50 protein-coding genes, 4 tRNA genes and 1 pseudogene (2 of these 55 running past the window's edge) are annotated in these 57,671 nt (G+C 52.1%); 45 read left to right on the top strand and 10 right to left on the bottom strand.

Translation table 11 applies throughout. The features are described 5' to 3' along the window. Nucleotides 1–91, top strand: partial view of a glucose-6-phosphate isomerase gene (gene pgi, locus ACQ0MK_RS08245; protein WP_430475591.1) — the 3' portion only. Its footprint begins 1,556 nt before the window's first position; only the last 91 of its 1,647 coding nucleotides appear in the window; its start codon lies beyond the left edge, outside the window; it ends in the stop codon at nt 89–91. Between the two features lie 90 nt (nt 92–181). Here the strand turns inward: pgi and ACQ0MK_RS08240 are convergent, their stop codons facing one another. Together ACQ0MK_RS08240 and ACQ0MK_RS08235 are read right to left on the bottom strand one after the other, a co-directional pair. Beyond that, nucleotides 182–376 (bottom strand): DUF2256 domain-containing protein, encoded by a 195-nt coding sequence (locus ACQ0MK_RS08240; RefSeq protein ID WP_430475590.1) that lies wholly within the window; start codon nt 374–376, stop codon nt 182–184. A 25-nt stretch (nt 377–401) separates the two neighbouring features. Further along, on the bottom strand, nt 402–1,427 hold the full coding sequence (locus ACQ0MK_RS08235; RefSeq protein ID WP_430475589.1) for an NAD(P)/FAD-dependent oxidoreductase: 1,026 nt from the start codon (nt 1,425–1,427) through the stop codon (nt 402–404). Nucleotides 1,428–1,612: 185 nt separating this feature from the next. Here ACQ0MK_RS08235 and ACQ0MK_RS08230 point away from each other — a divergent pair, with 185 nt between their 5' ends. The 3 genes from ACQ0MK_RS08230 to ACQ0MK_RS08220 all read left to right on the top strand — a co-directional run bounded on the left by ACQ0MK_RS08230 (nt 1,613) and on the right by ACQ0MK_RS08220 (nt 5,629). After that, nucleotides 1,613–3,208 carry a choice-of-anchor I family protein gene (locus tag ACQ0MK_RS08230; RefSeq protein WP_430475588.1) on the top strand — a complete coding sequence of 532 codons (1,596 nt, stop codon included), beginning with the start codon at nt 1,613–1,615 and terminating at the stop codon, nt 3,206–3,208. A gap of 165 nt (nt 3,209–3,373) precedes the next feature. Next, complete coding sequence (locus ACQ0MK_RS08225) at nt 3,374–4,108, top strand: response regulator (RefSeq protein WP_430476017.1); 735 nt, start codon at nt 3,374–3,376, stop codon at nt 4,106–4,108. Between the two features lie 9 nt (nt 4,109–4,117). Beyond that, complete coding sequence (locus ACQ0MK_RS08220; protein ID WP_430475587.1) at nt 4,118–5,629, top strand: sensor histidine kinase; 1,512 nt, start codon at nt 4,118–4,120, stop codon at nt 5,627–5,629. 90 nt (nt 5,630–5,719) lie between these two features. On the opposite strand, the gene ACQ0MK_RS08215 is transcribed toward ACQ0MK_RS08220, so the two are convergent. The 5 genes from ACQ0MK_RS08215 to ACQ0MK_RS08195 form a co-directional block, all read right to left on the bottom strand. Beyond that, the gene (locus tag ACQ0MK_RS08215; protein ID WP_430475586.1) at nt 5,720–8,602 is read right to left on the bottom strand and encodes a methyl-accepting chemotaxis protein; all 2,883 of its coding nucleotides are present in this window, start codon (nt 8,600–8,602) and stop codon (nt 5,720–5,722) included. 193 nt (nt 8,603–8,795) lie between these two features. Further along, nucleotides 8,796–9,908 (bottom strand): ABC transporter ATP-binding protein, encoded by a 1,113-nt coding sequence (locus ACQ0MK_RS08210; RefSeq protein ID WP_430475585.1) that lies wholly within the window; start codon nt 9,906–9,908, stop codon nt 8,796–8,798. A 4-nt stretch (nt 9,909–9,912) separates the two neighbouring features. Next, nucleotides 9,913–10,800 carry a carbohydrate ABC transporter permease gene (locus ACQ0MK_RS08205; RefSeq protein WP_430475584.1) on the bottom strand — a complete coding sequence of 296 codons (888 nt, stop codon included), beginning with the start codon at nt 10,798–10,800 and terminating at the stop codon, nt 9,913–9,915. Next, nucleotides 10,793–11,701 (bottom strand): carbohydrate ABC transporter permease, encoded by a 909-nt coding sequence (locus ACQ0MK_RS08200; protein ID WP_430475583.1) that lies wholly within the window; start codon nt 11,699–11,701, stop codon nt 10,793–10,795. Before ACQ0MK_RS08200 ends, ACQ0MK_RS08205 begins: the two co-directional genes overlap by 8 nt. A 98-nt stretch (nt 11,702–11,799) precedes the next feature. Then, nucleotides 11,800–13,062: an ABC transporter substrate-binding protein gene (locus ACQ0MK_RS08195; RefSeq protein WP_430475582.1), complete on the bottom strand. Its 1,263-nt coding sequence runs from the start codon at nt 13,060–13,062 to the stop codon at nt 11,800–11,802. Between the two features lie 703 nt (nt 13,063–13,765). Between ACQ0MK_RS08195 and ACQ0MK_RS08190 the strand changes: the two genes are divergently transcribed. The 6 genes from ACQ0MK_RS08190 to ACQ0MK_RS08165 all read left to right on the top strand — a co-directional run bounded on the left by ACQ0MK_RS08190 (nt 13,766) and on the right by ACQ0MK_RS08165 (nt 18,978). Beyond that, a complete protein-coding gene (locus ACQ0MK_RS08190; protein ID WP_350042323.1) occupies nt 13,766–13,930 on the top strand; it encodes a DUF1127 domain-containing protein in 165 nt (54 codons plus the stop codon). 480 nt (nt 13,931–14,410) lie between these two features. After that, nucleotides 14,411–14,887: a bacterioferritin gene (bfr, locus tag ACQ0MK_RS08185; RefSeq protein WP_430476016.1), complete on the top strand. Its 477-nt coding sequence runs from the start codon at nt 14,411–14,413 to the stop codon at nt 14,885–14,887. Nucleotides 14,888–14,908: 21 nt separating this feature from the next. After that, nucleotides 14,909–15,400, top strand: coding sequence for a bacterioferritin (gene bfr, locus ACQ0MK_RS08180; protein ID WP_350042326.1), 492 nt, complete (start codon nt 14,909–14,911; stop codon nt 15,398–15,400). A 176-nt stretch (nt 15,401–15,576) separates the two neighbouring features. Beyond that, on the top strand, nt 15,577–18,072 hold the full coding sequence (locus tag ACQ0MK_RS08175) for a heavy metal translocating P-type ATPase (RefSeq protein ID WP_430475581.1): 2,496 nt from the start codon (nt 15,577–15,579) through the stop codon (nt 18,070–18,072). A gap of 4 nt (nt 18,073–18,076) precedes the next feature. Then, nucleotides 18,077–18,460, top strand: a complete 384-nt coding sequence (cueR, locus tag ACQ0MK_RS08170; RefSeq protein ID WP_350045999.1) for a Cu(I)-responsive transcriptional regulator — start codon at nt 18,077–18,079, stop codon at nt 18,458–18,460. Nucleotides 18,461–18,501: 41 nt separating this feature from the next. Continuing rightward, nucleotides 18,502–18,978 carry a c-type cytochrome gene (locus ACQ0MK_RS08165; protein WP_430475580.1) on the top strand — a complete coding sequence of 159 codons (477 nt, stop codon included), beginning with the start codon at nt 18,502–18,504 and terminating at the stop codon, nt 18,976–18,978. A gap of 94 nt (nt 18,979–19,072) precedes the next feature. Here the strand turns inward: ACQ0MK_RS08165 and ACQ0MK_RS08160 are convergent, their stop codons facing one another. Beyond that, nucleotides 19,073–20,182, bottom strand: a complete 1,110-nt coding sequence (locus ACQ0MK_RS08160) for an ATP-binding protein (protein ID WP_430475579.1) — start codon at nt 20,180–20,182, stop codon at nt 19,073–19,075. Nucleotides 20,183–20,204: 22 nt separating this feature from the next. Continuing rightward, on the bottom strand, nt 20,205–21,470 hold the full coding sequence (locus tag ACQ0MK_RS08155) for a D-amino acid dehydrogenase (protein ID WP_430475578.1): 1,266 nt from the start codon (nt 21,468–21,470) through the stop codon (nt 20,205–20,207). A 196-nt stretch (nt 21,471–21,666) separates the two neighbouring features. Between ACQ0MK_RS08155 and ACQ0MK_RS08150 the strand changes: the two genes are divergently transcribed. The 10 genes from ACQ0MK_RS08150 to ACQ0MK_RS08105 all read left to right on the top strand — a co-directional run bounded on the left by ACQ0MK_RS08150 (nt 21,667) and on the right by ACQ0MK_RS08105 (nt 32,160). Further along, nucleotides 21,667–23,130, top strand: coding sequence for an NAD(P)H-hydrate dehydratase (locus tag ACQ0MK_RS08150; RefSeq protein ID WP_430475577.1), 1,464 nt, complete (start codon nt 21,667–21,669; stop codon nt 23,128–23,130). Between the two features lie 448 nt (nt 23,131–23,578). Further along, nucleotides 23,579–23,663, top strand: a tRNA-Leu gene (locus tag ACQ0MK_RS08145). A 113-nt stretch (nt 23,664–23,776) separates the two neighbouring features. Further along, the gene (tig, locus tag ACQ0MK_RS08140; protein ID WP_430475576.1) at nt 23,777–25,219 is read left to right on the top strand and encodes a trigger factor; all 1,443 of its coding nucleotides are present in this window, start codon (nt 23,777–23,779) and stop codon (nt 25,217–25,219) included. A gap of 65 nt (nt 25,220–25,284) precedes the next feature. Then, nucleotides 25,285–25,914 (top strand): ATP-dependent Clp endopeptidase proteolytic subunit ClpP, encoded by a 630-nt coding sequence (gene clpP, locus ACQ0MK_RS08135; RefSeq protein ID WP_350042334.1) that lies wholly within the window; start codon nt 25,285–25,287, stop codon nt 25,912–25,914. Nucleotides 25,915–26,214: 300 nt separating this feature from the next. Then, a complete protein-coding gene (gene clpX, locus ACQ0MK_RS08130; protein ID WP_430475575.1) occupies nt 26,215–27,480 on the top strand; it encodes an ATP-dependent Clp protease ATP-binding subunit ClpX in 1,266 nt (421 codons plus the stop codon). A 129-nt stretch (nt 27,481–27,609) separates the two neighbouring features. After that, nucleotides 27,610–30,021 (top strand): endopeptidase La, encoded by a 2,412-nt coding sequence (gene lon / locus ACQ0MK_RS08125; protein ID WP_430475574.1) that lies wholly within the window; start codon nt 27,610–27,612, stop codon nt 30,019–30,021. Nucleotides 30,022–30,284: 263 nt separating this feature from the next. Beyond that, the gene (locus ACQ0MK_RS08120) at nt 30,285–30,557 is read left to right on the top strand and encodes an HU family DNA-binding protein (RefSeq protein ID WP_008891813.1); all 273 of its coding nucleotides are present in this window, start codon (nt 30,285–30,287) and stop codon (nt 30,555–30,557) included. A gap of 110 nt (nt 30,558–30,667) precedes the next feature. Next, a tRNA-Val gene (locus ACQ0MK_RS08115) sits at nt 30,668–30,744 on the top strand. A 274-nt stretch (nt 30,745–31,018) separates the two neighbouring features. Next, nucleotides 31,019–31,095: transfer RNA gene (locus ACQ0MK_RS08110), tRNA-Val, on the top strand. A gap of 384 nt (nt 31,096–31,479) precedes the next feature. Then, a complete protein-coding gene (locus tag ACQ0MK_RS08105; RefSeq protein ID WP_430475573.1) occupies nt 31,480–32,160 on the top strand; it encodes a hypothetical protein in 681 nt (226 codons plus the stop codon). Nucleotides 32,161–32,369: 209 nt separating this feature from the next. Here ACQ0MK_RS08105 and fliG read toward each other — a convergent pair. Beyond that, nucleotides 32,370–33,389: pseudogene (fliG, locus tag ACQ0MK_RS08100) on the bottom strand (flagellar motor switch protein FliG). A gap of 313 nt (nt 33,390–33,702) precedes the next feature. Between fliG and ACQ0MK_RS08095 the strand changes: the two are divergent. The 25 genes from ACQ0MK_RS08095 to dnaE all read left to right on the top strand — a co-directional run. After that, nucleotides 33,703–33,779, top strand: a tRNA-Asp gene (locus ACQ0MK_RS08095). Nucleotides 33,780–34,063: 284 nt separating this feature from the next. After that, on the top strand, nt 34,064–34,429 hold the full coding sequence (locus ACQ0MK_RS08090) for an NADH-quinone oxidoreductase subunit A (protein WP_350042339.1): 366 nt from the start codon (nt 34,064–34,066) through the stop codon (nt 34,427–34,429). Beyond that, a complete protein-coding gene (locus tag ACQ0MK_RS08085) occupies nt 34,420–34,962 on the top strand; it encodes a NuoB/complex I 20 kDa subunit family protein (protein ID WP_350042340.1) in 543 nt (180 codons plus the stop codon). Before ACQ0MK_RS08090 ends, ACQ0MK_RS08085 begins: the two co-directional genes overlap by 10 nt. 19 nt (nt 34,963–34,981) lie before the next feature. Next, complete coding sequence (locus tag ACQ0MK_RS08080) at nt 34,982–35,611, top strand: NADH-quinone oxidoreductase subunit C (protein WP_350042341.1); 630 nt, start codon at nt 34,982–34,984, stop codon at nt 35,609–35,611. Next, entirely contained in the window at nt 35,611–36,789 is a 1,179-nt protein-coding gene (locus ACQ0MK_RS08075; protein WP_350045991.1) for an NADH-quinone oxidoreductase subunit D, read from the top strand. The genes ACQ0MK_RS08080 and ACQ0MK_RS08075 overlap by 1 nt, the downstream gene beginning before the upstream one ends. Beyond that, nucleotides 36,786–37,448, top strand: a complete 663-nt coding sequence (nuoE, locus tag ACQ0MK_RS08070) for an NADH-quinone oxidoreductase subunit NuoE (protein WP_430475572.1) — start codon at nt 36,786–36,788, stop codon at nt 37,446–37,448. Before ACQ0MK_RS08075 ends, nuoE begins: the two co-directional genes overlap by 4 nt. 1 nt (nt 37,449) lies before the next feature. Next, nucleotides 37,450–38,730 (top strand): NADH-quinone oxidoreductase subunit NuoF, encoded by a 1,281-nt coding sequence (gene nuoF / locus ACQ0MK_RS08065; protein WP_350044194.1) that lies wholly within the window; start codon nt 37,450–37,452, stop codon nt 38,728–38,730. A gap of 27 nt (nt 38,731–38,757) precedes the next feature. Then, on the top strand, nt 38,758–40,818 hold the full coding sequence (gene nuoG, locus ACQ0MK_RS08060; RefSeq protein WP_430475571.1) for an NADH-quinone oxidoreductase subunit NuoG: 2,061 nt from the start codon (nt 38,758–38,760) through the stop codon (nt 40,816–40,818). A gap of 87 nt (nt 40,819–40,905) precedes the next feature. Further along, nucleotides 40,906–41,919: an NADH-quinone oxidoreductase subunit NuoH gene (gene nuoH, locus ACQ0MK_RS08055; RefSeq protein ID WP_350045988.1), complete on the top strand. Its 1,014-nt coding sequence runs from the start codon at nt 40,906–40,908 to the stop codon at nt 41,917–41,919. A gap of 31 nt (nt 41,920–41,950) precedes the next feature. After that, nucleotides 41,951–42,439 carry an NADH-quinone oxidoreductase subunit NuoI gene (gene nuoI / locus ACQ0MK_RS08050; protein ID WP_350044197.1) on the top strand — a complete coding sequence of 163 codons (489 nt, stop codon included), beginning with the start codon at nt 41,951–41,953 and terminating at the stop codon, nt 42,437–42,439. 82 nt (nt 42,440–42,521) lie between these two features. Continuing rightward, nucleotides 42,522–43,130, top strand: a complete 609-nt coding sequence (locus ACQ0MK_RS08045; protein ID WP_350044198.1) for an NADH-quinone oxidoreductase subunit J — start codon at nt 42,522–42,524, stop codon at nt 43,128–43,130. Then, a complete protein-coding gene (gene nuoK / locus ACQ0MK_RS08040) occupies nt 43,130–43,438 on the top strand; it encodes an NADH-quinone oxidoreductase subunit NuoK (RefSeq protein ID WP_350044199.1) in 309 nt (102 codons plus the stop codon). The genes ACQ0MK_RS08045 and nuoK overlap by 1 nt, the downstream gene beginning before the upstream one ends. Before the next feature lie 7 nt (nt 43,439–43,445). Next, on the top strand, nt 43,446–45,449 hold the full coding sequence (gene nuoL / locus ACQ0MK_RS08035; protein WP_430475570.1) for an NADH-quinone oxidoreductase subunit L: 2,004 nt from the start codon (nt 43,446–43,448) through the stop codon (nt 45,447–45,449). Nucleotides 45,450–45,455: 6 nt separating this feature from the next. Then, nucleotides 45,456–46,973, top strand: a complete 1,518-nt coding sequence (locus ACQ0MK_RS08030; RefSeq protein WP_350045987.1) for an NADH-quinone oxidoreductase subunit M — start codon at nt 45,456–45,458, stop codon at nt 46,971–46,973. An 11-nt stretch (nt 46,974–46,984) separates the two neighbouring features. Further along, the gene (nuoN, locus tag ACQ0MK_RS08025) at nt 46,985–48,424 is read left to right on the top strand and encodes an NADH-quinone oxidoreductase subunit NuoN (protein WP_430475569.1); all 1,440 of its coding nucleotides are present in this window, start codon (nt 46,985–46,987) and stop codon (nt 48,422–48,424) included. Nucleotides 48,425–48,426: 2 nt separating this feature from the next. Next, nucleotides 48,427–49,185, top strand: a complete 759-nt coding sequence (locus tag ACQ0MK_RS08020; protein WP_430475568.1) for a biotin--[acetyl-CoA-carboxylase] ligase — start codon at nt 48,427–48,429, stop codon at nt 49,183–49,185. A gap of 57 nt (nt 49,186–49,242) precedes the next feature. Continuing rightward, nucleotides 49,243–50,037, top strand: a complete 795-nt coding sequence (locus ACQ0MK_RS08015; protein ID WP_350044203.1) for a type III pantothenate kinase — start codon at nt 49,243–49,245, stop codon at nt 50,035–50,037. 70 nt (nt 50,038–50,107) lie between these two features. Further along, the gene (locus ACQ0MK_RS08010; protein WP_430475567.1) at nt 50,108–51,784 is read left to right on the top strand and encodes a ribonuclease J; all 1,677 of its coding nucleotides are present in this window, start codon (nt 50,108–50,110) and stop codon (nt 51,782–51,784) included. A 146-nt stretch (nt 51,785–51,930) separates the two neighbouring features. Further along, nucleotides 51,931–52,335, top strand: coding sequence for a methylmalonyl-CoA epimerase (gene mce, locus ACQ0MK_RS08005; protein WP_430475566.1), 405 nt, complete (start codon nt 51,931–51,933; stop codon nt 52,333–52,335). Between the two features lie 77 nt (nt 52,336–52,412). Beyond that, nucleotides 52,413–52,652: a DUF1467 family protein gene (locus tag ACQ0MK_RS08000; RefSeq protein WP_350044206.1), complete on the top strand. Its 240-nt coding sequence runs from the start codon at nt 52,413–52,415 to the stop codon at nt 52,650–52,652. A gap of 417 nt (nt 52,653–53,069) precedes the next feature. Further along, nucleotides 53,070–53,630, top strand: coding sequence for a hypothetical protein (locus tag ACQ0MK_RS07995; RefSeq protein WP_430475565.1), 561 nt, complete (start codon nt 53,070–53,072; stop codon nt 53,628–53,630). A 124-nt stretch (nt 53,631–53,754) separates the two neighbouring features. Further along, a complete protein-coding gene (proS, locus tag ACQ0MK_RS07990; protein ID WP_430475564.1) occupies nt 53,755–55,119 on the top strand; it encodes a proline--tRNA ligase in 1,365 nt (454 codons plus the stop codon). Between the two features lie 116 nt (nt 55,120–55,235). Then, on the top strand, nt 55,236–56,486 hold the full coding sequence (locus ACQ0MK_RS07985) for a lipoprotein-releasing ABC transporter permease subunit (protein ID WP_430475563.1): 1,251 nt from the start codon (nt 55,236–55,238) through the stop codon (nt 56,484–56,486). Further along, nucleotides 56,479–57,213 (top strand): ABC transporter ATP-binding protein, encoded by a 735-nt coding sequence (locus ACQ0MK_RS07980; protein WP_350045981.1) that lies wholly within the window; start codon nt 56,479–56,481, stop codon nt 57,211–57,213. Before ACQ0MK_RS07985 ends, ACQ0MK_RS07980 begins: the two co-directional genes overlap by 8 nt. 99 nt (nt 57,214–57,312) lie before the next feature. Further along, nucleotides 57,313–57,671, top strand: the 5' end (the start) of a protein-coding gene (dnaE, locus tag ACQ0MK_RS07975; protein WP_430475562.1) for a DNA polymerase III subunit alpha. It continues 3,127 nt past the right edge of the window; 359 of the gene's 3,486 nt are visible here — the first part of the coding sequence; it begins with the start codon at nt 57,313–57,315; its stop codon lies beyond the right edge, outside the window.

The following is a 57,671-nucleotide window of genomic DNA, read 5'->3' as shown; positions in this document are numbered from 1 at the left end:
GCTGCCGATGGTCGAGGGCAAAGAAGATGCCAGTGCGCGGGATGCGTCAACGGCAGGCCTGATCAAGCGGATGCAGTCCCTGCGCGGCTAAGGTTGGCTGATCGGGCGACACGCGATCAATTTTTCTAAGAAGGGCGGTGTTGGCTATGGCTGATACCACCCATTTTGTAACGACAGAACATTACGGTGGTGAGTGCTGTGATGTTGCTAGGTTGGTTGCATTACGGTCTTTGCGGCATTTATCCGAACAATACCGAACGTCTTGCCAGCAATCATTCCATTTGCGGCGCCATGAAAAAGAGCGTTTGCAAACAACACAGGTCTTTTCAGGAAGATCCGTCTTGTTGTGGTGATATCCGTTGGCATTGTGTGGCATGGGACGTTTTCTGATGAAATGCAGGTTAGCCGATCAGAGTTTCAATCATGGCATGTGCAGTCGACTGACCACTTCGCCATGCGGCTTCGACCCGTGCGCCAAGGCACCAATCGCCTGCTGCAATGACGCGGCCATTCATGCCATTCAGGTGGCTTCTGCCAAGCGGGATTTCGGTCCGGGCATAGCGCCAGCGATGGGCTTGAACGGTTTGAAGATCAGGCAGTTTGATGCCGCTGGCCGTGCGAAGCGCATTTAGCAGTTTTTCGATCACGCGGTCCTTGTCTTCTTCCAGATGATCCCGTGACCAATTCGGACTGGCATGCAAGACCCAATGATCTGGTGTGCGACGATGGAAAATGTCGTTGTTTTGCATGCTGCGTGCGGCCCAGCTTATTTCCGGAGATGGATACAGCATCGCGTCAAACGCGGTTGGCAGGGGCTTTTTAAACGCTACCATCACGCTCCAGCATGGGGCGATGACAACATCACCAATCGGATCAAACCGCGATGAAATCGGGCGCAAAAGTTCCGCAGTTTGTGGGGCTGGTGCGGTGACAATCACCCCATCGAACGGGCCGAATTCCCCGTCAAGATCATCATGAAGCATGAAAGTTTGTGGCGTCAGCGTTTCGATGGATGTGATGCGGTGTTGTTTTTGGATTTCAAATGATTGAACCAACGGCCCGATCAGCTTGTTCATCTGCGGTATGCCTTGATACCACTGCTTTTCTGCGAGGTTTCCGGCATGGGTGGTGGGCGTTGAAAACACTTTGTCCGGGGGGCTTCCGCGATGGAGATCAGGGTGCCATTTTTGTGCTGCGTTATCTTGCGTGGCTTGTTGCAAAAAGGCATCAAATCCCGGATCACGTGCCGTAACATATTGTGCACCATGGTTGAAATGGCCAAATTCCGTTCGTCGGGATGCCAATCGCCCGCCAAGGCCACGGCTTTTCTCAAAGACCGTAACATCCATACCGACTTTGTAAAGCGTGCTGGCGGCTTTTAAACCCGCCATACCAGCACCGATGACAGCGATTTTGATCGGGGGCATGGACATTTCCTGTTTCGATTGGGACGTGATGCGATGGTGTTCTGTTAATTCCTACGCGCAGAAGTCCCGGTTGGAGCAGTCAGTGCCACAAGATATTTATGAAACTGTCACTCCCGGGTCATCAAACAGTTACAACAAATCAGCAAGTTCTCTGCTTTGATGAAACATTGATCTTGGGGGAAATTATGCGTTCTTCACTTTTGGCAACTGCTGCCGTTTCCGTACTTCTCAGTGCCTGTGCAGGTACGGCTGACAACCACGCGATGATGGCTGACGGTGTTATCAATGCCGGTGCACATCCGTTGACGATTGTTCCGATGGGCGAATATCGCACCGGAATGCTCGATGAAAGTGCTGCTGAAATCCCGGCATTTGATCCTGTTTCAAAACGTGTCTTTGTCGTGAATGGTGCAGACAAAGTCATCGATATTCTTGATATGTCGAATCCGTCTGAGCTGACCAAAATCGGTACGGTGGAACTTTCAACCTGGGGTAAGGGTGCCAACAGCGTCGCGATCCATAACGGTATTGTAGCAGTGGCCGTTGAAAATGCGGACAAGCAGGCCGCCGGGCAGGCTGTGTTTTTTGACACGGACGGTAATTTCATTTCGGCTGTTAGCGTCGGTGCATTGCCCGATATGATCAAGTTTTCCTCGGATGGCAAATATGTTCTGGTCGCCAATGAAGGTGAACCGAATGATGATTTCACCAATGATCCGGAAGGCAGTGTTTCGATCATTTCACTGGCAGGTGGGATTGATGGTCTGACGGATGGTGATGTTCGCACCGTTGATTTTGCCTTTTTGAATGACGGCGAACTTCCATATGGAATGCGGATATCAAATCCGGGTACGTCAAGCGTTGCACAGGATGTGGAGCCGGAATATATCGCCGTCTCCAAAGACAGCAAAACCGCCTATGTGTCTTTGCAGGAAAACAATGCCATTGCGATCATTGATATTGAAACCGCGACCGTAAAACGTATTGCCGGTCTTGGTTTCAAGGATCATTCGGTTCATGCCTTTGATGCCAGCGACAAGGACGGAAAAGTCAATATCCGCACATGGCCGGTTATGGGCATGTATATGCCTGATACGATTGAGGCGATAGAAATCGGTGGCAAGGATTGGATCCTGATCGCCAACGAAGGTGATTCACGTGACTATGACGGTTACAGCGAAGAAACCCGCGTTGGTAAACTGACCCTTGATCCGGTAGCGTTTCCGACAGCAAGCAGACTTCAGAAAGATGAAAATCTTGGTCGTTTGAAAACCACGACGGCACAGGGTGACACCGATGGTGACGGTGATGTTGACGTGATCTACAGCTATGGCGCGCGGTCATTCTCTGTGCTTGATGCCGATGGCAGCATGGTCTTTGATAGTGGTGATGCGTTTGAACAGTTTCTGGCATCGAATTACGGCAATGTCTTTAACGCGTCTGACACGGAAAATTACAGCCGTGACAACCGATCCGATGATAAGGGCCCGGAACCAGAAGGTATTACATCAGGCTATGTCAACGGCACGCCCTACGCCTTTATCGGTCTGGAGCGTCAGGGTGGCTTTATGGTCTATGATCTGACCAACCCGACCAACCCGCAATTTGTCACCTATCACAGCGATCGCCGGTTCTCGGGAAGCCCGGAACATGACACGGCAGGTGAGCTGGCCCCGGAAGGCATGCAGTTTGTAAATGCATCAGACAGCCCGACGGGCAATGCGATGCTGGTGGTTGCTTCCGAAGTGTCGGGAAGTACCAAGGTTTATGACCTGAAATAAGCGTAGAATAACGCGCCATATTTCTATCTGAGAAAGCCGGGTTTTGCCCGGCTTTCTCTTTTGGAAGGGGTAAATGGTAAAATGGTTCAAACCTTTGACGATATCGACTAAACTCCGCCGACGGTCAGGAACATGGACGGTTGATAAATAGGGGAGTTTGGGACACTGACTACGCGACGTGAACCACATATTCTGGTTGTCGATGACGATCAGGAAATCCAGAAGCTTTTGAAGAAATTCCTGCTGCAGCACGGTTATCGCATCACCACCGTTTCCGATGGGAACGAAATGCACCGTGCCTTGCGCGACTGGAAGATCGATCTTGTCATTCTTGATATCATGCTTCCTGGTGAAGATGGCTTTGCGCTGTGCCGTGATGTGCGCCGCACATCCAAGGTGCCGATTGTCATGCTGACCGCTGTTGGCGAGGATACGGACCGTATTCTTGGTCTGGAACTGGGTGCAGATGATTATCTGACCAAACCGTTTAACCCGCGTGAATTGCTGGCTCGTATCCGGGCGGTGTTTCGCCGGTTTGAAACAGGATCGGTTGGCCCGGTTGACAATGAAGTCGCCCCAACACAGAAAATCATCTTTGGTGACTGGACGCTTGATATTGGATCACGTGAATTACGTGATGCCGATAATGTTGCGGTTCATCTTTCGACCGGGGAATTTTCGCTGCTATTAGCACTTGTGAAAAACAACAAGCGGGCGATTTCGCGTGAACAGCTTGTTGATATTGTGCGTGGGCAAAGCTCGCTTCCGTTTGATCGCAGCATTGATATCCAGATCAGCCGTCTGCGCCGCAAGATCGAAAAAGATGCCAAAAACCCCAAGCTGATCAAAACTGTGCGCGGTATCGGTTATCAGTTCTGTGCTGATACCCAGATGCTTTAAGGTCGGTTGATGGGCGATATGTTTGCAGATTTCAGCAACTATCTTCGTCGCTATAAACCGCGGACTTTGGGCGGGCGTATCTTTTTGCTGATGATGCTTGGTGGGGTGATTATCGCCGTTCTCAGTGCCATGGCATCGTATTACGTCATTGAACGTGATGAGCGGATTGGTCGTGCTTATACATTAGGCTTTACCATCCGCGAGTTGGTGCGAATTGCCGAAAACCCCGAATTTGAAACCAATATTGTCGATATTGCCGCACGCGATGGCATGGCATTGCGATTACTGCCGCCAGATGATTTTGGGACCTTGCTGCTTTTTTCGCGCCCGGCACAGCATATTGCCCTGCCGGTCCGGTTGGCCAATACCGGCTGGCCGATATCGGTCAAGGTCCATTTTGTGCGTGGGCGCCTGAGTTCCGAACAGCGTGCGGTCATTGAGGCCGCCGAAAACCCCAGCCTGTTTTTCGCCGAATTGTCGCGCGAAATTGCCCGTTTGGGACTTGAAGCCCAGATCGAAATCACGATGCCGTCGGGTAAGCGGGTTTTGGTGCGCCATGATGAATTATGGGCAAACTATTCATCACCATCGCTTGTGTTTTTGATGTTCTTGTTAGGCGTGGTCGCCGTTCTTGCAGTGTTTGCCGCCCTTGCCGATTTGCTGGCCGGGCCGTTTAAGAGACTGACCAACGCGATCATTGATCATGGCGATGAAGTTGAAGGTCTGCCGGTCGAAGAACGTGGCCCGACCGAAGCCCGTTCAATGGCCGCGGCCTATAACGATTTGCGTGAACGTATTGCACGGATGCTGGGCGATCGGACCCGGATGTTGGCAGCGATTTCGCACGATTTGCGTACACCAAGCACGCGGTTGCGCCTTCGCGCCGAATTCATTGAAAATGACGAACTACGCGAAACTGTTTTGCGTGATCTTGATGAAATGGACAGCCTTTTAAACGATGCGCTCGATTTCCTTGGTGACTGGATTCAGAAGGAAGAAGAACGCACGGTTGATTTCGTTTCGGTTCTTGAGGCGATCTGTGACGATTATGCCGACCTTGGCCGTCCTGTCAGTTTTGCCGGACCTCAGCCATTGCAATTCAGTTCCGTCCACACGGTCTTTGGCGGCGGGGATGAGCCGCATTCCTTTGATGGGAAACGCAGCATTCGGCTGTCTTGTCGACCGGGCACGTTAAAGCGGGCTTTCACCAACCTGATCGAAAACGCGTTGAAATACGGCCATCGGGCCAAGGTCAGTCTGGAGGCAACCGCAGACACGATTTTGATCGTTATTCGGGATGAAGGGCCGGGCATCGCGGTGGAACATCAGGATAAAGTGTTTCTGCCATTTTACCGGGTTGAAGGATCACGTGCGCGCAGTACCGGCGGCAGTGGCCTTGGCCTTTCAATCGTTAAAACAGTGATCGATGCCCATGACGGCGAGATAAAGCTGCGCAACATGCCTGGCAAGGGGCTTGAAGTCATCATATCCATTCCCAGACGCGTCAATAGCAGCACATAAGAACCAAACAAAAGCGACCCGGAAGACCGGGCCGTTTTGCTTGGAAGATATGTTAAGGCAATGGATCGGTGTTTTAGATCCGTGCTGTGATCATCCTTGGCGAATGTCGCTTAGGAAGTTATCGACTTCGCGCTGAATGTTGGTGGCTTGATTGCTCAGATCCTTGGCCGAAACTAACACGTTGTTGGAAATCTCGCCCGTTTCGATCACAACCGATTTTGCTGCCATTACATCATCTGCTGCACGGCGGGTAGTGTCGTTGGCGGCTTGAGCATTCCGGGTGATTTCCTGTGTTGCCGATGCCTGCTGTTCAACTGCACTTGAAAGGGCGGTGGTGATGTTATCCAACGCGCTCACGGATGCGCTGATGGCACCGATTTCATCACTGGCATGTTGGGTTGCATTTTGAACCGCCTTGATCCGACCCCCAATATCGGCTGTCGCCTTTGCCGTTTGATCGGCAAGGTGTTTGACCTCGTTGGCGACAACGGCGAACCCTTTGCCGGCATCACCGGCACGGGCCGCCTCAATCGTGGCATTAAGGGCCAGCATATTGGTCTGTTCGGCAATGTCTGAAATCAAAGTGACCACATCACCAATTTCATCGGCCAGTTTGTTTAAGGCCTGAACGCTTTGCGCGCTTTGGGTTGCCCTTTCGGATGTATCGCGCGAGATGCGCGTTGAATCCTCTGTCTGGCGTCGGATTTCGCTGATTGATGCCGCCAGTTCTTCTGCCGCTGCCGCAACGGTTTCAACGCTATGGGCTGTTGCCTGGGTTGCTGTTGCCGCACTTTCAGAACGATCTGCACTGGTTGTGCTGCGCTCAGACAAGGTCTGTGCTGACTTGTGCATGCCTTCAGATGCCTTTGCGATGTCTTCTGCCAGTGATTTGATCCGGCTTTCAAAGTCATTGGCAAGGGCATTAAGGGCAGCTTGGCGTTCTTGGGTGGCTGCTTCGCGTTGTTGGGTTTCGCGTTTTTGGGATTCGACGATTTCAGCAGCGTTTGAGCGGAAGACTTCAAGCGTCTTGCTCATTTCTGTCAGTTCGTCATTGCCATTGTCGTTGATCGCAACATTGGTGTTTCCAACCGCTATTTCAGCCATTGCAATACGGATGCGTTCAAGACGGGCAATCAATCCGCGCCCGACATAGATCCATGCCAGAAGTCCGGCGAGAACAAGAGATCCGATTCCAAGGGCAATCAGGATGATACGCCCTTGGGTGATGGCCTCAGCCGATTCAACGGTGACAGCCGCCGATTGTTTGCTTGCTGCCCCTGCGACACCTTGTACACCCATCTTTTCAACCGCAACTCGCACATCATTAAGGGCTGTGGTTGCAGATTTCTGGGCGATGACGGCATCACGTTTGGGGGTGACAACCGAAAGACCCGTCAGGGTTTGTGCCGTCTGGGCAATGGTGCTTGCATCGGGAACATTGGCAGCGATGGATTTGCTTGATTTGGCGACATCGGAAAGACGGTTTGCCAATTGATCAAGCGTATCTATGTCAACGGCCGCTGCAGCCTGATTCTGATAACCGATGGCAAGGTTTCCAGCCGCTTCGAGACGTACCATCGTGATCAGGGCTGCCAGTTCCTTTTCCATCAACCCACTGATGGCTGAACGGCTTTGATCCTGAATGGCGGCGGATCGATCTCGAAGGCCGCTATCCGCGGCCTCGACCACCGGGGCAATCGCGTCGCGGAACGCCTGATGGGCAACGAACAGTTGTTCTTTGCGTTCTGTTGCCAAACGCGACCATGTTTCAGTGGCCCGCTGGATGGCTTCTAGTTCCTGTTTTCGCAGATCAAAAAGCGCGCCGCGCATCATACCAAGACGGAAGAAGTCGCTGGCGGGCTTTTTGAAATCGGCACTGATGGCTTCCGGGATTTTGCGATTTTCTTTGTAAAACGCGCTGAACTTTTCCTTGGTGGCCTTGACGGTTTCAATATCGTTGGCAGCAATGCCCGAAACCATCATGGCATAGCTTTGAGAGATGATGGCTTTCATCTGGAAACCGTCCGCCGCGGGCAGGGCTGCAGCATCAATGATGGCAATCAGTTCGCCATATGCTTCGTGCAAACGGCCTTCAAGGCCAATGCGGGCCTTGCGGAAGACCTCGCTTGATTGCGTCGTGGCGGTCAGTTCATTGCGCCGGATCGAAAAGATATTGTTATCACCAATCCCAAAGCCAAGCAGGTTTTCGGTAATTTGCGCAAGGGCTTCTGATCCTGATGCAGCGCCAAGTTCGGACAATGTCGTCCTTGTCGTATCAAACCGTGCTTTAAGGGCATCAATGGTTTCGGCATTATTCGCATTGGCAGATTCAATCAGGATGCTGACAAGTAAGTTACCCTCAGCCTGCAGGGTCAATGCAGATCGCAGTGTTCCGACCTGATCGGTAATCAGGGTATTAAGGTTTTCTGCCGCCGACCCGATAACATCATTGCTGCCGTCAATCAGTTCACGATTGGCTGTGCTGACCTTGCCTTCGATGGTTTTAAGAAACCCGTCATGCTGATTGCGCAAATCCTTGATCGCATCACTGACTTTGGTGTCGAGTTGTTTGCGATTTAAGGCGGCATCGATCAGGGATGCCAAATCTGGTCCAAGCGTTTCAGCCACTTCTGATAGCGGTGAGTTGCGCGTAGCGTCGCTCAGGTCCTGCATACGGTTTTTTGCCATACCGGACAGGGACTGGATATCTGCATTGGGATTGGTTGCCATCTCCGATGCAAGGACAGCAATCGCGCTGCTTTCTTCTGCTGCGCGCAGGGCCTGTGCCACCGATGATGTTTTGGTCACGGTATCAAGTGCGGAGCTGATCCGTTCAATCGAAACGATGCCAACAATGGCTGCAATCGCGGTCATAGCTGCAATCGCGCCAAATGATGCACCGAGTTTGAAACGGATGCCCAGTCCTTTGGATTTTTGGATTGCGTTTGATGTTTCTTTTTTATTGGTCGTCATAGACCATCCTCCCTAACTACGTGAAATTATTGTTGTTTTCACGTGGATTTGCACCGACCGACTTCTTTGTGTCCGGTTCGATCAAATTGGCATCTACACAGTTTAAATAGCGTGGGTGTGGGAATGGGGCGGGGCTGTGAAAGGCCCAAAAAGAAGAATGGCGGGTGGCCCCCAGAACCACCCGCCAATCAGATCAGATCCGCAACTCGGTATCCGGGTCAAACAGACTGATCTGAGACATATCGGCCGAGAACGTCATGCTCTCGCCCGGCGTCGGTGCCCGGTCAGGACGGACACGTGCGACGATTTCTTTGCCGGCAATTTCAATAACCGTCATCGTGTCAGCACCGGTTGGTTCGATCACTTCGACTTTGCTATCGAAATTGACATATTGGCTGCCAGAGGCTTCTGAACCCGTGCGTTTATGGGTCAGGGCTTCTGGACGAATGCCAAAGACAACTTTCTTGCCAGCGTAGTTTTTGTAGCTGTCCGGCGCTTCAAACAGCGGCAGCGTAATCGGGCTGTCGTCGCGGGCGATGGAAACCGCAAGCTGACCGGTTTCTTCAACCAATGTCGCGTTCACGAAGTTCATCGACGGAGAACCGATGAAGCCTGCAACAAACATGTTGTTAGGGCGTTCATAGATGTTCTGCGGCGTATCGAACTGCTGCAAAATACCGTCTTTCATGACAGCGATTCTTGAAGCCAGGGTCATGGCTTCGATCTGATCGTGGGTCACGTAAACGATGGTCGATCCAAGACGCTGATGCAGCTTTTTGATCTCGGTGCGCATATCAACGCGCAGCTTGGCATCAAGGTTTGAAAGCGGTTCGTCAAACAGGAAGATGTCCGGGTCACGCACAAGCGCACGGCCCATGGCAACACGTTGACGCTGACCACCCGAAAGCTGGGATGGTTTGCGATCCAGAAGCGGCTCGATCTGAAGCAGTTTGGCAACGTCGGCAACAGCCTTGTCGCGTTCCTGATTAGATACGCCACGGATTTCCAGACCAAAGGTGATGTTCTTGCGAACGGTCATGTTCGGGTACAGCGCATAGGACTGGAACACCATTGCGATGTTACGGTCTTTTGGATGTACGTCATTGATAACGCGGTCCCCGATGCGGATTTCCCCGTCGGTCGAGCTTTCCAAACCAGCAATCAGGTTCAAAAGGGTCGATTTACCGCAACCTGACGGACCAACAAGGACGAGAAACTCGCCATCATCAATTGCCAGATTGATTTCCTTGAGAACTTCTACAGGGCCAAAAGCCTTGCGAACTTTATCTAGGGTGAGTGATGCCATTTGCTTATCCCTTCACCGAACCGGCGGTCAGGCCGCGGACGAAGTATTTGCCTGCCAGGACGTAAACCAGAAGCGTCGGGAGACCGGTCAGCAGGGCTGCGGCCATATCAACGTTGTACTGTTTTACGCCGGTAGTGGTGTTGACGATATTGTTGAGTGCGACTGTCATCGGTGCGTTTGCGCCAGAGGCGAAAGAAGCACCAAAGAGGAAGTCATTCCAGATCTGGGTAAACTGCCAGATGACCGAAACCACGATGATCGGGGTCGAGATCGGCAGAATGATCCGCCAGAAGATGGTGAAGAAACCCGCACCATCAATGGTGGCTGCTTTGACCAGTTCGTCCGGAATAGAAACATAGTAGTTCCGGAAAAACAGGGTGGTGAAGCACAAGCCATACACGACATGGACCAGAACAAGGCCCGGGGTCGAGCTGGCAAGACCGATCTTGCCAAGAACCTGTGACATCGGCAGCAGAACGACCTGAAACGGAATGAAGCACCCAAACAGCAGTAGGGCAAAGACAATGTTTGCACCCTTAAAACGCCATTTGGTCAGTGCATAACCGTTGATCGCACCAAGGAAGGTCGAAATCAGAACGGCGGGAATCGCCATTTTGACCGAGTTCCAGAAATAGATTTTGATGCCTGTGCATTCCACGCCAATGCATGCTTCGTTCCATGCATAGTTCCATGCATCAAACGTGATGACGCGCGGCAGTGAAATCAGGGACCCTTCACGGATTTCGTCAAGCGACTTCAATGAAGTTGCGACCATGACGATCAGCGGGAAAAGGTAATAGGCAGCAAACAGAATTAGAACGAGATACAGCAAACCACGCAGTATTGTATTTTTCCAACCTGCGTCCTGGCTGTAGGTCTGAAGATCAGCCATTTTTCTTGCCTCCGCGCAGTTCGGAATACAGATACGGCACAATGATTGCCATAACGGTGGCCAGCATCATCATCGCACTGGCAGCACCCACACCAAGTTGGTTGCGCTGGAATGCCATCGTGTACATGAAGGTTGCCGGAAGATCCGATGAGTAACCCGGTCCGCCACCCGTAAGGGCGATGACCAGGTCAAAGCTTTTAACGGCCAGATGGGCCAGAACGACAATTGCGCTCAGGAAAACCGGGCGAATTGACGGAATAATAATGCCGAAATAGATGCGAGGCAGGCTGGCACCATCCATATAGGCTGCGCGAATGATGTCTTGGTCGACGCCGCGCAATGCCGCAAGGAACATCGCCATAATGAAACCAGATGCTTGCCAGACGGCTGCGATGACTACCGTGTAGATCGCCATGTCTGAATTGACCAGCCAGTCGAACTTAAAGCTCGTCCAGCCAAGATCATGCATCATGCTTTCCAGACCAAGGCCCGGATTAAGAAGCCATTTCCAAACGGTCCCGGTCACAATGAAAGACAGGGCCATCGGATACAGGAAGATCGTGCGGAGTGCGCCTTCGGCGCGAATACGCTGATCGAGAAGTACAGCCAGGAAACACCCGATGATCAGGCAGGTCACAATAAACAGACCGCCAAAGACCAGAAGGTTTTCAATGGCAACATGCCAGCGTTCCATTTGCCACAGACGTTCATATTGTCGCAGCCCTGCCCAATCCCAAACGGGAAGCATGCGCGACTTGGAAAACGCCATATAGCCAGTCCACAGGATGAACCCGTAGACGAAAAACAGGGACGCAGCAAAGGACGGTGCAACAACGATCTTGGAAAGATGACGTTGGATGCCGGCCGTCAGGTTGCTTTCGGTGCTTTGAGAAGCCCCCATACCCTTTGCCTCAAAAGTTAAAGTAGTGGGAAGCAGGCCCCGGAAAATCCGGGGCCTGCGCGCTATTCAGACAGTAAGACTGTTCTGATCAGATGAGATTAGTCTTTGGCCAATTCAACAGCTTCGAACAGGCGTGAGACGGCTTCGTCAGACGACATGTCGGAGTTGAAATGAGCGGTCACAACGTCAACGATGGCACCCGAGAGATGACCACGAAGCGCCATGCCATGTGCCATGGACGGAAGGAAACCGCCAGCATCCTGAGCTGCAAGAAGGTCAGATTCGGATTTCTTGGCGCAATCGTCGAACTTGTCGAGCGAAACGCCCGAACGTGCCGGGATCGAACCTTTGAGAAGGTTGAAGGTTTCCTGGAACTTTTCACCGACGATCAATTCGGCAAGAAGTTTCTGGCCTGCGACTTTGTCGTCGCCCGAAACGTTGAACATAGCAAAGCTGTCAACGTTAAACAGGTAACCGTTCTCAGACGGTGTCGGGGAGCAGATGAAGTCTTTGCCCGGTACTTTACCAGCAGCAAGGAATTCGCCTTTTGCCCAGTCACCCATGATCTGCATGGCGGCATCGCCATTCATGACCATTGCAGTTGCAAGGTTCCAGTCACGACCCGAGAAATCGGAATCAACATATCCACGGATTTTACGCATCTGGTCAAACACCGCTTTCATGGTGTCAGATTTCAGAGCGTCTTCGTCAAGATCGACCATGGCTTTCTGGAAGAATTCCGGACCACCAAGACCGAGAACAACGGTTTCGAAGATGGTTGCGTCCTGCCACGGCTGACCACCATGGGCAATCGGCGTGATGCCTGCAGCCTGAAGTTTGTCAGCAAGGGCGTTGAATTCGTCCCAAGTGGTCGGAACGCTATCGGCGCCGACTTTTTCAAGAAGGGTAGGGTTTGCCCAGATCCAGTCAATGCGGTGAACGTTTACCGGAACAGCAACATAGTCGCCTTCATATTTCATAACGTCCTGAATAGCTGCGGGGATAACGTCATCCCAACCTTCTGCCGCAGCAACGTCATTGAGGTCTGCAAGTGCGCCCTGTTCGGCCCAATCCTGAATTGCCGGGCCTTTAAGCTGGACAGCTGCCGGTGCATCACCAGACAGAACGCGCGAACGCAGAACGGTCATGGCTGCATCGCCGCCGCCGCCAGCAACCGGGCTATCAACCCATTTGCCGCCATTGGCTTCGAAATCTTCTTTAAGAGATGCGACAGCTTTTGCTTCGCCGCCCGAGGTCCACCAATGTAGGACTTCGGCGGTTGGCTCGGCATGAGCGAAGCTGGCAGTTGCGAGTGCTGAAAGAGCCACACCTGTGGCGAGAATGGTTTTGCGCAGATACATTTAGGTTTTCCTCCCTGGCTTTAAACCAATTGCAGCGACACCATGCTGTGAGAGGGCCTTCAATGCATCCACAAAACTGTAACAGGGCGTTTCCATAATGCGAACTGAAACAATCTGTTACAAATTTAATAAGGGTATCTTTAACTATATTGCAGGGCAGCAAAAACAATTAGGGCGTTTATGCGCATCAAAGCTATGACACACGATCACGAATGGCGCGAATTGATCGCCTGTTTATACGTTTATAGTGGTTAAATAGGCAAGGTGCCGGAGTAACGCAGCCTGAAATTGGCTAAAACCGATCAAAGAAGAAGACAGCTTTAAAAGTTGCCAGATGTTTTGGCGCGCTGGAACGCACGGCTGAAATGTAACGGACCAGCATTTTGTCTGTTGAGTGACGCTGCAAATAACCGAAATTTGATCCTGAATAGCAATTAATTGTGCGGCGCGGTGTGATTTCTTGCCTGATGATGGCGGGGAAAGGGCTGGGGTTTTCCTTGCATTCGGGCTTTCTGTGGTGGATGACAGGCTCAGATATGTTTACCTATGACAAAATGGAATAGATGATGTGCAAAGTTAGAGAATTGAGGATTCTGGAACATATAGGCATATTGCATTGCGAAACTACTACAGTGAATGCGCCAGACAGTTGGAAGTGCTTTCCAAGGCAGCATTCATTCTCAGTAACCCAAGGAGGTTCAACATGTTCCTGTCCAGTATTTTTGTTGCTGTTCGCCGTTGGGCCTATGCACGCTCGGTCGCGAATGAACTTTATGGCCTTGATAAGCGCGATCTTGATGATGTCGGGATTTCCCAGTGGCAGATCAAAGACGTTGCTCGTAAAGCAGCTCGCGAAGCGATCGCATAACGCCAGAACGACCTAGGCGCCCTTTATCGGGAATGCCAATGCGGAAGCCGGACATTAGTCCGGCTTTTTGTGTATCCGGGCTTTGGCTTTTCGATCACGCGACCAATTCAAGGTTTCGCGATGTAATCGAAATTATACGCCCCGTAACTCCCCATTGTCTTTTACCAAACATCCCATGCGTTGATTGTCCTGTGATGGGGCTCGTTTCGATTGGACCGGGCTTTCTGCGCTTTAAGTGGTAGGCGGCGGCGAGTCGCTGTTATCGGGTTCGCAGTACCGGTTTTGGAGATGGATTTTTCTGAAGCGATTTTCATTCGCAGGCTTTTCCGTGCGAATGATTTTTAGTCATTGCGTTTGAATAGCAGTATTCAAAAAAAACGCCTAAATTACTGATAATGGTAATCAAACTCGCGCTTTTCCCTTGAAACGAGCAGGGTGTGTTCCCAATATCTGGTTAGCCCAACCATCAGGAGAGCCATGATGAAAGGTGATCCAAAGATCATCACATGCCTTAATCGCGTTCTGACAAATCAGTTGACCGCGATTAACCAGTATTTCCTGCATGCCCGTATGTTGCGAGACTGGGGCGTCGAAGAAATGGGCGAATACGAATACAAACTTTCCATCAAGGAAATGAAGCGCGCCGATGACACGATTGAGCGCATTCTGTTTCTTGAAGGCCTGCCCAATCTTCAAAACCTCAACAAACTCATGATCGGCGAGAATGTCCCGGAAATCGTCAGTTGCGACATGAAGTTCGAACTGGCCTCTTTGCCACTGCTGCGCGAAGCAATCACGGCCTGTGAAACGGCTGAGGATTTTGTAACTCGTGATCTTCTGGTGAAATTCCTTGAAGATCAGGAAGAACATGTCGACTGGCTTGAGACCGAAGAATGGCAGCTCGAAAATGTCGGTATCCATAATTACATTCAGAGCCGTTCAGGCGACGGCGACTAATCAGACCAGGAGCGTTATGCCATGAAGGGTAGTAAAAAGGTTATTGCCGCATTGAATAAGCAGCTCACTGCTGAGCTGTCTGCGGCCGACCAGTATAATACGCATGCCGAAATGTATGCCGATTGGGGGCTGCATTCGCTTTATGAACGCATGCACCACGAAAAGGACGAAGAGCTTGAACATGCAAAGCGCCTGATCGAGCGGATTTTGTTCCTTGAAGGTGTTCCAGATACTGCGTCACGTGAACCGATCAAGATCGGCAAAACCGTACCCGAGATGATGAAAAACGATCTCGAACACGAATATCACGTGATCAACCTTCTGAAACAAGGCATCAAGATCGCGGAAAAGGAAGATGACTTCCAGACCCGTCAGATGCTTGTCGGCTTGCTTGATGATAGCGAAGAAGATCACGCCTACTGGATCGAACAGCAGATCCGCCTGATCGAAATGATGGGCTTGCCGAACTACATCCAGTTCCGCGCGGCGGGTGAGCCAAGCCCACACGCGTAAATGCGATCTGTGATGAATGATCAAAGCCCCGGGAAATGTTCCGGGGCTTTTTTGTGGCGAATTCCCGGCTGGTTGAATGATTTATCGCAGGCGTGTCTTTTCGCCTTGACCTTCCAGTTGCTGGAAGGTCTATCTTCTGCCATATCAGATAGTAAACCAGTTTGAGGTTACGTGACATGGACAGTCGGACAGAAACATTTGAGACCGCAAATGGCGGTGCTGCGTCCGGGAAACCAACCGCCCCGAATCAAGCCGATATCAGTTTGCAGATTGACGGGATGAGTTGCGCAAGCTGTGTGGGCCGTGTGGAAAAGGCGGTTAAGGGACTGGATGGTGTGGCAGAGGTTGACGTCAACCTTGCGCTGAATAAAGCCCATATCCGCTTTGATCGCGACAAACTTGATACTGCCAAGATTGCCGATGCGATCAAAGATGCCGGTTACAGCGTGTCACAAAGCCAATTATCCTTTGATATTGATGGCATGACCTGTGCCAATTGCGCTCTTCGCGTCGAAAAGGCGTTGTCGGCGATGCCTGATGTGACATCAGCCAGTGTGAATTTCGCGTTGGAACGTGCTGATATTTCGGCATTGCCGGGTAAAATCACGGATGCAGCGGTGATCAAGGCGATTGAAGATGCCGGTTATCATGCAACATCACGAAATAAGTCCAATTTGGATGCAGGCGATGGTAGCGATGGCCCGGATGCGGGGGACACAGCACCTGCTGCCAAAATCGACAGATCATTGATCCTTTTGGCCATATCGGCACTTTTGACGGCACCTTTGGTGTTGCAGATGGTGTGGATGAATTTTGGTGTGGCGTATCATCTTCCTGCGTGGGTCGAACTTGCATTGGCGACACCGGTTCAATTTATAATCGGCAGACGTTTTTACAAAGGTGCCTGGGCGGCGCTTCGTCACAGAAGTGCGAATATGGATGTTCTCGTCGCCCTTGGGACGTCGGCTGCTTATTTCCTGAGTATCTATAACATGGCACTAAGCAGTGGTTCGGAAACACATCTCTATTTCGAAGCATCTGCCGCCATCATCACCCTGATCCTTGCCGGTAAGATTATGGAAGAGCGCGCCAAACGCGGGGCGTCTGCAGCCATTCGTGAATTGATGGCGCTGCGCCCACGTCGGGCACGTAAGCTGATTGAAGGCGAGGGCGAACAAGACGTTGCCATCGAAAGCCTTGCGGTCGGTGATATGGTCCGGGTTCTTCCCGGCGAACGTCTACCGGTCGACGGCACAGTCCGTTCTGGTGAAAGTGATCTTGATGAAAGCCTGATTACCGGGGAAACCCGCCCGGTTGCCCGTGTGCCTGGTGACGCGGTTGTTGGCGGTGCTGTCAATGGCACAGGGCGGCTTGATATCGAAGTCCGCGCTGTTGGTGATGACACCACATTGTCGCGCATCATTCGTCTGGTTGAACAGGCACAGACGGGCAAGGCCCCGGTGCAAAAGCTTGTCGACCGTGTATCGGCAGTGTTCGTACCGGTTGTTGTCGCCATTGCATTCGCGACCCTGATCGGCTGGCTGTTGGCGGGCTTTGGCGGCGAAGCATCCATTGTGGCGGCGGTTTCAGTGTTGGTGATCGCATGTCCCTGTGCGTTGGGGCTGGCAACGCCGACCGCCCTTGTCGCAGGAACGGGAAGTGCGGCACGCAATGGTATCCTGATCCGGAATTTTGATGCGCTTGAACAGGCCCATAACGTTGATACGGTCATTTTTGATAAAACCGGCACCCTGACAGAAGGTACACCAACCGTGCGCGATGTCTGCCCGGTTGATGGCATCGACCGGAATGAATTGGTGCGGCTGACTGCCGGGGTGCAAGCCGCCAGCGAACATCCATTGGCACGTGCGATTGTGTCGCTTGCCCGTGATGAAGAAATGACAATTCCCGAAATTACCAACTTCAAAGGGAAAACCGGTGCCGGTGTCATGGCAGAAATCGATGGCCGCAAAGTCGCCATCGGCAGCGAATCCTTGCTTTCCGACCAAGGGATCAAGCAACCAAATGATGAGACTGCTACGGCAATTCAAAAGCATGAAGGTGAGGGGCGTACCGTCATTCTGATTGCGGTTGACGGTGTCTTTGCCGGTTACATCACTCTTGAGGACCGCATTCGCGAAACGGCCAAACAGGCGATTGCCGATCTGAAGGCACGCGGCATTTCATCGATCATGCTGTCCGGCGATAGTCAGGACGTTGCCAGTTATGTCGCCCGCGAATTGGGATTGGAACGTGGAGAAGGCCGCATTCGTCCGCAGGACAAGGCGCTTGAGGTTGAAAAGCTGCGCAAACAGGGCCGTCATGTTGCCATGGTTGGTGATGGTATCAATGATGCCCCGGCACTGGCCGCGGCCGATGTTGGGATTGCCATGGGGGGCGGGACCGATGTGGCCATGGAAACGGCCGGGATCACGTTGATGCGTTCGGACCCGGCCCTAGTGTCTGCTGCTATTGATATATCGATCGCGACCCGACGCAAGATTGCGCAAAACCTGTTTTGGGCCTTTGCCTATAACGTGGTTGGTGTACCACTTGCTGCCTTTGGGGTTCTGAGCCCGGCAATTGCGGGGGCGGCGATGGCGCTGAGTTCTGTTTCGGTTGTGGGGAATTCATTGACCCTGCGCCGCTGGAAAGCAGGGGGTAAGGAATAAAACCATGAATATTTCTGATGCCGCCACCGAATGTGGCCTTCCGGCCAAAACCATTCGGTATTACGAGGAAATCGGTCTTGTGAATCCCGGGCGTTTAAGCAACGGATACCGGGATTATGGGGATGACGATTTGCACAAATTACGGTTTTTACAGCGTGCGCGCGGGCTTGGTTTTTCGGTCGAGGACTGCCGGGGGTTATTGTCACTTTACGAAGACCGTAACCGCGCATCCGCCGATGTGAAGGAAATCGCCAAAACTCACCTGGCTGAAATCCAGCGCAAGATTGCGGAACTGCAAAGTCTGCAAAAGACATTGTCGGACCTTGTTCATGCCTGTCACGGCGATGATCGTCCGAACTGTCCCATTATCAATGATCTGGCACGTTGACGCGGAAGCCCGACAAAACGATTAGAGAGAGAATTAATACAGTGCAGAACAAAGGTGTTATGGCGTTTGGTGCGTTGGCCGGTGGTGCGATTATGTATGGCATCATTACCTTTTTTGCCCCTGCGGCGGCGGTTGATCCATCTGTGCAATTGCGGCCCGATGATTTGAAACTCGTCGCTCTGGGCAAGAAGGTTTATGACGCGAACTGTGCATTATGCCACGGGGTTAAGTTCGAAGGCGAAGCAAACTGGCGCGAACGCAGGCCTGATGGATTGCTTCCGGCACCCCCACATGACGAAACCGGCCATACTTGGCATCACCCCGATGCCGTATTGTTTGCCTTGACCAAATTTGGTCCGGGCGCGATGGCGGGTGACGATTATCAATCAGCCATGCCGGGATTTGCCGATGTACTTAGCGATGAAGAAATTCTGGCAAGTCTGTCTTACATCAAAAGCCGATGGCCAAATGACATCAGGTTGCGCCACGATCAGATCAATCAGTCTTCGACGCAATAACCAGACATGACGGCAAATAAGAAAGCCCGCATTGGACCATTGGTTGTGCCATGCGGGCTTTGTTGTATCAGGTGTGCTGTTCTGAGGTTTGATCTTAGCGGGGCAGGGTAATGCGTACCGTTGTGCCTTTGCCAAGCGCGCTTTCGATGCTAAGCCGCCCGCCATGCAGTTCGACCAGAAGCTTTGCCAGCGGAAGGCCAAGACCCGTCCCGGCACTTTCCTTTACCCCGGATGGATGAAGCTGCGAGAACCTGGCAAGAGCGCGGGGAATGTCATTCGGGCTCATGCCGACACCATTATCTTCGATCGCAATGGTGATATCATCAAGCGTCATCGACAGTCCGATCTTGATCTGCCCGCCGTCAGGGGTGAATTTGGCGGCATTGCTCAGGATGTTGATCAGGATCTGTTTAAGTTTCAGCTTGTCACAGCGCAGTGTAACGACCTTCTGCGGCAGATCGAAATTCAAGCTGTGGCCATGATGGATAAGATCACCGCGCACAAGCTTCTCTGCCTCCGTGATCACGGCGCCAAGATCAATGTCGTCAAGCTGAAGTGTCATGGAGCCTGCTGAAAGCTTGGACACATCAAGAACGTTGTTGACCAGTTCAAGCAGATGTTTGCCTGCTTCATACACATCACGTCCGCAATCGCGGTATCCATCGGGAATGTCGCCAAGAACGCCTTTGGCAATCAATTCGGAATTTCCGATGATTGCATTTAAAGGGGTGCGCAATTCATGGCCCATATTGGCAATGAAGTCGGATTTTGAGGCATTGGCATCGGATTGATTGCGATTTTGTTCGATCAGGGACCGCTCGGCCTGTTGCTGACGATTGTTTTCCAGAAGCGTCATCAAGACGGCGGTGCGGGTTTCATTATTCTGGAAATATTCAAGCGGTGCGATGGACAGGTCGCAGACGTGGTTTTCCTTGGATGCACCGACAAGGATGATATCACCCCGCCAAGATCGGCCGGAGGCAAAGACATCTTCAATGTCATTCATCAGGCCCTTGGAGAGGAAACCTGCCTTACGGCCCATCATCCGGTCGCGGGAAACACCAATCATGCGTGCGATGGCTTCGTTACATTGCAGAACAAAACCATTGCGGTCACAAATCACTGCCGCATACGGAAGCGCGTTCAGGACAACCTGATCGGCCAATGGCACATTCGTCGTGCCAATCCGTGTATTGCTGGTCATTTCAGCCCCTGGTCCCATAGTTTTAAAGTACCGTTCGATTGAAACGTTCGATACCTAGCCCTGTAAGTGGAATGTCAGGTTCTTGGTTGCTGATCAAATCGGCCATTGCTTTTGCTGATCCGCAACTCATCGTCCAACCCAGCGTCCCATGCCCCGTATTAACGAACAGATTACCATATTTTGTACCCCCAAGAATAGGGGCTGAATCAGGCGTAACGGGCCGCAGGCCTGACCAAAACGCGATTTTCGATTTGTCGCCGGAATTCGGGAACAATTCTAATGCCTTATCGACGATAAGTTGTTTTCGCTTTGGCGGCATGCGCAGGTTATAACCATCAAGTTCGGCAGTTCCCGCCACGCGAAGCTGTTGACCAAGCCGTGAATACACCATTTTAACGCTGTCATCGATCAGGGCGGTTTTGGGTGCCCCGTTATAGCCTGTGGTATCGATGCTGATCGAATATCCCTTGCACGGATAGATTGGCAAATCGATGCCAAGTGGTTTGACCAAAAGCGGGCTGTAACTGCCAAGGCACACCAAAAAGGCATCTGCGGCAATTTCGCCCTGATCGGTTTGAACAGATACGATTTTGCCGTTGTCCTTTTTCAAGGCTTTAATGGCTGTGTTAAATTTAAACGCCGCCCCCTTGGCAATGCAGTGTTGGGTCAAAAGTTCAGTGAACTTGCGGGCATCGCCACTTTCATCATCAGGGGTATAACTGCCGCCAACAATCGGCGCATTGCTTTGGCGCAGGGTGGGTTCAATTTCATAGCATTCATCGGCGGTAACGGTTTTGCGGTTCAGGCCAAACTGTTGCATCTGTTCGGTTGCGGTGGCAACAGATGCCATTTCACGCGCATCCCGGCAAATATGCAAAATACCCCGTTCGCTATGATCATAATCAAGACCAAGATCATCCCGCAGGGTCCGCAGGCATTCACGGCTATAAAGCGCAACACGCAATGCCTTTTCCAGATTGATTTTGGCGCGGGCATCGGTGCAGTTACGCAGGAACCGCAAACCCCATGCAAAAAGCTGTGGGTCAAACCGCATCCTGACCAGAAGCGGCGCTTCTTCGCGGCCCAGCCACTTTATGATTTGTTTCGGGGTGTTGGCATTTGCCCAAGGGGTGGCATGGCATGCCGAAATCTGCCCACCATTGGCAAAGCTTGTTTCCTGTGCACTTGCATGCTGGCGGTCAATGACCGTGACCTGATGGCCATTTTGCAAAAGATACCAGGCGGCTGTCGTCCCGATGACGCCAGCACCCATTACGACAACATGCATTGGGAAGCCTTGTTGCGGAAAGTGCGTTATTGTTGCTGGTCAGGGTGATATGCCTGTGTGGTATCAACCTGACTTGCGAAATCGGTTGCAATATACTGATGTGGAAAACAAATGGCTACCTGTGACTGTTGCTCTTTTTCGGTCTTGGGTAACTGTCGCGTGAGACTGCCTGTGACGGGAAAGCTGACGGGGTGAAATGTTTGAAATCCTGACAACTGATCAGATGTATGACGCCGATCGCCTCACGATTGAAGGCGGGGTTTCTGGCAACATTTTGATGCAAAATGCCGGACGTGCGGTGTTTGAAGAAATTGTCCGTCATTGGTCGCCCCGATCTGTTTCGGTTTTATGTGGTCCGGGCAATAATGGCGGAGATGGCTTTGTTATCGCCAAATTGCTGCGCGATGAAGGTTGGTCGGTGCGGTTGGGTCTTTTGGGGGATATCGATGCGCTAAAAGGCGATGCCGCCCTTCATGCCGCGCGATGGGACGGTGCGACCGAACGTCTTTCTCCGGCCCTTGTTGTTGGGGCGGACCTCATTGTTGATTGTATCTTTGGCGCGGGGTTGGCGCGCGATATTACCGGGGATCTCGCAGAACTGATCGAAACGATCAATTCAAGCATGTGTGCGGTGGTCGCGGTTGATGTGCCGTCCGGTGTTGATGGCAATAGCGGCATGGTTCGGGGATGCGGGGTCAAGGCGGATCTGACAGTGACCTTTTGCCGGGCCAAGCCGGGGCATTATCTTTTGCCCGGTCGTTTGATGTGCGGCGAGCTTTCCGTACGCGATATCGGAATTTCGGATAAGATAATTTCTGAAATCCGCCCGACCTGCTGGCGCAATGATCCGGTTTTGTGGCGCGCAGGCATTCATTGGCCCGGTCTTGATGGGCATAAATATCATCGTGGACATTTACTGGCCTTTGGCGGGGGCAGTATGACCGGTGCGACCCGGTTGGTGGCACGTGCGGCACGAAGGTCTGGTGTCGGACTGTTGACCATTGTGTCTGACCCGGCGGCGTTGCCGTTTTATGCCGCGGATGCGCCGGGCAACATGACAGCCCCGATTGGCATGCTTGATGCCTTGCTTAAAGATTGTAGGCACAATGCCTTTGTTATTGGACCGGGATATGGCGTTGGCGACGGCACCAAAAGCCTTGTGATACAGCTTTTACATCTTTGCCGCGCGACGGTTCTGGATGCGGATGCGCTAACAAGTTTCTCCGAAGATCCGTCGACATTATGTTTTGCCATTCAGGGCCCAACAGTTTTAACCCCGCATGAGGGCGAGTTTTCCCGTCTGTTTCCTGATATTGAAGGCGATAAACTATGTCGTGCCCTTGCTGCGGCAAAGCGTAGCGGTGCGACTGTCCTGATTAAAGGGGCGGATACGGTCATTGCTGCCCCGGATGGCCGGGCCGCGATCAGTGCGATGGAAGCACCATGGCTGGCAACTGCCGGATCGGGTGATGTATTGGCCGGAATTATTGGCGGGCTGATGGCACAGGGCATGGAAATGTTTGATGCAGCCTGCATGGGTGTCTGGTTGCATGCCCGATGCGGTACCGATATCGGGCCGGGACTGATCGCCGAAGACATACCCGACCATCTGCCTGAGATCTTGCGCGAATTGTGGTTGGCATCGCGTAAAAAGGGGTAGGCGGGGTGCCTGTTACCGGTGCTGGTTTGTACCGTTCTATCTAACAGTTATCTGCCTTCTCCGATTCCGGATTTGCAAAGCTGGATGGATCGATTGACTGGCGTGGTGGTGCAGAATGTCGAAATCAGCGCGCCAAACGCATTGAAAAGGGCTGAAATCTGTCATCCAGTATGGTGGTGGACCGTGTTTTTGAACTGTCGATGATCAAAAAAATCGAAAAAACGATGTCGGGTAAGGCGAAATTGCGACATCAAACACCTTAAAGCGCTTGTTACGTTGGGTTTTAGATCGCCTGAAAATCCCGGAACAGTCCCGGTTTTTCTGCGTTGAGGCAGTTAATTTCACGAAGATTGCGTTTGACGAAAAGGCGATGCTTGCATGAGGTGATCGAAGTTTGTATTAAGGCGCACTCATTTCGGTCCAACCGGAATGATTTGTGTGCTTGTGTGCGGGCGTGGCGGAATTGGTAGACGCGCCAGGTTTAGGTCCTGGTGTCGCAAGACGTGGGGGTTCGAGTCCCTTCGCCCGTACCACTTGCAGGCTGATAATTAGATCAGGTTACATATTCGTTTAGTCATTTTGACTTTCTGACGTCCGGACTGCGTCGCGTAACGGACATTATTCGAACCAAGCAAAAGAGTTATCTATGCAGGTTACTGAAACCAAAAACGAAGGCCTGGCGCGCGAGTTCAAAGTCGTTGTGCCCGCCGCTCAGATTGAAGAAAAAGTCGTCGCCAAACTTGACGAGATCAAAGATCAGGTTCGCCTGCCGGGCTTCCGTCCGGGCAAGGTTCCGGCGAAACTGCTGCGTCAGCGTTACGGCCAGTCCGTCATGGGTGAAGTTCTTGAAGCCGCTGTAAATGAAAACACCGGTAAAGTTCTTTCCGACAACGATCTGCGCCCGGCTGTTCAGCCAAAAATCGAAGTAACCAAATTCGATGAAGGCGGGGACCTTGAGTTCGACATCGCTGTTGAAGTCATCCCGACAATCGAAGCAATGGACTTCAAAAAGCTGAAGCTGACCCGTGAAGTTGTTGAGCTTGACGACACAAAGGTAAATGAAACCCTCGAGCGCATTGCTGCTGCTCAGGGCACGACTGCACCTTTGGCACGCAAGCGTAAGTCGAAAACCGGCGACGTTGTTGTCATCGACTTCCTCGGCAAAATCGGTGGTGAAGCCTTTGAAGGTGGTAAAGCTGAAGATTACGAACTCGAACTTGGTTCAAGCTCGTTCATCGAAGGTTTTGAAGACCAGCTGACCGGTACCAACGTTGGTGACGAACTCGTCGTCAAAGTTAAATTCCCGGAAGAGTATGGCGCGGCTGAACTTGCAGGCAAAGATGCCGAGTTCGACGTAACCGTCAAGGAAATCAAAGAAAAGAAACCGGCTGAGCTGGATGATGAACTGGCCAAGAAACTTGGTCAGGAAAGCTTCGAAGCGCTCAAAGACGCAATCCGCAAGGATTTCGGCCGCGAGTACGAATCGGTTTCCCGTCAGAAAATGAAGCGCGAACTGCTTGATGCACTGGCTGAAAACCACAGCTTCGAATTGCCGACCTCTTTGGTCGAAAACGAACTGCAGGGCATCATTGGCCAGATCAAACAGGCCCGTGAAGCTGGACAGGAAGATGACGAAACCAAAGGCAAGTCCGAAGAAGAACTGACCGAAGAGTTCCGCGAAATCGCAGAACGCCGCGTTCTTCTTGGTCTTCTGTTGGCAGAAGTTGGCCGTGCAAACGACATCCAGGTTACCCAGGAAGACGTGAACAAGGTCCTTGTTGCCGAAGCTCAGAAGTATCCGGGTCAGGAACAGCAGGTTATTGAATTCTATAAAAATAACCCGCAGGCCTTGCAGGCTCTTCAGGGCCCTGTATATGAAGACAAGGTCGTGGACTACATCGTCGAACTTGCCAAGGTTGAAGAAAAGACCGTTTCGGTCGAAGATCTTCTGAAGCCTGAAGAGGAAGACGAAGCTCCGAAGAAGAAATCGGCTGCCAAGAAAGCACCGGCGAAAAAGGACGCAGAAAAAAAAGGCTCCGGCCAAGAAAGCTGCTGCCAAGAAGCCGGCTGCGAAGAAAAAAGCAGCTGACAAATCCGAAGAGAAGTAATCCACAGCCGGACACGGTTTAGGATAATGCAGGGAGATTGCAGTTGATGATTAGAGAACAGATGAACTCGCTCGTGCCGATGGTGGTTGAACAGACCAGCCGTGGTGAGCGTGCCTATGACATCTTTTCGCGTTTGCTTAAAGAACGTATCGTTTTCATCAATGGTCAGGTCCATGACGGCATGTCGTCGCTGATCTGTGCGCAACTTCTGCATCTCGAATCGGAAAATCCGGATAAGGACATTTCGCTTTATATCAATTCTCCGGGCGGTGTTGTGACCTCGGGTCTCGCCATCTATGACACCATGCAATACATCCGTTGTGATGTGTCGACGGTGTGCATGGGGCAGGCGGCATCTATGGGCTCGCTTCTTCTGATGGCCGGTGCAAAAGGTAAGCGTTACTGCCTGCCGAATGCACGCGTGATGATCCATCAGCCGTCAGGCGGCTTCCAGGGGCAGGCATCGGATATCGAAATCCATGCCCGCGAAATTCTGGCACTGCGCCAACGTCTTAACGAGATCTATGTCGAACATACCGGCCGTGATCTCAAGACGATCGAAGATGCGATGGAGCGTGATAACTTCCTCACCCCTGATCAGGCCAAAGAATTCGGTTTGATCGACGAGGTGGTGACGTCGCGTCCGAAAACGGACAGCGATGCAAAGAAAGACTGATTGTGTGATCACGATCGGTGAAAACGCCCCGGTAAAACGCCGGGGCGTTTTTTTATGACTTGCCTCATGGCAGTTTTAAGTCATAGACAAGAGGGTGACTGGGTTTTTTGGTTCTGTTTGGAACTTGCGACGCATTCATACGTTTGGATGATTATAGCAAGGGGTTTCGCAACCGTAGTTGCAGTCCCATATCAAACATATAGCCAAATGGCCGAAAAGCGCAGATTAAACGTTGAGATCGGTATCGTTTACCGGCTAACATGGCGATAAAAGATAACGTCAAACGTAATTGGGGTTTGTATGAGCAAATCGAATAGCGGGGACTCCAAGAACACTCTGTACTGTTCTTTCTGTGGAAAGAGCCAGCACGAGGTTCGCAAGCTCATCGCCGGTCCAACCGTATTCATCTGTGATGAATGCGTAGAGCTTTGCATGGACATCATCCGCGAAGAGCACAAAACCCATCTCGTCAAATCGGCTGACGGGGTGCCTTCTCCGCAAGAGATTTGCAAGGTCCTTGATGACTATGTCATCGGTCAGGGCCATGCGAAGAAAGTTCTCTCTGTCGCGGTTCACAACCATTACAAACGCCTGAATCACGCCAGCAAGAACGAAGATATCGAGCTGGCGAAGTCAAACATCATGCTGGTTGGTCCGACCGGTTGCGGTAAAACGCTTCTGGCCCAGACACTGGCACGTATTCTTGATGTTCCGTTCACCATGGCAGATGCCACGACACTGACCGAAGCCGGTTATGTCGGTGAGGACGTCGAGAACATCATTCTGAAGTTGCTGCAGGCGGCCGACTACAATGTCGAACGTGCCCAGCGCGGCATCGTCTATATTGACGAAGTCGACAAGATTTCGCGTAAATCGGACAATCCGTCGATTACGCGCGATGTCTCGGGCGAGGGCGTGCAGCAGGCATTGCTCAAGATCATGGAAGGTACTGTTGCTTCCGTACCGCCGCAAGGTGGTCGTAAACATCCGCAACAGGAATTCCTGCAGGTCGACACCACCAACATCTTGTTCATCGTAGGCGGCGCTTTTGCGGGCCTGGACAAGGTGATTTCTCAGCGTGGCAAGGGCAGCGCAATCGGCTTTGGTGCCGATGTTCGTAGCTCCGAAGAACGCCGGACAGGTGAAGTTCTGCGTGAAGTCGAACCTGAAGATCTTCTGAAATTCGGTCTTATTCCGGAATTCATTGGTCGTCTGCCGGTTCTGGCAACGCTTGAAGATCTTGACAGTGACGCTTTGGTCAAAATCCTGACCGAGCCGAAAAATGCACTGATCAAGCAGTATCAGCGTCTGTTCGATATGGACGATGTGAAGCTTAGTTTCCAGACTGAGGCGCTGCAGGGTATTGCGGACAAGGCAATTGAACGCAAGACCGGTGCACGTGGGCTGCGCTCGATCATGGAGGGCATTTTGCTTGATACCATGTTCGATTTGCCGACCATGGAAAGTGTCGAAGAAATCGTCATCAATAGTGATGTTGTTGCAGGAAAGGCGAAACCCTTGCTGATCCATGCTGAACGTCATGAAGGCGTTGAGAATACTGCCTGATAGTAATTCCCGCACCGGCAACTATTGCGGTGCGGGAATTTCAGATTATCTATCAAATGTTCGCGTTACTGGCGGGGCCTATGGCAGGACCCCAGCAACGTTTTGGCTCAGATTAGGGAATAGAACATAATGGTCGAATTGGCGCGTGGCGAAATATACCCGGTGCTGCCGTTGCGTGACATTGTCGTGTTCCCGCACATGATTGTTCCGCTGTTTGTCGGACGTGAGAAATCGGTGCGTGCACTCGAAGATGTGATGCGCGAAGACAAGCAGATATTGCTTGTTACCCAGAAAGACGCCGGTCTTGATGATCCGGCTGTCGAAGATCTTTATGAAGTTGGTACTGTCGCAACTGTTTTGCAGCTTCTTAAGTTGCCGGACGGAACTGTTAAGGTATTGGTTGAAGGCGGAAAACGTGCCGAAATTACCGGCTATGTTGATAATCCGAATTTCTTCCAGGCCTATGGTGCTGTGCGCGAAGACGCTGAAGAAGATGACAGCGAACTCGAAGCACTGGCCCGTTCTGTGGTCACACAGTTCGAACAGTACATCAAGCTGAACAAAAAGATTCCGCCAGAAGTTCTGGTATCGGTTAATCAGATTGAAGAACCGGCCAAGCTTGCCGACACGGTTGCATCGCACCTGTCACTTAAAATCTCCGAAAAACAGCAATTGCTGGAAACGGTACTTGTCGGTGACCGTCTGGAACGTATTTTCGGATTCATGGAATCTGAAATTGGCGTGTTGCAGGTTGAAAAGAAAATCCGCAACCGCGTTAAACGCCAGATGGAGAAAACCCAGCGCGAGTACTATTTGAATGAGCAACTTAAAGCCATTCAGAAAGAACTGGGCGAGGGTGAAGACGGCAAGGATGAAGCTTCTGAACTTGAAGAGAAGCTGAACAAAGCCAAAATGCCGAAAGAGGCAAAGGAAAAGGCACAGGCCGAACTCAAAAAACTGCGCAATATGAGCCCGATGTCGGCGGAAGCCACCGTGGTGCGCAACTATCTTGACTGGATGGTGTCTATTCCGTGGAACAAGCGTTCGCGGGTTTCGCACGACCTGAAAAAGGCCAAGAAAATTCTTGATAAAGAACATTTCGGTCTGGAAAAGGTCAAAGAACGCATCCTTGAATATTTAGCTGTTCAGGCGCGGACCAAAAAAGTCAAAGGCCCGATCCTTTGTCTTGTTGGTCCTCCCGGTGTCGGTAAAACGTCGCTTGGTAAATCGATGGCCAATGCAACGGGGCGTAGCTTTGTGCGTATGTCACTTGGTGGTGTACGTGATGAGTCTGAAATTCGCGGTCACCGTCGGACCTATATCGGTTCCATGCCGGGCAAAATTGTCCAAGGCATGAAAAAAGCGAAATATTCCAACCCGCTGTTCCTTCTCGACGAGATCGAAAAAATGGGTTCGGATTTCCGCGGTGATCCGGCATCGGCCCTGCTTGAGGTGCTTGATCCGGAACAGAATTCGACCTTTAACGATCATTATCTGGAAGTCGATTACGACCTTTCAGACGTCATGTTCGTGACGACGGCAAACTCGCTTCGTATGCAGCAGCCGCTATTGGATCGTATGGAGGTCATTCGTCTTTCGGGTTACACCGAAGATGAAAAGGTCGAAATCGCCAAGCGCCACCTGATTCCGAAACAGGTCAAAGATAACGGCCTGCGGAAAGATGAATGGAGCATCTCTGACGATGCGCTGCGTGATCTTATCCGCTATTACACCCGCGAAGCAGGCGTGCGTAGCCTGGAACGTGAACTTGCCCGTCTTGCCCGTAAAGCGACAAAACGGATCATGCTGGAAAGCATCAAGTCGGTTCGGGTTACCCCGCGGACACTTGGTAAATATGCCGGTATCCGTAAGTTCCGCTATGGCGAGACCGAGGGTGAAGATCAGGTTGGTGTTGTGACCGGCCTTGCCTATACCGAATTTGGCGGTGATCTGTTGCAGATTGAATCTGTGACGGTTCCGGGCAAAGGCAACATGAAAACCACAGGTAAACTCGGTGAAGTCATGACCGAATCAATTCAGGCGGCGACATCGTTTGTGCGTTCGCGTGCGGTTGATTTTGGGATCAAGCCGACCTTGTTCCAGAAACGTGACATCCACGTTCACGTCCCGGAAGGCGCAACACCAAAAGACGGTCCGTCGGCAGGTGTTGGCATGGTGACGTCGGTTGTCTCTGTTCTGACCGGAAATCCGGTTCGCAAGGATGTGGCAATGACCGGCGAAGTTACGCTGCGTGGCCGTGTGCTTGCGATTGGTGGTTTGAAAGAAAAGCTGTTGGCTGCATTGCGCGGCGGGGTGAAAACCGTATTGATCCCGCAGGAGAACGAAAAGGATCTCGAAGAGATTCCCGATAACGTCAAACGGGGCATGGTGATCATTCCTGTGTCGCATGTTGACGAAGTTCTCAGCCATGCTTTGGTCAATCCGCTTGTGCCGATCGAATGGGAAGAGGGCGATGATGATGTCAGCGTCAAATCCAGCGACGGCGAAGAATCGGATATCGGCGGTGTGACGACTCACTAAAACCCGTCACAACCGGCAGAAATCAAGGGGAGCGACCATGTCGCTCCCCTTTTTCTGTGGATAACTTTGCCCAAGAATCGGCAAAGGAGCATGTCGGAGTTGGTGTAAAGCGTAAAAAATGGAAAAAAACGTCAAAAACCGCAGAAAACTGCGAGTGTCGCATTGACGAGTTGTTTGATACCCGCTTACACTGCCCATGCAACAGGTTTGGGGCAAACCAAATTTCCTCATAACTCCGAACGTCCAAACAAGGGGGCCAGGAAGTGAATAAAAACGATCTCGTTGGAAGTGTAGCTGCTAAAGCTGATCTGTCCAAAGCTGACGCTGCTAAAGCGGTTGACGCTGTTTTCGATTCCATCACCGATTCTTTGAAATCCGGCGACGAAGTTCGTCTGGTTGGTTTCGGTACCTTCGCTGTCGCTGCTCGCGCTGCTTCAAAAGGTCGCAACCCGCGCACCGGTGAAGAAATCGACATCCCGGCATCGAAACAGCCAAAGTTCAAGGCTGGTAAAGGCCTCAAGGACGCCGTCAACTAAGTTTGACATCGTTCTTCGAAAAAATGCCGGTGACAAGCGTCACCGGCATTGCTTTTTGTAGAAAGCGTGTTATCTTCCGCCCGCTTCCGCAGAATGAAGCACGAAATTACGGGTGATTAGCTCAGCTGGTTAGAGCATCTCGTTTACACCGAGAGGGTCGGGAGTTCGAATCTCTCATCACCCACCATGATAAAGGCAGCCCTAAAGGCTGCCTTTTTTCATTTTTGACTTCATTCCGAATCAAATCGGCTTTGCCGATGAAATATCTGGTTTTTCTTTGGCGATGTAAATCGTCCTAAAAATGCCAAATCATCCTGGAATTTGGCGGGTTTAGGTTGACCAGATGCCGATGATAAATAGCCCAGAAATAGAAGTTACATTTTTATGCAAAGTGGGGATTGCTTTTTGTAAAAAGCATGGTAAGTTCCGCCCGCTTCCGCAATACAGCGTGCGGAAATAAAGGGTGATTAGCTCAGCTGGTTAGAGCATCTCGTTTACACCGAGAGGGTCGGGAGTTCGAATCTCTCATCACCCACCACGATTAAGGCAGCCCTAAAGGCTGCCTTTTTCTTTGCCTGATTTTCCATCGCCAATTACATCAATATCGATCCGGAATGCGCCTGAAGTGATCTGTGCTTGTGCGCCGCACCATCGGGCGCTGTAGAGCCGTTGTTACAGCTCTCCCTTGTGTCCTGACAAATTCGCTTTGTTGTCTCTGAGCAGCTTTTAACGGGCTTAAATAGGCATTCTGGCGTTTCCTTACCCGCGCTGCGGGATGGTCAATCTTCAGGTTCAACCAAGTGACTTAACGCGATTCCTCAGCACGGTTTTGATCCATAATGGGTAACTACCTGTAAAAGTTGACGCTTGGGTGTCTGACGGGCACTGTTGCATGAACGGTCACGAGAATCGGAACCCTGACATGACTATTCTGAGATCAGAACTTTCTTCGAACGATATCGTGCGATTGGCAGGTATCGGGCGCAAGTATGTCGGGGAAGGGGCCGTAGGCCGGATAAAACGGCTGCTGATCGCGTTAATGTTGCCAATACTCCTGACCAGTTGCTATCTGCCAGAATCCTTTACCATTGACCTGTCGATGGAGCGGAATGGCGATTATCGGCTAAGCTATCGCGGACTGCTTGTTCAGCCCAATATTACCCAAGGTTTGCTTGATGGCAGCCTGGATGCGACTGCAGAAAAGGAAAGGGTCGCAATTGTCTTGGCCGATCTCAAGCGAGATTCGGGTATAAAACAGATAAGCTACACCAGCCGGGGCGTTTTCAATGTGGTTTACGAAAAACGCGGCAACATCATGCGCGAAAAAAGCTTCGTCTTTGTGCGCCGTAATTCGCGCATACTGGAAATGTTCTTCCATAAAGATCGAAACACCGTCGAAATCAGGGGTGGTTTCGTTCCTGACCAGTATCAGGATCGTCTGGATGCCCTTGGCTATCAAATGATCGGAAAAATCGAGTTGCGCACCACAGCGGGCATTCGCAGTCACAATGCTGCCGAGTTCAAGGAAATCGGTGGGCAGAACCGTCTGCGCTGGGAAATCAAATCGATTAGTGACCCCGTGCCAAACGTTATTATCGGCTAGGTTCTACCGGACACCTCATATGCCCAGTGTAAAGTTAACAGAAGACTCGGCGTGATGGGCTTTGTGCTGCCTATAGGGCAGGGGGCATTGGGGCCCGCGCAGATAATTTCTTTTGCGTGACGGCACGAAAAAAGGGACGGCAATAAAGCGGTCCCTTGATCCATATGTGCTGCGGTGCACATGCATGATGTTTGTACCGATTGCTTTGCTTAGAAGACCATTTCGTCTTCGCCGCTGCCTTCGGAAATAACGATCTGGCCCTGTGCTGCCAGTTCTTTGGCCAGTTGAACAATCATCATTTGCGATTCTTCGACGTCTGACAAGCGGACTGGGCCAAGGGCGTCCATATCTTCCTTCATCATCTTGCCGGCACGCTCGGACATGTTCTTGAAGAACAGGTCGCGCATCTGATCGGTGGACCCTTTGAGGGCGAGGGCAAGTTTGTCTTTTTCGACCTGACGCAGAAGGGTCTGAACACCGTTATTGTCAAGGCGTGCAAGGTCTTCGAAGGTGAACATAAGGGCTTTGATTTTCTCAGCCGAGTCACGGTTACGTTCTTCAAGTGCCGTAAGGAACCGGTCCTGACTTTGGCGGTCCAGGCTATTGAAGATATCCGCCATAAGTTCGTGATTGTCGCCGCGCGAGCCCCGCGCAAGGTTCGACATGAACTCGGTCCGCAATGTCTTTTCGATGTTATCAAGAACTTCTTTCTGCACCGCCTCCATGCGCAACATACGCATGATAACTTCCATCGAGAAGTTTTCCGGCAGGAGTGAAAGAACCGACGCAGAATGGCCGGGTTTCAGTTTGGAAAGAACAACACCAACGGTCTGCGGATATTCGTTTTTCAGATAGTTCGCCAGAACGGCTTCGTTCACGTTGTTCAGTTTGTCCTACATGGTACGACCCGCAGGGCCGCGGATTTCTTCCATGATGCCGTTAACACGGTCTTCGGTAAGGACTTTGGACAGAAGGCGTTCGGTGGTGTCAAACGAACCAACAAGGGAACCGGTCGAAGAAAGCTGATCGGCAAATTCGACAAACAATCGTTCGACGATGTTGGAACTGATCGTGCCAAGGCCAGCCATGCACTGGGAAATCTCTTTGATTTCCTCGTCATCCATCATGCTGAACATTTTGGTCGCGTGCTCTTCCCCAAGAGCAAGCATGAGAATCGCTGCCTTCTCAGGTCCGGCCAGTGATCTGTATTCTTCTTTAACGCGCCCCACGGGTGGTCTTCTCCGTCGTAATGACTCTGTCTCGCATTGGCACCTGAATGCGCAAACTTCCCTCTATCGCACCGTAAGATAGGAGGAATTTGTCAACAATTCTATAAAAGCCGACGCGCCTTTGCAAAGCCCTACACGTATAGGCGGTCGAAAATGTACAGAAAGGGTTAATTCAGTACAAATTCTGACCGAAATTGCATTTCAGAAGGTGATGATCGTCCGTGCAATTGTCGAAAGGGTTGAAAACACTGCTAGCTGCTTGACTTGGTTTAGGGGGTGGTCTAACAAAGGCCCGCCGATTGATGGTCATTTTGCGGGCGTAGCTCAGTTGGTTAGAGCGCCGGCCTGTCACGCCGGAGGCCGCGAGTTCAAGTCTCGTCGCTCGCGCCATGACCCATCAAATGTTGTCTTATGTCGGGCGTTTCGTCTTTTCCGCGATCGCCTTTTCATGTGTTGCTTTTGCAGCTTCGCACGATTTGGTCTTGATCATCTCGACGTTCAGCCCGATATCCGACGATAGTAAACGGTAAAAAGATTAGAAAGTTTCCGGTCTTAGAGCATCTTAAACCTGCTTGAGGGCTGGAACTTGTGCGGTGCATACGTTATGGTGCGCCGTAATGGGCCAGGTGGGGACCTGGTCGGGTCAGAAGGCCTGTTCTTGAGAGGTCAGAGAGATGCAAGAGCTTCTTTCGGAATATCTTCCGATCCTGGTGTTCATCGGGATCGCCGTCGTCTTGTCGGCGGTAATCGTCATCGCGTCACTGGTTCTTGCCAAGCAGGCACCGGATGTTGAAAAGCTATCCGCATATGAGTGCGGTTTTGCGCCGTTCGAGGACGCGCGCATCAAATTCGATGTTCGGTTCTATCTGGTTGCAATCTTGTTCATTATTTTCGATCTCGAAGTCGCCTTCCTGTTCCCTTGGGCTGTTACCCTTGGCGATATCGGAACGTTCGGCTTTGTATCGATGGTGATCTTCCTGGCTGTTCTGACGGTCGGATTTATCTATGAATGGAAGAAGGGAGCTTTGGAATGGGAGTGAGCACCAATACAGGCGCACCCCTGGCACCCGGTACGGATCAGGATACCCTGCTTAAAGGCGTGTTTGACGAGATGAACGACAAGGGCTTTGTCCTTGCCAATCTCGATAAACTCGCCAGCTGGGCAAGCTCTGGTTCGATGTGGCCAATGACCTTTGGTCTGGCCTGCTGTGCTGTTGAGATGATGCATTCGGCTGCGTCGCGTTATGACCTTGACCGTTATGGTCTGGTCTTCCGCCCAAGCCCGCGTCAGTCAGACGTTATGATCGTTGCTGGTACACTGACCAACAAAATGGCCCCGGCACTGCGTAAGGTCTATGACCAGATGGCAGAACCGCGCTGGGTTATTTCGATGGGCTCGTGCGCCAATGGCGGCGGTTACTATCATTATTCCTATTCGGTGGTTCGCGGTTGTGACCGTGTCGTCCCGGTTGACGTTTATGTTCCGGGGTGCCCGCCGACAGCCGAAGCGCTGATTTACGGCGTGATGCAGTTGCAAAAGAAAATCCGCCGAACTGGTGTTCTGACACGCTGATCCGTAATAGGGGGCTTGCATGAGCGAACTGCTCAGCGATAACAGCGCCGCATTGAATGATCTTAAAGATCTTGTGGTGTCCCAGCTTGCGAACGAAATTCTCGAAAGCGAGATTCGTTACGGTGAGCTGACCATCGTCGCCAAGCGCGATGATATTCTAAAAGTTCTGACGTTCCTTCGGGACGATACCGGCTGCTTATTCAAGCAGCTTATCGATGTTTGTGGTGCCGATTATCCGGAACGTGTAGAACGTTTTGATGTCGTGTATCACCTGTTGTCGCTCAAACATAACCTGCGCATTCGTGTGAAGGTCCGCACCGACGAAGAAACACCGGTACAAAGCTGTGTTCCGCTTTTCAGCGCCGCCAACTGGTTCGAGCGCGAAGCATGGGATATGTACGGTATCTTCTTTGCTGATCATCCAGATCCCCGCCGTATCCTGACCGACTATGGTTTTGAAGGTCATCCGCTGCGTAAGGATTTCCCGCTGACCGGTTATGTCGAAGTTCGTTATGACGATGAGCAAAAGCGCGTTGTCTACGAGCCGGTGAAACTGGTTCAGGATTTCCGCAATTTCGATTTCGAAAGCCCATGGGAAGGCATCCAGCATGTTCTTCCGGGTGATGAAAAGGCGGAGGGCAAAGCCTGATGTCCGAACAAAAAATTAAAAATATGACCATGAACTTCGGCCCGCAGCACCCTGCGGCGCACGGGGTTTTGCGTTTGGTTCTGGAAATGGACGGCGAAGTTGTCGAACGTTCCGACCCGCATATTGGTCTTTTGCATCGTGGTACGGAAAAGCTGATCGAATATAAGACCTATATTCAGGCAACGCCGTATTTCGACCGTCTTGATTATGTTGCGCCGATGAACCAGGAGCATGCTTATTGCCTGGCCATCGAAAAGCTGATGGGTATCGAAGTGCCCAAGCGTGCGCAGTATATCCGTGTTCTGTATGCGGAAATCGGTCGTATCCTGAACCACATCTTGAACTTGACCGCGTTCGCACTGGACGTTGGCGCGATGACCCCGCTTCTGTGGGGCTTCGAAGAACGTGAAAAGCTCATGGAATTCTATGAGCGCGCCTGTGGTGCCCGTCTTCACGCCAACTATTTCCGTCCGGGCGGTGTTGCTGCTGATCTTCCGGCAGGTCTTCTTGAAGACATTGACGCGTGGGCAGATCAATACGACATCTTCATGAATGACTTTGATCGCGTTCTGGTCGGCAACCGTATCTTTAAACAGCGTACGGTCGATATCGGAACTGTGACGGCGGAAGAGGCCCTTGATTGGGGCTTTACCGGTCCGAACATTCGTGCATCGGGTCTGGCATGGGATCTGCGTAAATCGCAGCCCTATGATTCGTATGAAGAATTCGACTTCGACATTCCTGTCGGCAAGAACGGCGATTGCTATGATCGCTTCCTTGTTCGCTTTGAAGAGATGTGGCAGTCACTGAAAATCATCAAGCAGGCCATCAAAAACATGCCTGATGGTCCTGTTATTGTTGAAAATAACAAGGTGGCTCCACCGTCGCGCGCCGAAATGAAGCGTTCGATGGAAGCACTTATCCATCACTTCAAACTCTTTACCGAAGGATTCCACGTTCCGGCTGGCGAATGCTATGCCGCGGTCGAGGCTCCAAAGGGCGAGTTTGGTGTGTATCTTGTTTCGGATGGCTCGAACCGTCCGTATCGCTGCAAAATCCGCGCACCCGGGTTCCCGCACCTTCAGGCCATCGACTTTATGTCCAAAGGTCACATGTTGGCCGACGTCGTTGCCAATATCGGGTCGCTAGATATCGTTTTCGGTGAGATTGACCGATGAGCCATGTAAGAAGACCAGCTCCGAAAGAGCTTCAACCTGTCAGCTTTGCTTTCACTCCGGAATATATGGAAAAAGCAAAGAAGATCATCACCAAGTATCCGGAAGGCCGCCAGCAGAGCGCGGTCATGCCGTTGCTTGATCTGGCCCAGCGTCAGACCGAAGGTAACTGGGTTCCGACTGTCGCAATGGATTACATTGCCGACATGCTCGAAATGCCCGCCATTCGTGTCTATGAGGTCGCAACCTTCTATACGATGTATAATCTTGCCCCGGTTGGTAAGAACTTCATCCAGGTTTGCACCACGACGCCGTGTTGGCTTCGCGGTTCTGCTGATGTTGTCGAGACCTGCAAAAAGGAACTCGGCATCGGCATCGGCGAGACCACCGAAGATGGTCAGTTCACCATGATTGAAGTTGAATGCCTTGGTGCGTGTGTGAACGCGCCGATGATGCAGATCAACGACGATTTCTACGAAGACCTGACCGCCGATACGACCAAGGCAATCCTCGATACCTTGAAAAAAGGTGAGAAACCCAATGTTGGCCCGCAAAGCGGCCGCAAAGGGTGTGAGCCGATTGATGGTCCGAAGGTTCTGAAAGCGTTCTGTGGCTGCGGTGCAGCCCCGCAGGATGCCGATGCAAGCAAAGGGGACGCCTGATATGCTGCAGGATAAGGATCGTATCTTTACCAACCTGTACGGTTTTCAGGACTTCGGTCTTAAAGGTGCACAGGCACGTGGTAATTGGGACGGGACCAAGGGCCTGATCGAAAAAGGCCGCGACTGGATCATCGATGAAATGAAATCATCGGGGATGCGTGGTCGTGGGGGCGCAGGCTTCCCGACCGGCCTTAAATGGTCGTTCATGCCCAAAGAATCCGATGGTCGTCCGAGCTATCTTGTCGTCAATGCTGACGAAGGCGAACCGGGCACCTGTAAAGACCGCGAGATCATGCGTAATGATCCGCATACATTGATTGAAGGCTGCCTGCTGGCTGCTGTCGCGATGAATGCACATGCCGGATATATCTATATCCGCGGTGAGTTCTATCACGAAGCATCGAACCTGCAGATCGCGATTGATCAGGCCTACGAAGCCGGTTTCCTTGGCAAGAATGCCTGTGGTTCTGGCTGGGACTTTGACCTTTACGTCCATCTTGGGGCGGGTGCTTATATCTGTGGCGAAGAAACAGCCCTGATTGAAAGCCTTGAAGGTAAAAAAGGTCAGCCGCGCCTTAAGCCACCATTCCCGGCGAATGCCGGTTTGTATGGTTGCCCGACCACGGTCAACAATGTTGAAAGTATCGCAGCGGTTCCGACCATTCTGCGTCGTGGCGGCTCATGGTTCTCAAGCTTTGGCCGCGAGAACAACCACGGGACCAAGCTGTTTGCCATTTCCGGTCACGTTGAAAAGCCGTGCACCGTGGAAGAAGCAATGAGCATTCCGCTGCGTGAACTGATTGACAAGCATTGTGGCGGCGTTCGCGGCGGTTGGGACAACCTTCTGGCGGTTATTCCTGGCGGGTCTTCGGTTCCGTTGATGCCGAAAGATGTTTGCGACAACGTATTGATGGACTTTGATGGCCTGCGTGAAGTGGGGTCGGGTCTTGGTACGGCGGCCGTGATCGTCATGGACAAGTCTACGGACATTGTTTACGCGATCGCGCGTCTGTCGGAATTCTACAAACATGAAAGCTGTGGTCAGTGCACGCCGTGCCGTGAAGGTACGGGGTGGATGGCACGTATTATGTCGCGCATGGTTCGCGGTCAGGCCACGCTTGATGAAATTGATATGTTGTGGGATGTGACCAAACAGGTCGAAGGCCACACCATTTGTGCGCTTGGCGATGCAGCCGCATGGCCTATTCAGGGCCTTATCCGACATTTCCGTCCCGAAATGGAACGTCGGATCAAGGAATATCGCGCGCGGATCGCGGCCTGAGAGGGGCCTGTTGAGAGGGATTGAGACATGCCGAAACTAACAGTTGACGGTATAGAAGTTGAAGTAGAAGCCGGGGCGACTGTTCTACAGGCCTGTGAAGAGGCCGGTAAGGAAATCCCGCGTTTCTGCTATCACGAGCGCCTGTCAATCGCCGGTAACTGCCGTATGTGCCTGGTTGAAATGGAACGCGCGCCCAAGCCGGTCGCGTCCTGTGCCATGCCTGCTGCAGATGGAATGGTGATCAAAACGGATTCCCCGCTGGTGCATAAAGCACGCAGCGGCGTTATGGAATTCCTGCTGATCAACCACCCGCTAGATTGCCCGATCTGTGATCAGGGCGGTGAATGTGACCTACAGGACCAGGCAATGGCCTATGGGTGTGGTTCATCGCGCTACGCTGAGAAAAAGCGTGCGGTCAAAGACAAAGAACTTGGCCCGATCGTAAAAACGATCATGACGCGCTGCATTCACTGCACACGTTGCGTTCGTTTCTCCGAGGAAGTCGCAGGTGTCGGCACCATGGGTGCTGTCTATCGTGGCGAAGACACCGAGGTCGGACCGTATATCGAAGCATCGATCAACTCCGAACTTTCGGGGAACCTGATTGATCTTTGCCCGGTTGGCGCCTTGACGTCCAAACCGTATGCGTTCACCGCGCGACCGTGGGAATTGAAAAAGACCGATAGCGTCGATGTGATGGACGCAGTTGGGTCGAACATTCGTATTGATGCGCGTACCGGCGAAGTTCTTCGTGTGCTTCCGCGCACCAACGAAGACATCAACGAAGAATGGATTTCGGACAAAACCCGTTATGCCATTGATGGTCTGAAGCGTCAGCGTCTTGACCGTCCGTATGTTCGCGTGAATGGCAAACTTCAGCCTGCAAGCTGGGACGAAGCATTTGCCGCGATCAAGGCAAAGGTTTCTGGTCTTAAAGGCAAACAGATTGCCGCGATTGCCGGTGACACGGTTGATTGTGAATCCATGACCGCGCTGAAAGACCTGATGGGGAAACTTGGTTCGCCAAACCTTGATTGCCGTCAGGATGGCTCCAAAATTGGTGGCCCACGCGGTTCTTACATCTTCAACAGCACGATTTCGGGCATTGATGAAGCAGATGTCTGCTTGGTCGTTGGTGCGAATGTGCGTGCTGAAGCGCCGATCATTAATTCCCGCCTGCGTAAGCGCTGGCGTGCGACGGCTGGTGATTTCAAACTCGGGATCATTGGCGAGAAATGGGATCCGACCTTCAAGAACGATTATCTTGGTGCAGGCCCGGACACCCTTGCAGAAATTCTTGATGGCAAGAACGACTTCGCCAAGCTTCTCAAAGCGGCTGATAAACCGATGATCATTGTCGGCATGGGCGCTTTGAACCGTGAAGATGGCGATGCTGTTCTGGCCGCTACCCGTGCGATTGCCGAGAAATTCGGTATGGTTTCTGGTGAATGGAACGGCTTTAACGTTCTGCACACCGCCGCATCACGTGTCGGCGGCCTTGATCTGGGCTTCGTCCCGGGTGAGGGCGGTCTGGCAACCAACGACATTCTTGATGGCGCTGCAAAAGGCGATGTCAAAGTTGTCTATCTGTTGGGCGCTGATGAAGTCGACACCAGCAAACTGGAAAAGGCATTTGTCATTTACCAGGGTGCAATGGGCGATGCCGGCGCACAGGCCGCAGATGTCATTCTGCCGGGTGCTGCCTATACCGAAAAGAACGGGACTTACGTCAACACCGAAGGCCGTGCACAGCAGGGCTGGCGTGCGATCTTCCCGCTCGGTGATGCACGTGAAGACTGGACGATTGTTCGTGCACTTTCGGGCGCACTGGATATGACCCTGCCGTACGATAATATCGATGCTGTTCGCGCCCGCATGGTGGAAATCAGCCCGACCTTTGCGTCGCTGAATGTTCCATCCAAGGCCGAATGGACCGATTTCGGTAAAGAAGGTGACATGAAGCCGGAAGGCTTTGTATCGCCGGTTCGCAATTTCTATATGACCGACCCGATTAGCCGTGCATCGGTAACAATGGCCAAATGTACTGAGGCCTTTGTTAAAGAAGCGGCTGCCGAGAAGGTTGCCTGAGTAAGGGGGGCGGCGATCTGATCGTCGCCCATCCCGCAAGGGGGTGTCCCAATTCAGGGACGAAACGCAAAAGATACGGTTTGACCGATGGAACTTCTTTGGGACGGATATATTGAACCGGTAGTCTGGATCGTCGCCAAGATTTTGGCGATTGTGGTCCCGCTGCTGGTCGCTGTCGCTTATCTGACCTACGCAGAGCGTAAGGTCATCGGTGCTATTCAGCTCCGTAAAGGCCCGAACGTTGTGGGGCCATTTGGCCTTTTGCAACCGCTTGCTGATGGTCTGAAGCTGTTTCTGAAAGAAACAATCATTCCGAGCAGCGCGAATAAGGGCGTGTTTATCATCGCCCCGATGCTGACATTCATTCTGGCGATCATTGCCTGGGCGGTTATTCCGTTCGACGAGGGCATGGTTCTGGCGGATTTGAACGTTGGTATCCTTTATATCTTCGCGATTTCTTCGCTGGGTGTTTACGGCATCGTGATGGCCGGTTGGGCATCGAACTCCAAATACGCATTCCTTGGCGCGCTGCGTTCCGGCGCCCAGATGGTTTCGTACGAAATTTCGATTGGCCTGATCATCATTTCGGTTCTGTTGACCACCGGTTCCCTGAATTTGAGCGACATCGTCCGCGGTCAGGTTGGCGGCATGTGGGAGTGGAACTTTGTTTATCACTTCCCGATGTTCATCGTCTTCATCGTGTCCATTCTGGCAGAAACCAACCGCGCACCGTTTGACCTTCCCGAAGCTGAGGCCGAACTGGTATCTGGTTACAACGTCGATTATTCGGCAATGACCTTTGCGCTGTTCTTCCTGGGTGAATACGCCAACATGATCCTGATGAGTGGCCTCTGTGCCATTCTGTTCCTGGGTGGTTGGACCGCGCCGTTGCCGTTCCTTGAATTCATCCCCGGGGCGATCTGGTTCATTCTGAAGATCTGTTTCGTTCTGTTCATCTTCTTGTGGGTGCGTGCAACATTCCCGCGTTACCGCTATGACCAACTGATGCGTCTGGGCTGGAAAATCTTCCTGCCGCTGTCGTTCGCCTGGGTCATGCTGGTTGCCACGTTCCTCGTTGTATTTGACAAGGTCCCGGCCTGATCGCCGCGCATCGGAAAGAGAGAGGTAAACGATGTCATTTATTGATCGGACGGCCCGGAGCTTCCTGCTCGTGGAACTCGTATCGGGTATGGCGCTCACCTTGAAATATATGTTCAAGCCAAAAGTGACGCTGAACTACCCATATGAAAAAGGTCCGCTGAGCCCGCGTTTCCGTGGCGAACACGCTTTGCGTCGCTATCCCAACGGGGAAGAGCGCTGCATTGCCTGTAAGCTGTGCGAAGCAATCTGTCCGGCACAGGCCATCACCATCGAGGTGGAGCCGCGTGACGATGGTTCGCGTCGTACAACCCGCTACGACATTGATATGACGAAATGCATCTATTGTGGTTTCTGCGAAGAAGCCTGCCCGGTAGATGCCATCGTCGAAGGTCCGAACTTCGAGTTCGCAACCGAAAACCGCGAGGAGCTGTTCTATGACAAGGACAAGCTTCTTGAAAACGGCGAGCGCTGGGAAGCCGAGCTTGCTGCACGATTGGAGGCAGACGCACCTTACCGGTAAGTGTCGCGTCTGATCGTTAGAAAGAGAGTTATGGGCCGTTGTTTGCCAAAAGGGCGTCAACGGCTCGCCAAGGGGGTACCTTATGGTCGTACAGGCTTTGGCTTTTTACTTGTTTGCTACCGTCGCGGTTTTGTCTGCGACTGCGGTTGTGACCGTTCGCAACCCGGTGCATTCGGTATTGTTGCTGATCTTGACATTCTTTAACGCAGCGGGACTTTTCGTTCTGCTGGGTGCCGAGTTTCTCGCCATGCTTCTCGTCGTCGTTTATGTCGGCGCGGTTGCGGTCTTGTTCCTGTTCGTCGTGATGATGCTGGACATCAACTTTGTTGAGATGCGCCAGGGTTTCCTGAACTACTTGCCGATCGGGGTTCTGATCGCAGTTGTTCTGTTTGTCGAACTGGCACTTGTTGGCGCAGGTTGGACTCTTACCGATGAGGCGGTCGCGGTACTTGCGCAGCCGACACCCGTCGGTGTGACCAACGTAGAGGCGCTTGGCCAATTGATTTACACCGATTACGTATACATCTTCCAGGCGGCTGGTCTGGTTCTGCTTGTTGCGATGATCGGGGCAATTGTCTTGACGCTGCGTCACCGTGAAGGTGTTCGCCGTCAGAATATCTCCGAGCAGATCAAGCGTACCCGCGCTGATACGCTTGAAATCAAAAAAGTCCAGGTTGGAAGGGGGATCTGATGGAAATCGGTCTTGCACATTATCTGACCGTCGCGGCGATCCTTTTCACGCTCGGGATCTTCGGCATCTTCATGAACCGTAAGAACGTCATCATCATCATGATGTCGATCGAGCTGATGCTGCTGGCGGTCAATATCAACCTTGTCTCGTTCTCGTCATTCCTTGGCGACCTTGTTGGACAGGTCTTTACCATCTTCGTTCTGACAGTTGCGGCGGCTGAAGCGGCAATTGGTCTGGCGATCCTGGTCGTCTATTTCCGTAACCGCGGCACCATCGCGGTCGAAGACATCAACATGATGAAGGGGTAAGGCAGATATGTATCCGCTGATTGTATTCCTGCCCCTGATCGCGGCAGCCATCGCCGGGACCATCACGCTTGTCGGCGCCATGTCGACATCGAAGGATGCTCCGCATGATGCGCATGGTCATCATCATCATGGTGTTTCGTCCGGCGACCGCGTGGCACAGCTTGTCACCGTTTGCGGTGTTGTAATTTCCTTTATCATTTCGATCTTTGCCTTTGTCGATGTTGCGCTTGGCGGTAACCCGGTAACGATTGAACTGTTCACCTGGATTTCTTCGGGCAACTTTGATGCGTCCTGGGCGCTGCGTATTGATACGCTGACCTGTGTGATGCTGATTGTTGTGACCGGCGTGTCTTCGATGGTTCATATCTATTCCATCGGCTATATGTCGCATGACCCGGACAAGCCGCGCTTTATGGCGTATCTCAGCCTGTTCACCTTTGCGATGCTGATGCTGATTACCGCCGATAACCTGATCCAGCTGTTCTTCGGTTGGGAAGGCGTTGGTCTGGCATCGTATCTTCTGATCGGTTTCTGGTATTCCAAGCCATCGGCATCCGCCGCTGCGATCAAGGCGTTCCTTGTGAACCGCGTTGGTGACTTTGGCTTTGCGCTGGGTATATTTGCGGTCTATGTGCTGTTCGATAGCGTTCAGTTCGACGTCATCTTTGCCAATGCCGAAGAAGTCGCCGGATCGACCTTGATGTTCCTTGGTTATGAATTCTCGGCCTTGGAAATTACCTGCTTCCTGCTGTTTATCGGCGCGATGGGTAAATCGGCACAGCTTGGCCTGCACACTTGGCTTCCAGACGCAATGGAAGGCCCGACCCCGGTTTCCGCACTTATTCACGCGGCAACCATGGTGACGGCCGGTGTGTTCATGGTTGCCCGTCTGTCGCCGATCTTTGAATATGCTGAAACAACCTTGATGATCGTAACCATTGTTGGTGCATCGACGGCATTCTTTGCGGCGACCATCGGCTGTGTGCAGAACGACATCAAACGCGTGATCGCATATTCGACCTGTTCGCAGCTGGGCTATATGTTCTTTGCCTGCGGTGTGTCGGCATATTCGGCAGGTGTGTTCCACCTGATGACGCACGGTTTCTTCAAAGCACTGCTGTTCCTTGGTGCAGGTTCGGTCATCCACGCAATGTCGGATGAACAGGACATGCGCAAAATGGGCGGTATCTGGAAAATGGTTCCGGTGACTTTTGCCGTGATGATGGTTGGTACGCTGGCCATTACCGGTGTTCCGGGCCTTGCCGGCTTCTATTCCAAAGACCTTGTCATCGAAAGTGCCTATGCGGCACATACCGGTGTTGGTCTTTATGCCTTCTGGGCTGGTATTCTTGCGGCCTTGATGACCTCGTTCTATAGCTGGCGTCTGGTCTTTATGACCTTCTTTGGTGCCCCGCGTGCTGATGAACGCACGATGGCGCATGTCCATGAAAGCCCGGCGATCATGACGGGACCGCTTTTGTTCCTGACCATCGGTGCGATTTTTGCCGGTTGGTTTGCCAAAGACTGGTTCGGTGGTGGTGACTATGAAGAAATGCTGTCCTTCTGGAATGGCGCGCTCTTCATGGCAGAAGGCCATCAGGCGCTTGAACATGCTCACCATGTTCCGGGCTGGGTCAAGCTGGCACCATTTGTTGCGATGATCACTGGTTTTGCACTTGCGGTTGTGATGTACAAACTGGTTCCGTCGCTTCCACGGACGTTGGCGAACACGTTTAACGGTCTGTACCGCTTCGTTCTGAACAAATGGTACTTTGACGAACTCTATGACAAGATTTTCGTAAAACCGGCCTTTTCACTTGGCTATGGCTTATGGAAGTCAGGGGATGGTGCCATCATTGATGGTTGCGGTCCGGATGGTGTGGCGGCAGCTTGCCGTAACATCGCACGTCGCGTCAGCGCCATTCAAAGTGGTTTCGTTTATCACTATGCATTCGCGATGCTGATTGGCATTGCGGCGCTGGTCTCCTACACAATTTGGAAGATGGGTTAACGGGCGATGAGTGATTGGCCAATTCTTTCGATCGTCACCTTCTTGCCGCTGGTCGGTGCAGCCTTGCTGCTCCTGATCAATGGCGATGAGGCGAATGTCGCCCGCAATTCCCGTTGGGTTGCGCTTTGGACCTCGGGGTTCACCTTCCTTGTATCTTTGATGCTGTGGGTGAATTTCGACACAACGACCGCAGATTTCCAGTTCGTCGAGCAGGCGGACTGGATGCCGGGTCTGAACATTTCCTATCACATGGGCGTTGACGGTATTTCCGTTCTGTTCGTCCTGCTTGCGACCTTCCTGACACCGATTTGTATTTTGTCGGCATGGGAAGCAATCCAGAAGCGCGTGAAGGAATACATGATCGCCTTCCTCGTTCTTGAAACGATGATGGTCGGTATGTTCAGCTCGCTTGACGGTTTGTTGTTCTATCTGTTCTTCGAAGGCGTCCTGATCCCGATGTTTATCATCATCGGTGTCTGGGGCGGTCAGCGTCGTGTTTACGCTGCATTCAAGTTGTTCCTTTATACGCTTCTTGGCTCGGTTCTGATGCTGGTTGCGCTGCTGGCGATGTATTTCGAAGCAGGCACGACCGACATCCCGACCCTGATGGAGTACGGGTTCGACTATAATATGCAGCTGTGGCTGTGGCTGGCCTTCTTCGCATCCTTTGCTGTTAAAGTTCCGATGTGGCCGGTTCATACCTGGCTTCCCGATGCCCACGTTGAAGCACCGACTGCCGGTTCTGTTATTCTGGCTGGCGTGTTGTTGAAAATGGGTGGTTACGGTTTCCTGCGTTTCTCGCTGCCGATGATGCCGCTGGCATCTGAAACCTTTGCGCCGCTTGTCTTCACGCTGTCGATTGTCGCAATCATTTATACCTCTCTGGTTGCACTCGCCCAGCAGGACATGAAAAAGCTGATTGCATATTCGTCGGTTGCCCATATGGGGATCGTGACCATCGGTGCTTTCACCTTTAACCAGCATGGTATCGAAGGTTCGATCTTCCAGATGCTCAGCCACGGTGTGGTTTCCGGTGCGCTGTTCTTGTGTGTTGGTGTTGTCTATGACCGCATCCATACCCGTGAAATCGACGCCTATGGCGGTCTGGTTCACCGGATGCCGGGATATGCATTCATCTTCATGTTCTTCACCATGGCGTCTGTCGGTCTTCCGGGGACGGGTGGGTTTGTTGGCGAAATCCTGACATTGTTGGGGGCGTTTGAAGCCAACACCTGGGTTGCGTTCTTTGCGGCAACCGGCCTGATCCTTGGTGCGGCATATGCGCTGTATCTTTATCGTCGGATTATCTTCGGGGCCCTGACCAAGGAAAACCTGAAATCGATCCTCGATCTAAGTCCGCGTGAATGGATCATCTTTGCTCCGTTGGTGATTGTCGTCCTTTGGATGGGGGTCTATCCGGTCTCCTTCCTCGACATCATGCATGTTTCGGTTGAGAACCTCGTCAACCATGTTGAAACGGCCCAGGCTGCAGCGGCAAATGCCGCCCAGCTGGCCGCGAATTGAGGGGAATGAACATGGGAGTTTCTATGCTCAACCTCGGGGCCGCACTGCCCGAAATGTTTATGGCAGTTTCTGCCTTGGCTCTGTTGATGCTTGGGGTTTTCGCAGGCAAGGACAAAGCGTTCCGCACTGTGTCCTGGTTGGCGGTTGCCGCCCAGGTCATCACGATTATCCTTGTGGTGACCGGCGAGGGGGGCGATGCCTTCTTTGGTCAGTTCAGTGCAGATGCCTTTGCCAAGTTCTGCAAGGTCATGATCCTGATTGGATCTTCAACCGGCATCATCATGGCAATGAACTTTGCCGAACGTGAGAATATGTCACGGTTCGAGTTCCCGATCCTGATCACTCTTGCCACGCTTGGCATGATGGCGATGGTATCGGCAACCGATATGCTGTCGCTGTATCTTGGTCTCGAACTTCAGTCGCTTGCACTTTACGTTGTTGCTGCAATCCGCCGCGACACGGTGCGTTCGACGGAATCGGGCCTGAAATACTTCATCCTTGGGTCGATTGCCTCGGGCATTCTGCTGTATGGTATGTCGATGGTTTACGGTTTCACCGGAACCACCAATTTCAGCGTTCTTGCCGATACCCTTTCGGGTGGCGAACGTCCGCTTGGCGCGCTGGTTGGTCTGGCATTCATCTTTGCCGGTCTGTGCTTTAAGGTTTCTGCTGTTCCGTTCCACATGTGGACGCCGGACGTTTACGAAGGTGCGCCGACCCCGGTCACGTCCTTCTTTGCAGTTGCCCCGAAGATTGCTGGTCTTGCCCTGTTCATCCGTGTTGCAATCGGTCCGTTTGGCGGGATTGTTGAAGACTGGCAGCAGATCATTGTTCTGATCTCGATCCTGTCGATGGTGATTGGTTCGTTTGCGGCCCTTCGTCAGGAAAACATCAAACGTCTGATGGCGTATTCGTCCATCGGTCACGTCGGGTTTGCCCTTGTTGGTCTGGCGGCAGGTACGCGGGATGGTGTGACAGGTATTCTGGTTTATCTTGGTATCTACCTTGTGATGAACCTGGGCACCTTTGCGGTTATCCTGTGCATGCGTCGCAACAACCGCATGAACGAGGAAATTACCGACCTTGCCGGTCTTGCCAAAACCAAGCCGCTGATGGCTGCTGTTACAGCACTTCTGATGTTCTCGATGGCAGGTATCCCGCCGCTGGCTGGTTTCTTTGGTAAGTTCTATGTCTTTAAGGCCGCAGTTGATGCAGGTCTTGTGACATTGGCTGTCATTGGTTTGGTTACCTCGGTCGTCAGTGCCTATTACTATCTGCGCATCATCAAGGTCATGTATTTCGATGAGCCGGTCGAAGGGTTTGATCGCAATGGTACGGAAATGAATGTCATCATGGCGTTTGCCACGATCATCATTCTGGCCTTTGTCTTCTTCCCGAATCCGTTGATGGATAGCGCAGCTGTTGCTGCCGCCTCACTGTTCGGACAGTAAGAATGACAGCGCGAACGATCCGTCTTCCCGAAGGTTTCTACCTTCACGAACTGGAAGCGATCGACAGCACAAATGACGAGGCCAAGCGCCTCGCGGACAAGGGCGCCCAAAGTGGCGCCCTTGTTTTAGCCAGAAGCCAGACATCCGGCCGCGGACGCCGCGGACGGGATTGGTCATCGCCTGTTGGCAACCTGTATTCATCCTTGTTACTGCGCCCGACCTGTTCATTGGCCGAGGCAGCCCGCCTGACATTCCTGATCGCGGTTGCCATGGCCGAGGCGATTGAAACCGTAACAGGACAACAGGTGCGACCGGACTGTAAATGGCCCAATGATCTGATGGTCAATGGCCGTAAGATTTGCGGTATCTTGCTTGAAAGTGCGTCAAATAAGGGATCGGCGACCGATTATCTTGTGATCGGGGCCGGGGTGAATGTTGCTTTCTTCCCCGACGATTCCGAACGCCTCGCGACCTCGCTTGCAACTCTTGGCGCGCCGGTTTCGGTTGATGATCTGGTTTCGACCTATATCGCGCGGGTCGCACATTGGTTGCCGATATGGGAAACCGAAGGCTTTACACCGATACGCGAAGCGTGGCTTATACGCGGTTATGGCATTGGCAATCCGGTTGTTGCCCGCCTGACTGAACGCGAACTTGAAGGAACCTTCATCGGACTTGATGATGATGGTTCTCTTATCCTAAGAGATGATAGCGGTATCGAACACCGTATCGGGGCTGGAGAAGTTTTCTTTTCCACCTGACGTGAATGAACAGGGTCATGACCCTGTCTTGCTTTGAAGCGGAGGCCTGTAAGCATCATGTTGCTTGCGATTGACGCCGGGAATACCAACATTGTTTTTGCGGTTTTTGATGGCGATACCATCAAAGGCCAATGGCGTTGTTCAACAACTACCGAACGCACCGCCGATGAATTGGGTGTGTGGCTTCATCACCTGTTTACCCTGTCAGGGGTGCCGGTTGATGCGATAACTGGTGCAATCATTGCAACCGTGGTACCAGCAGCAGAATTCAGCCTGAAGACCCTGTGTCGTCGGTATTTCAACGTTGATCCGATGGTAGTCGGGGATCCGGATGTTGATCTTGATATGAAGATCATTATGGACAATCCCGGCGAAGTCGGTGCTGACCGTCTTGTGAATGCGGTTGCCGCGCACGAGTTGTTTGGGGGGCCGTTGGTTGTTCTTGATTTTGGGACGGCAACGACCTTTGACGTGGTTGATGGCAATGGCGATTATCTTGGCGGTGTGATTGCACCGGGGGTAAACCTGTCGATCAAGGCACTTCACATGGCCGCGGCCCAGTTGCCGATGGTTGCCATCGAAGCACCCCGCAATGTCATCGGCAAGAACACGGTCGAGGCGATGCAGTCGGGTGTTTATTGGGGTTATGTCTCCATGATCGAAGGGTTGCTGTCGCGTATCCGCAAACAGCAGAATGTCGACCATATCAAGGTTGTTGCGACTGGCGGGCTTGCACCGTTATTTACAAAGGCTGTCGATGAGATTGAATATTTGAATGGCGATTTGACCATGCTGGGCTTGTTGATGATTTATCGTCGTAACAGCCAAAAGACTGCCAATCAGGCTCAATAGGGCTTGCGCCGGGTAGGGGATGTTTTGTCCCGCGCCTGATCAGAATGCCGAAGATAAAGGATTACCGTCCGTGGATTTGTATTTGCCAAAAGACGAAGTGTTGTTCGTACCGCTCGGCGGTTCCGGCGAGATCGGCATGAACATGAACCTTTATGGCTATGATGATCAGTGGCTTATGGTCGATATGGGCGTGTCCTTTAGCGAGGAAGGCTTGCCGGGCGTTGATGTTGTCATGCCCGATCCGGCCTTCATCGAAGACCGCAAAGACAAGCTGCTTGGTCTTGTTCTGACCCACGCACACGAAGATCACCTCGGCGCTGTACCATATCTGTGGAAGCGCCTGAAATGCCCGATCTACGCGACGCCGTTTGCCGCAGAATTTCTAAAAGCCAAACTGTCAGAAACCGATTTTGCAGATCAGGTGCCGATCCACGTGATCGAGCTGGGCGGGCGGTTTACGCTGGGTTGCTTTGACATTGAATTCGTCACCATGACGCATTCGATCCTTGAGCCGAATGCATTGGCCATTCGCACGCCAAAAGGATTGATTGTTCATACCGGTGACTGGAAATTCGATCCCGACCCGCAAATTGGCGAGGCATCGGATGTCAAAAAGCTTGAAGCCCTTGGCGATGAAGGTGTCATTGCCTTGGTCTGTGATTCGACCAATGTCTTTTCCGAAGGCAAAACCGGATCGGAAAGCGAAGTCGCCAAAAACCTGTCCACCTTGTTTGCCGAGCATCCGCAAGGACGTATTGCAGTTGCCTGCTTTGCGACCAACGTCGCGCGTGTCCAATCCGTGATCGAAGCTGCCCATGAAAACGGGCGCTGTGTTGGTTTGGCCGGGCGGTCGCTTGATCGTGTTACCGAAGTTGCCCGCGAAGTTGGCTATCTGACGGAATATCCCAACCTTCTGAGTGCCGAAGTGGCCATGGAAGTTCCCAAGGATCAGGTGCTTTTGATTTGTACCGGATCACAGGGCGAACCGCGTGCGGCATTGTCGCGCATTGCCAAGGGGGACCACCCGACGGTTCAACTTGATGCCGGCGATACGGTTGTCTTTTCGTCGCGGGAAATTCCGGGCAATGAGAAGGCAATTGGCTATGTCCAGAACCTTTTGATCCGTCGCGGTATCAAGGTCATTACCGCCCGCGATGAACCGATCCATGTATCGGGCCATCCGGGACGTGAAGACCTGACGCGGATGTATCAATTGACCCGCCCGAAAATTCTGGTGCCAGTTCACGGCGAAACCCGCCATTTATGTGAACAGGCGGCTTTGGGTGCTGAATGTCAGATCCCTGAGCAGGTTATTCCCCACGATGGGACGGTTATTCGCCTGTCACCCGGCGATGCCCATGTGATCGGTATCGCCGAAGCTGGCGTTCTTGCCCTTGATGGCGGGCGGTTGCTTAAACGGGATGCGAATACGTTCCGCAACCGTAACCGCATTGTCTGGAACGGTGTGATGTTTGTCACCATCGTGCTTAATCAGTTTGGCGAAATGGTCAATGATCCAATGATCACCGCACCAAGCCTGTATGATGAACCGGATGACGATATCCGACTTAATCACTTTGCCGCCGAAATCAGCAACCGCGTTGATCAGCTAAATGATGACGAAGTTCTTGATGATGCAGCAGTGATTTTGGCTGTGCGCCAAGCGTTGCGCCGTCCTGTGCGTCAGCGCCTTGGCAAACGTCCCTTGATCGAAGTCCATCTGGTTCGTGTGAACGAACAGGGGTGATTTTTAATCCTCATACAATTGAAAATCACCCCCATTCCGGGGCTGGGTCTTACTGCGTTATGCAACGAAATGGGCAATTGAATTTGGTTCTGGCCCTGGCCTAAGTTAGACGTGATCGGGCAGATCATATTTGCAGGAGTAAGACCATGATTGGACGGCTGAACCATGTCGCCATTGCCGTACCGGACCTGGAAGCAGGCATCGCGCAATATCGCGATGTTCTGGGTGCCAAGGTTTCCGAACCGCAAGATGAACCAGATCACGGTGTCACGGTTGTGTTTGTCGAATTGCCCAACACAAAGATCGAATTGCTGTATCCATTGGGTGAAAATTCACCGATCAAGGGCTTTCTGGAAAAGAACACCTCTGGTGGCATTCATCATGTTTGCTATGAGGTCGATGACATCATGTCTGCGCGCGATAAGCTTTTGGAAAGCGGTGCACGGGTTTTGGGGAATGGTGAACCCAAGATTGGCGCGCATGGAAAACCTGTCTTGTTTCTCCATCCCAAGGATTTCAACGGCACACTTGTTGAACTTGAACAGGTCTGATTGCCCGGCAACATGATCGCCGTGTAAGTGACCTGCACCAATGAATAGAACGCCACCACCATCGGAAAGAGAATTACATGACTTGGTTTTCAGGACTTCTGGTTTACATCGTTATTTGGTGGTTGGTTCTATTTATGGTTTTGCCAGTAGGGGTCAAGCGTACCGAAAATGTCGAACCCGGCCATGACAGTGGCGCGCCGCAGCAAGCGCATATGTGGAAAAAGGTTCTGGCGACAAGTGCGATTTCAGGCATTTTATGGGTGGTGGCGTGGTTTGTCATTACCAGTGGCATGATTGAAATTCGCCCACCACAATAGAAAGATCACATCGATCTTGGCAAAAACAAAACCCCGCAAAATGCTGCGGGGTTTTTTTCATTTTTATCTGCACAAATTGATGCGAGAAGGCGTTTGGCCAAAAAAAAAGCAAGATCACAAGGATCTTGCTAAGATGCTATTTTATAGCTGTTTTTCCCGTAATCTTTTTATACTTCCTCCTAAGACCTGGGCACGTAGCACAGGTTTTATTTCGACGTCGCGCCTGCTTCTTGTATGCTTATTGGCAACAAAGCCTCCCGCAATTTTTTGAGCGGCTGCGATACGCCTACCGCAACGATCTTGCGCCGTTAGCGGAGGACTAAAAAGCCACATGTTTCATTTTTATGCAAGATGTTTTGACGAAACTTCACAAATGAAACGATGCTGCGGCGCACACAAATAGGGTAAAACTACAAGATGAATAAGATTGCATTGGTCGAACCTATTTTGAATCGATTTTCAAGTATTAAAATCAGACTATTAGGGGCTGCTTCCGCAATTCTGTTGATTGGGATTCCGGCTTCCAATGCAAGTGCACAGGCCGAATCCCCGTTTCCATCGTCACAAGCGGATGATGCGACGGGTGGGGCTGATGCTGCACCATCGAATGGGGCTGAAGAAGCCCAACCAAAGATCACGGTATCGCGTTCGGCGTGTAAGGCACTGGTTCGTCATGTGCCTGATGAAGACGTTGCCTATAAGCCGGGGGTAGATGTCCGTGGAAATGCGGTTACACCAGCGGACTTGAATGGCGGAAGCAACATTCTAAGATCACTTCCCAAAGAGATCGAATTTCCTGTGACCTTGGATTTCTTTGAGTATTCCGGCATCGATGCACCCGATGGTATGAGCGGGGAGCAAAGTATTGGCAAGATCACGTATCGCAATGGCCGGGTTTACTTTAACGATCAGCCAATCGGTGATGACGCGGTCAATGATGACCTGATTGCGGCCTGCCGTGAGGCGGGCTTTCGGTGAGCTATAAGCTGTATGTTGAGACCATCGTAGTTTCGCCATCATTGGAAACTAACCAAGCCGTGATGATATAACGCAAGTTCCGGCTTGCGTTTCGGGCTGTGCTGTCGCATTTTCCGGGCAAGCTATGTTAAACGCCCAACCATTCAGATTTGATCATCACGAGGCATTGATGCGTCTTTCCCAGTTCTTTCTGCCGACCCTGAAGGAAACCCCGTCAGAAGCACAGATCGCTTCTCACCGTTTGATGCTGCGCGCCGGTATGGTGCGCCAGCTCACCGCAGGGATCTATTCATGGCTGCCACTTGGCCATCGTGTTCTTAAAAAGATCGAACAGATCGTTCGCGAAGAACAAGACAAGATCGGCTTTAACGAGCTTCTGATGCCGACCATCCAGCCAGCCGAGCTGTGGCAGGAAAGTGGTCGTTATGATGATTATGGTCTTGAGATGCTGCGCATCACGGATCGTCATGATCGCAAGATGCTGTTCGGCCCGACCAACGAAGAAGCCATCACCGATATCTTCCGCAAGGATGTGCGTTCCTATAAGCAACTTCCGCAGTTGCTGTATCACATTCAGTGGAAATTCCGTGACGAGATCCGCCCGCGCTTTGGCGTGATGCGGGGTCGCGAATTCTATATGAAAGATGCTTATTCGTTCGATATCGATTACGAAAGCGCGCGTCACACCTATAACAAGATTTTCCTGGCTTATTGCCGGACCTTCGCCCGTCTGGGTGTCAAGGCGATCCCGATGGTGGCCGATACCGGCCCGATTGGCGGCGACCTTAGCCACGAGTTCATCGTTCTGGCCGAAACCGGCGAAAGCGAAGTTTTCTGTGACAAGAAGTGGCTTGATAAAGACCTGACAGGTAGGGGCGTTGATTTGAATGATCGCACCGGCCTTGAAAACTGGGTGCAGGGTACTTTGGTTGACTATGCTGCAACCGAAGAAAAACATGATCCTGCCAACAGCCCGATTTCAGGGGATGATCTTGTTTCGACCCGTGGCATTGAAGTCGGTCATATCTTCCACTTTGGTGCGAAGTATTCCGAACCGATGGGCGCAACTGTTCTTGGTCCGGATGGCACCGAAGTGCCGGTTCAGATGGGGTCGTACGGCATTGGCGTTTCGCGCCTTGTTGGCGCACTGATCGAGGCATCGCATGACGAAAACGGTATCATCTGGCCGGAATCCGTCGCACCGTACAAGGTTGGCCTGATCAACCTGCGTACCGGCGATGATGCCTGTGATAGTGCGTGTGAAGACGCCTATGGCAAGATGACCAATGCAGGCATCGAAGTTCTGTATGATGATCGGGACATTCGTGCTGGTGGCAAGTTTGCCGATATGGATTTGATTGGTCTGCCATGGCAGATTATTATTGGTCCTAAAGGCCTGAAAAACGGTGTGGTTGAACTTAAAAACCGCAAAACCGGCGAAAAAACAGAAGTTACTTTCGAAGCTGCACTGAACCAGATCAGCGCCTGATACCAAACGCATTTAAACGGGGCAGCACAGGCTGCCCCGTTGTGATTTACGGTTCTGTTATGTGCTAATGTGCATGGAACCGTGCCCTGACCAAATTCCACAAGGATAGATTGCCCATGTTCAGTCCGTTCGAACGTATGGTGGCCTTCCGCTACCTGCGTCCACGTCGGCAGGAAGGCTTTGTTTCGGTCATTGCCATCTTTTCGTTGCTTGGCATCATGCTTGGCGTTGCAACGCTGATTATTGTCATGTCTGTGATGAATGGTTTCCGTGCTGAGTTGCTTGGCCGCATTTTGGGCCTGAACGGGCACATTTCCATTTATGCGCAGGGGAATGGCGGGATTGGCGATTACGCAGCCATCGAAAAACAGATTGCCGAAACCGGCAATGTCATGATGACCGTCCCGGTGGTCGAAGGGCAGGTGATGGCATCGAAGAATGGTCGTGCATCTGGTGCGATTGTCCGTGGGATGCGCCCGGAAGATGTCAAAAAACGCAAAACAATCGCCGATAACATCGTTTTTGGATCGCTTGACGATTATAAGGGCGACGATACGGTGATCATGGGTGCGCGCCTTGCCATGAAGCTTGGTGTGGGTGTGGGGGATACGGTCAATCTGATTTCGCCAAAGGGCAATGTCACCGCATTTGGCGCCGTACCACGTGTGCGGGCCTATACGGTTGCCGGGCTGTTTGACATCGGCATGTATGAATATGACAGCGGATTTATCTTTATGCCGCTGAGTGCCGCACAGGTTTATTTCCGTCTGCCCGAACAGATTACGCATTTTGAAGTCATGCTTGATGATATTTCATCGCTTGATGACACAATGGATGCATTACTGACGACCCTTTCTGGTGAACGGTTGCGCCTTGTGAATTGGCAGCAATCAAATGCAGGGTTCTTTAATGCGCTTCAGGTCGAACGGAATGTCATGTTCCTGATCCTGACCCTGATCATTCTTGTGGCCGCCTTTAACATCATTTCGGGCATGGTCATGCTGGTGAAAGACAAGGGGCGCGATATTGCGATCTTGCGCACCATGGGGGCGACCCGCCGATCCATCATGAAGGTGTTCTTCCTTGCCGGGGCATCCATCGGGGTGCTCGGAACGATCAGCGGTGTGGCCATTGGTGTGTTGTTCTGTCTGAATATCGAAAATATCCGCCAAGCAATCCAAAGCCTTACGGGAACGGATCTGTTCAATGCCGAGATTTATTTCCTGTCGCAACTTCCAGCTGACATGGATATCGGCGAAGTGGTTCTGGTGTGTGTCATGTCCTTGACCCTGTCGTTTCTTGCCACGGTTTATCCGGCTTGGCGTGCCTCGCGGCTCGATCCGGTGGAGGCCCTTCGTTATGAGTGATCTGATCAAAACAACAGCCAAGCAGCGTTCGCGTAATGTTGTTCTGCGTCTTGAGAAAATCGACCGTATTTTCAATCAGGGCCCGGATCAGCTTGAAATTCTGAAATCGGTCGATCTTGAAATCCATCAGGGTGAAATTGTTGCCCTTGTTGGTCCGTCCGGTGCGGGTAAGTCGACACTTCTTCAGATCGCAGGCTTGCTTGAAAAGCCGGATGGCGGGCTGGTATCCATCGGAGGGAAGCGCAGTACAGATTTATCTGATCTCGCGCGAACCGAAATGCGCCGCAACCACATCGGGTTTGTCTATCAGTACCATCATTTGCTGCCGGAATTTTCAGCCATTGAAAATGTCGTCATGCCGCAAATGATCAATGGGCTGAAACGATCAGAAGCCCAGGAACGCGGTCTTGAATTGCTGCGCTGTCTGGGGCTTGAAAATCGCGCAGAACATCGTCCGGCACGGTTGTCGGGCGGCGAGCAGCAACGTGTTGCGATTGCGCGTGCCCTGGCCAATGTGCCCGATGTCTTGTTTGCCGATGAGCCAACCGGGAACCTTGATCCGCAAACGGCAGCCACCGTGTTTGGCATGTTGATGACCTTGGTGCGTGAAACCGGTTTGGCGTCGCTAATCGCGACCCATAACCCTGAACTGGCCCGTCAGATGGACCGTGTTGTGACCTTGCGTGATGGTCATTTGATCGAACTTGATCCGGCTGAACTTTCCTAAGCGATCAAAATTCATTAAGCTGATAACACGCACCGTTTCGCCATAGGGCGAAAGGGTGCGTTATCTGCGTTTTATTGAAAAATCAGAAGGTTACCAACGATGGAAAACGGTTTCGTCCATCTTCGTGTTCACACCAACTATTCGCTTGCCGAAGGTGCCATCACGACGAAGGAGCTTGCCAAGCTTTGCGCAGCTGACGGCCAACCCGCCGTTGCGATGACCGATACCGACAATATGTTTGGTGCACTTGATTTTGCAGGCGCGCTGAGTGGTGACGGCATTCAACCGATCCTTGGCGTTCAGATGGGGGTTGAACGGTTTGGGGACAAACCGGCTGTTGGCAAAATCGCCCGCGAACCGATGCCCGATCGACTTGTCCTGATCGCGCAGAACAAGGAAGGGTATTTCAACCTTCTGAAAATTGTTTCGCGCGCGCATATGACATCCGAGGCCGGGAG

The sequence above is a fragment of the Thalassospira lucentensis genome (assembly GCF_050516545.1).
Taxonomy (GTDB): domain Bacteria; phylum Pseudomonadota; class Alphaproteobacteria; order Rhodospirillales; family Thalassospiraceae; genus Thalassospira; species Thalassospira lucentensis_C.
This window is presented reverse-complemented; position numbering and strand designations above follow the sequence as displayed.

Excerpts from the sequence above, each read along its gene's own strand:
- ACQ0MK_RS08240 (WP_430475590.1), bottom strand. The coding sequence starts at position 376 with ATGCCACACAATGCCAACGGATATCACCACAACAAGACGGATCTTCCT.
- ACQ0MK_RS08235 (WP_430475589.1), bottom strand. The coding sequence starts at position 1,427 with ATGCCCCCGATCAAAATCGCTGTCATCGGTGCTGGTATGGCGGGTTTA.
- ACQ0MK_RS08230 (WP_430475588.1), top strand. The coding sequence starts at position 1,613 with ATGCGTTCTTCACTTTTGGCAACTGCTGCCGTTTCCGTACTTCTCAGT.
- ACQ0MK_RS08220 (WP_430475587.1), top strand. The coding sequence starts at position 4,118 with ATGGGCGATATGTTTGCAGATTTCAGCAACTATCTTCGTCGCTATAAA.
- ACQ0MK_RS08215 (WP_430475586.1), bottom strand. The coding sequence starts at position 8,602 with ATGACGACCAATAAAAAAGAAACATCAAACGCAATCCAAAAATCCAAA.
- ACQ0MK_RS08210 (WP_430475585.1), bottom strand. The coding sequence starts at position 9,908 with ATGGCATCACTCACCCTAGATAAAGTTCGCAAGGCTTTTGGCCCTGTA.
- ACQ0MK_RS08205 (WP_430475584.1), bottom strand. The coding sequence starts at position 10,800 with ATGGCTGATCTTCAGACCTACAGCCAGGACGCAGGTTGGAAAAATACA.
- ACQ0MK_RS08200 (WP_430475583.1), bottom strand. The coding sequence starts at position 11,701 with ATGGGGGCTTCTCAAAGCACCGAAAGCAACCTGACGGCCGGCATCCAA.
- ACQ0MK_RS08195 (WP_430475582.1), bottom strand. The coding sequence starts at position 13,062 with ATGTATCTGCGCAAAACCATTCTCGCCACAGGTGTGGCTCTTTCAGCA.
- ACQ0MK_RS08190 (WP_350042323.1), top strand. The coding sequence starts at position 13,766 with ATGTTCCTGTCCAGTATTTTTGTTGCTGTTCGCCGTTGGGCCTATGCA.
- bfr (WP_430476016.1), top strand. The coding sequence starts at position 14,411 with ATGAAAGGTGATCCAAAGATCATCACATGCCTTAATCGCGTTCTGACA.
- bfr (WP_350042326.1), top strand. The coding sequence starts at position 14,909 with ATGAAGGGTAGTAAAAAGGTTATTGCCGCATTGAATAAGCAGCTCACT.
- ACQ0MK_RS08175 (WP_430475581.1), top strand. The coding sequence starts at position 15,577 with ATGGACAGTCGGACAGAAACATTTGAGACCGCAAATGGCGGTGCTGCG.
- cueR (WP_350045999.1), top strand. The coding sequence starts at position 18,077 with ATGAATATTTCTGATGCCGCCACCGAATGTGGCCTTCCGGCCAAAACC.
- ACQ0MK_RS08160 (WP_430475579.1), bottom strand. The coding sequence starts at position 20,182 with ATGACCAGCAATACACGGATTGGCACGACGAATGTGCCATTGGCCGAT.
- ACQ0MK_RS08155 (WP_430475578.1), bottom strand. The coding sequence starts at position 21,470 with ATGCATGTTGTCGTAATGGGTGCTGGCGTCATCGGGACGACAGCCGCC.
- ACQ0MK_RS08150 (WP_430475577.1), top strand. The coding sequence starts at position 21,667 with ATGTTTGAAATCCTGACAACTGATCAGATGTATGACGCCGATCGCCTC.
- tig (WP_430475576.1), top strand. The coding sequence starts at position 23,777 with ATGCAGGTTACTGAAACCAAAAACGAAGGCCTGGCGCGCGAGTTCAAA.
- clpP (WP_350042334.1), top strand. The coding sequence starts at position 25,285 with ATGATTAGAGAACAGATGAACTCGCTCGTGCCGATGGTGGTTGAACAG.
- clpX (WP_430475575.1), top strand. The coding sequence starts at position 26,215 with ATGAGCAAATCGAATAGCGGGGACTCCAAGAACACTCTGTACTGTTCT.
- lon (WP_430475574.1), top strand. The coding sequence starts at position 27,610 with ATGGTCGAATTGGCGCGTGGCGAAATATACCCGGTGCTGCCGTTGCGT.
- ACQ0MK_RS08105 (WP_430475573.1), top strand. The coding sequence starts at position 31,480 with ATGACTATTCTGAGATCAGAACTTTCTTCGAACGATATCGTGCGATTG.
- ACQ0MK_RS08090 (WP_350042339.1), top strand. The coding sequence starts at position 34,064 with ATGCAAGAGCTTCTTTCGGAATATCTTCCGATCCTGGTGTTCATCGGG.
- ACQ0MK_RS08085 (WP_350042340.1), top strand. The coding sequence starts at position 34,420 with ATGGGAGTGAGCACCAATACAGGCGCACCCCTGGCACCCGGTACGGAT.
- ACQ0MK_RS08080 (WP_350042341.1), top strand. The coding sequence starts at position 34,982 with ATGAGCGAACTGCTCAGCGATAACAGCGCCGCATTGAATGATCTTAAA.
- ACQ0MK_RS08075 (WP_350045991.1), top strand. The coding sequence starts at position 35,611 with ATGTCCGAACAAAAAATTAAAAATATGACCATGAACTTCGGCCCGCAG.
- nuoE (WP_430475572.1), top strand. The coding sequence starts at position 36,786 with ATGAGCCATGTAAGAAGACCAGCTCCGAAAGAGCTTCAACCTGTCAGC.
- nuoF (WP_350044194.1), top strand. The coding sequence starts at position 37,450 with ATGCTGCAGGATAAGGATCGTATCTTTACCAACCTGTACGGTTTTCAG.
- nuoG (WP_430475571.1), top strand. The coding sequence starts at position 38,758 with ATGCCGAAACTAACAGTTGACGGTATAGAAGTTGAAGTAGAAGCCGGG.
- nuoH (WP_350045988.1), top strand. The coding sequence starts at position 40,906 with ATGGAACTTCTTTGGGACGGATATATTGAACCGGTAGTCTGGATCGTC.
- nuoI (WP_350044197.1), top strand. The coding sequence starts at position 41,951 with ATGTCATTTATTGATCGGACGGCCCGGAGCTTCCTGCTCGTGGAACTC.
- ACQ0MK_RS08045 (WP_350044198.1), top strand. The coding sequence starts at position 42,522 with ATGGTCGTACAGGCTTTGGCTTTTTACTTGTTTGCTACCGTCGCGGTT.
- nuoK (WP_350044199.1), top strand. The coding sequence starts at position 43,130 with ATGGAAATCGGTCTTGCACATTATCTGACCGTCGCGGCGATCCTTTTC.
- nuoL (WP_430475570.1), top strand. The coding sequence starts at position 43,446 with ATGTATCCGCTGATTGTATTCCTGCCCCTGATCGCGGCAGCCATCGCC.
- ACQ0MK_RS08030 (WP_350045987.1), top strand. The coding sequence starts at position 45,456 with ATGAGTGATTGGCCAATTCTTTCGATCGTCACCTTCTTGCCGCTGGTC.
- nuoN (WP_430475569.1), top strand. The coding sequence starts at position 46,985 with ATGGGAGTTTCTATGCTCAACCTCGGGGCCGCACTGCCCGAAATGTTT.
- ACQ0MK_RS08020 (WP_430475568.1), top strand. The coding sequence starts at position 48,427 with ATGACAGCGCGAACGATCCGTCTTCCCGAAGGTTTCTACCTTCACGAA.
- ACQ0MK_RS08015 (WP_350044203.1), top strand. The coding sequence starts at position 49,243 with ATGTTGCTTGCGATTGACGCCGGGAATACCAACATTGTTTTTGCGGTT.
- mce (WP_430475566.1), top strand. The coding sequence starts at position 51,931 with ATGATTGGACGGCTGAACCATGTCGCCATTGCCGTACCGGACCTGGAA.
- ACQ0MK_RS08000 (WP_350044206.1), top strand. The coding sequence starts at position 52,413 with ATGACTTGGTTTTCAGGACTTCTGGTTTACATCGTTATTTGGTGGTTG.
- ACQ0MK_RS07995 (WP_430475565.1), top strand. The coding sequence starts at position 53,070 with ATGAATAAGATTGCATTGGTCGAACCTATTTTGAATCGATTTTCAAGT.
- proS (WP_430475564.1), top strand. The coding sequence starts at position 53,755 with ATGTTAAACGCCCAACCATTCAGATTTGATCATCACGAGGCATTGATG.
- ACQ0MK_RS07985 (WP_430475563.1), top strand. The coding sequence starts at position 55,236 with ATGTTCAGTCCGTTCGAACGTATGGTGGCCTTCCGCTACCTGCGTCCA.
- ACQ0MK_RS07980 (WP_350045981.1), top strand. The coding sequence starts at position 56,479 with ATGAGTGATCTGATCAAAACAACAGCCAAGCAGCGTTCGCGTAATGTT.